This window comes from Flavobacterium urumqiense (genome assembly GCF_900108015.1).
Classification (GTDB): domain Bacteria; phylum Bacteroidota; class Bacteroidia; order Flavobacteriales; family Flavobacteriaceae; genus Flavobacterium; species Flavobacterium urumqiense.
On record NZ_FNVP01000006.1, the window covers coordinates 69653 to 127323 of the forward strand.

General features: G+C 33.8%; 56 protein-coding genes (1 of these 56 cut by a window edge). 22 read left to right on the forward strand and 34 right to left on the reverse strand.

Translation table 11 applies throughout. The features are described 5' to 3' along the window. Positions 1-61 precede the first annotated feature (61 nt). From rimO to C4S35_RS08785, 3 genes are read left to right on the forward strand one after another with little or no spacing between them, the layout of a single operon-like run. Positions 62-1375 (forward strand): 30S ribosomal protein S12 methylthiotransferase RimO, encoded by a 1314-nt coding sequence (gene rimO, locus C4S35_RS08775; protein WP_103999821.1) that lies wholly within the window; start codon positions 62-64, stop codon positions 1373-1375. Positions 1376-1414: 39 nt separating this feature from the next. After that, on the forward strand, positions 1415-1885 hold the full coding sequence (locus C4S35_RS08780) for a hypothetical protein (RefSeq protein ID WP_103999822.1): 471 nt from the start codon (positions 1415-1417) through the stop codon (positions 1883-1885). A 41-nt stretch (positions 1886-1926) separates the two neighbouring features. Continuing rightward, on the forward strand, positions 1927-2829 hold the full coding sequence (locus tag C4S35_RS08785) for an N-acetylmuramoyl-L-alanine amidase (RefSeq protein ID WP_103999823.1): 903 nt from the start codon (positions 1927-1929) through the stop codon (positions 2827-2829). Positions 2830-3138: 309 nt separating this feature from the next. Here the strand turns inward: C4S35_RS08785 and C4S35_RS08790 are convergent, their stop codons facing one another. The 11 genes from C4S35_RS08790 to C4S35_RS08840 all read right to left on the reverse strand — a co-directional run bounded on the left by C4S35_RS08790 (position 3139) and on the right by C4S35_RS08840 (position 16375). After that, positions 3139-4188: an outer membrane beta-barrel protein gene (locus C4S35_RS08790; protein WP_103999824.1), complete on the reverse strand. Its 1050-nt coding sequence runs from the start codon at positions 4186-4188 to the stop codon at positions 3139-3141. Between the two features lie 556 nt (positions 4189-4744). Further along, on the reverse strand, positions 4745-5599 hold the full coding sequence (locus tag C4S35_RS08795; RefSeq protein WP_103999825.1) for a TorF family putative porin: 855 nt from the start codon (positions 5597-5599) through the stop codon (positions 4745-4747). A 37-nt stretch (positions 5600-5636) separates the two neighbouring features. Further along, positions 5637-6989, reverse strand: a complete 1353-nt coding sequence (locus C4S35_RS08800) for an NAD-dependent succinate-semialdehyde dehydrogenase (RefSeq protein WP_103999826.1) — start codon at positions 6987-6989, stop codon at positions 5637-5639. A gap of 123 nt (positions 6990-7112) precedes the next feature. After that, positions 7113-7763, reverse strand: coding sequence for a GNAT family N-acetyltransferase (locus C4S35_RS08805; RefSeq protein WP_103999827.1), 651 nt, complete (start codon positions 7761-7763; stop codon positions 7113-7115). Between the two features lie 93 nt (positions 7764-7856). Then, positions 7857-9278, reverse strand: a complete 1422-nt coding sequence (locus C4S35_RS08810; protein ID WP_103999828.1) for an aldehyde dehydrogenase family protein — start codon at positions 9276-9278, stop codon at positions 7857-7859. Then, positions 9275-10576 (reverse strand): aspartate aminotransferase family protein, encoded by a 1302-nt coding sequence (locus C4S35_RS08815; RefSeq protein ID WP_103999829.1) that lies wholly within the window; start codon positions 10574-10576, stop codon positions 9275-9277. The genes C4S35_RS08810 and C4S35_RS08815 overlap by 4 nt, the downstream gene beginning before the upstream one ends. Then, positions 10569-11054 (reverse strand): Lrp/AsnC family transcriptional regulator, encoded by a 486-nt coding sequence (locus C4S35_RS08820; protein WP_103999830.1) that lies wholly within the window; start codon positions 11052-11054, stop codon positions 10569-10571. The genes C4S35_RS08815 and C4S35_RS08820 overlap by 8 nt, the downstream gene beginning before the upstream one ends. 57 nt (positions 11055-11111) lie before the next feature. After that, positions 11112-12653 (reverse strand): amidohydrolase, encoded by a 1542-nt coding sequence (locus C4S35_RS08825; RefSeq protein WP_103999831.1) that lies wholly within the window; start codon positions 12651-12653, stop codon positions 11112-11114. Positions 12654-12796: 143 nt separating this feature from the next. Next, on the reverse strand, positions 12797-14143 hold the full coding sequence (locus tag C4S35_RS08830) for an aspartate aminotransferase family protein (protein WP_103999832.1): 1347 nt from the start codon (positions 14141-14143) through the stop codon (positions 12797-12799). Positions 14144-14165: 22 nt separating this feature from the next. Next, the gene (locus C4S35_RS08835) at positions 14166-14837 is read right to left on the reverse strand and encodes a GNAT family N-acetyltransferase (RefSeq protein ID WP_103999833.1); all 672 of its coding nucleotides are present in this window, start codon (positions 14835-14837) and stop codon (positions 14166-14168) included. 11 nt (positions 14838-14848) lie between these two features. Further along, entirely contained in the window at positions 14849-16375 is a 1527-nt protein-coding gene (locus C4S35_RS08840) for a Na+/H+ antiporter NhaC family protein (RefSeq protein WP_103999834.1), read from the reverse strand. A gap of 208 nt (positions 16376-16583) precedes the next feature. Between C4S35_RS08840 and mmsA the strand changes: the two genes are divergently transcribed. Together mmsA and C4S35_RS08850 are read left to right on the forward strand one after the other, a co-directional pair. Beyond that, positions 16584-18041, forward strand: coding sequence for a CoA-acylating methylmalonate-semialdehyde dehydrogenase (gene mmsA / locus C4S35_RS08845; protein WP_103999835.1), 1458 nt, complete (start codon positions 16584-16586; stop codon positions 18039-18041). Positions 18042-18112: 71 nt separating this feature from the next. Beyond that, the gene (locus C4S35_RS08850) at positions 18113-19444 is read left to right on the forward strand and encodes an aminotransferase family protein (RefSeq protein ID WP_103999836.1); all 1332 of its coding nucleotides are present in this window, start codon (positions 18113-18115) and stop codon (positions 19442-19444) included. Between the two features lie 62 nt (positions 19445-19506). On the opposite strand, the gene C4S35_RS08855 is transcribed toward C4S35_RS08850, so the two are convergent. The 8 genes from C4S35_RS08855 to C4S35_RS08890 form a co-directional block, all read right to left on the reverse strand. Then, a complete protein-coding gene (locus C4S35_RS08855) occupies positions 19507-21645 on the reverse strand; it encodes an ATP-binding protein (RefSeq protein WP_103999837.1) in 2139 nt (712 codons plus the stop codon). Positions 21646-21940: 295 nt separating this feature from the next. Beyond that, the gene (locus tag C4S35_RS08860) at positions 21941-23482 is read right to left on the reverse strand and encodes an acyl-CoA carboxylase subunit beta (protein ID WP_103999838.1); all 1542 of its coding nucleotides are present in this window, start codon (positions 23480-23482) and stop codon (positions 21941-21943) included. 3 nt (positions 23483-23485) lie between these two features. Next, entirely contained in the window at positions 23486-24928 is a 1443-nt protein-coding gene (gene accC, locus C4S35_RS08865) for an acetyl-CoA carboxylase biotin carboxylase subunit (RefSeq protein ID WP_103999839.1), read from the reverse strand. Positions 24929-25034: 106 nt separating this feature from the next. Beyond that, positions 25035-25520 carry an acyl-CoA carboxylase biotin carboxyl carrier protein subunit gene (locus tag C4S35_RS08870; protein ID WP_103999840.1) on the reverse strand — a complete coding sequence of 162 codons (486 nt, stop codon included), beginning with the start codon at positions 25518-25520 and terminating at the stop codon, positions 25035-25037. Positions 25521-25622: 102 nt separating this feature from the next. After that, positions 25623-27824, reverse strand: a complete 2202-nt coding sequence (locus tag C4S35_RS08875; RefSeq protein ID WP_103999841.1) for a B12-binding domain-containing radical SAM protein — start codon at positions 27822-27824, stop codon at positions 25623-25625. A gap of 113 nt (positions 27825-27937) precedes the next feature. Then, positions 27938-29314, reverse strand: a complete 1377-nt coding sequence (locus tag C4S35_RS08880) for an alpha/beta hydrolase family protein (protein ID WP_103999842.1) — start codon at positions 29312-29314, stop codon at positions 27938-27940. A gap of 43 nt (positions 29315-29357) precedes the next feature. Beyond that, positions 29358-30011 carry an SdpI family protein gene (locus C4S35_RS08885; protein WP_103999843.1) on the reverse strand — a complete coding sequence of 218 codons (654 nt, stop codon included), beginning with the start codon at positions 30009-30011 and terminating at the stop codon, positions 29358-29360. 4 nt (positions 30012-30015) lie between these two features. Further along, positions 30016-30270: an autorepressor SdpR family transcription factor gene (locus C4S35_RS08890; protein ID WP_103999844.1), complete on the reverse strand. Its 255-nt coding sequence runs from the start codon at positions 30268-30270 to the stop codon at positions 30016-30018. 121 nt (positions 30271-30391) lie between these two features. Between C4S35_RS08890 and C4S35_RS08895 the strand changes: the two genes are divergently transcribed. The 4 genes from C4S35_RS08895 to C4S35_RS08910 all read left to right on the forward strand — a co-directional run bounded on the left by C4S35_RS08895 (position 30392) and on the right by C4S35_RS08910 (position 34503). Continuing rightward, complete coding sequence (locus tag C4S35_RS08895; protein WP_103999845.1) at positions 30392-31021, forward strand: hypothetical protein; 630 nt, start codon at positions 30392-30394, stop codon at positions 31019-31021. Positions 31022-31070: 49 nt separating this feature from the next. Next, positions 31071-32663 (forward strand): bacillithiol biosynthesis cysteine-adding enzyme BshC, encoded by a 1593-nt coding sequence (bshC, locus tag C4S35_RS08900; RefSeq protein ID WP_103999846.1) that lies wholly within the window; start codon positions 31071-31073, stop codon positions 32661-32663. A 36-nt stretch (positions 32664-32699) separates the two neighbouring features. Beyond that, entirely contained in the window at positions 32700-33971 is a 1272-nt protein-coding gene (locus C4S35_RS08905) for an acyltransferase family protein (RefSeq protein WP_103999847.1), read from the forward strand. A gap of 112 nt (positions 33972-34083) precedes the next feature. Next, a complete protein-coding gene (locus tag C4S35_RS08910; RefSeq protein WP_073207465.1) occupies positions 34084-34503 on the forward strand; it encodes a nucleoside-diphosphate kinase in 420 nt (139 codons plus the stop codon). A 106-nt stretch (positions 34504-34609) separates the two neighbouring features. Here the strand turns inward: C4S35_RS08910 and C4S35_RS08915 are convergent, their stop codons facing one another. Together C4S35_RS08915 and C4S35_RS08920 are read right to left on the reverse strand one after the other, a co-directional pair. Continuing rightward, positions 34610-34906, reverse strand: a complete 297-nt coding sequence (locus C4S35_RS08915) for a DciA family protein (protein WP_103999848.1) — start codon at positions 34904-34906, stop codon at positions 34610-34612. Then, on the reverse strand, positions 34887-35387 hold the full coding sequence (locus C4S35_RS08920) for a hypothetical protein (RefSeq protein ID WP_244175229.1): 501 nt from the start codon (positions 35385-35387) through the stop codon (positions 34887-34889). The genes C4S35_RS08915 and C4S35_RS08920 overlap by 20 nt, the downstream gene beginning before the upstream one ends. A gap of 194 nt (positions 35388-35581) precedes the next feature. On the opposite strand from C4S35_RS08920, the gene C4S35_RS08925 reads away from it, so the two are divergent. Continuing rightward, positions 35582-36652, forward strand: coding sequence for a serine hydrolase domain-containing protein (locus tag C4S35_RS08925; RefSeq protein WP_103999849.1), 1071 nt, complete (start codon positions 35582-35584; stop codon positions 36650-36652). A 188-nt stretch (positions 36653-36840) separates the two neighbouring features. On the opposite strand, the gene ftsY is transcribed toward C4S35_RS08925, so the two are convergent. The 11 genes from ftsY to C4S35_RS08980 all read right to left on the reverse strand — a co-directional run bounded on the left by ftsY (position 36841) and on the right by C4S35_RS08980 (position 45193). Next, positions 36841-37794 (reverse strand): signal recognition particle-docking protein FtsY, encoded by a 954-nt coding sequence (gene ftsY / locus C4S35_RS08930; RefSeq protein WP_103999850.1) that lies wholly within the window; start codon positions 37792-37794, stop codon positions 36841-36843. 127 nt (positions 37795-37921) lie between these two features. Further along, on the reverse strand, positions 37922-38074 hold the full coding sequence (locus C4S35_RS08935; RefSeq protein WP_073207479.1) for a DUF4295 domain-containing protein: 153 nt from the start codon (positions 38072-38074) through the stop codon (positions 37922-37924). 74 nt (positions 38075-38148) lie between these two features. Beyond that, on the reverse strand, positions 38149-38331 hold the full coding sequence (rpmG, locus tag C4S35_RS08940; RefSeq protein WP_017495179.1) for a 50S ribosomal protein L33: 183 nt from the start codon (positions 38329-38331) through the stop codon (positions 38149-38151). A 27-nt stretch (positions 38332-38358) separates the two neighbouring features. Beyond that, positions 38359-38595, reverse strand: coding sequence for a 50S ribosomal protein L28 (gene rpmB, locus C4S35_RS08945; RefSeq protein WP_024980263.1), 237 nt, complete (start codon positions 38593-38595; stop codon positions 38359-38361). Between the two features lie 71 nt (positions 38596-38666). Further along, the gene (locus C4S35_RS08950) at positions 38667-39920 is read right to left on the reverse strand and encodes a CinA family nicotinamide mononucleotide deamidase-related protein (RefSeq protein ID WP_103999851.1); all 1254 of its coding nucleotides are present in this window, start codon (positions 39918-39920) and stop codon (positions 38667-38669) included. A gap of 213 nt (positions 39921-40133) precedes the next feature. Further along, entirely contained in the window at positions 40134-40478 is a 345-nt protein-coding gene (locus C4S35_RS08955; RefSeq protein WP_103999852.1) for an Hpt domain-containing protein, read from the reverse strand. Further along, complete coding sequence (locus C4S35_RS08960; protein ID WP_103999853.1) at positions 40478-41089, reverse strand: fumarylacetoacetate hydrolase family protein; 612 nt, start codon at positions 41087-41089, stop codon at positions 40478-40480. Before C4S35_RS08960 ends, C4S35_RS08955 begins: the two co-directional genes overlap by 1 nt. 42 nt (positions 41090-41131) lie before the next feature. Continuing rightward, positions 41132-41908 carry a 3'-5' exonuclease gene (locus C4S35_RS08965; protein ID WP_103999854.1) on the reverse strand — a complete coding sequence of 259 codons (777 nt, stop codon included), beginning with the start codon at positions 41906-41908 and terminating at the stop codon, positions 41132-41134. A gap of 146 nt (positions 41909-42054) precedes the next feature. Then, positions 42055-43359, reverse strand: a complete 1305-nt coding sequence (locus tag C4S35_RS08970) for a dihydrolipoamide acetyltransferase family protein (RefSeq protein ID WP_103999855.1) — start codon at positions 43357-43359, stop codon at positions 42055-42057. Between the two features lie 84 nt (positions 43360-43443). Then, positions 43444-44607, reverse strand: coding sequence for a glycosyltransferase family 2 protein (locus tag C4S35_RS08975; protein WP_103999856.1), 1164 nt, complete (start codon positions 44605-44607; stop codon positions 43444-43446). A gap of 343 nt (positions 44608-44950) precedes the next feature. After that, complete coding sequence (locus tag C4S35_RS08980) at positions 44951-45193, reverse strand: hypothetical protein (RefSeq protein WP_103999857.1); 243 nt, start codon at positions 45191-45193, stop codon at positions 44951-44953. A 235-nt stretch (positions 45194-45428) separates the two neighbouring features. On the opposite strand from C4S35_RS08980, the gene C4S35_RS08985 reads away from it, so the two are divergent. From C4S35_RS08985 to C4S35_RS09005, 6 genes are all read left to right on the forward strand, one after another. Next, a complete protein-coding gene (locus C4S35_RS08985) occupies positions 45429-46397 on the forward strand; it encodes a T9SS C-terminal target domain-containing protein (protein WP_244175230.1) in 969 nt (322 codons plus the stop codon). A gap of 80 nt (positions 46398-46477) precedes the next feature. Next, a complete protein-coding gene (locus C4S35_RS08990; RefSeq protein WP_103999858.1) occupies positions 46478-48340 on the forward strand; it encodes an ABC-F family ATP-binding cassette domain-containing protein in 1863 nt (620 codons plus the stop codon). A gap of 296 nt (positions 48341-48636) precedes the next feature. Beyond that, on the forward strand, positions 48637-48942 hold the full coding sequence (locus C4S35_RS08995) for a hypothetical protein (RefSeq protein ID WP_103999859.1): 306 nt from the start codon (positions 48637-48639) through the stop codon (positions 48940-48942). Between the two features lie 56 nt (positions 48943-48998). After that, a complete protein-coding gene (locus C4S35_RS09000; protein ID WP_103999860.1) occupies positions 48999-49451 on the forward strand; it encodes a Gmad2 immunoglobulin-like domain-containing protein in 453 nt (150 codons plus the stop codon). Between the two features lie 284 nt (positions 49452-49735). Next, positions 49736-49900, forward strand: a complete 165-nt coding sequence (locus tag C4S35_RS15605; RefSeq protein WP_159916697.1) for a hypothetical protein — start codon at positions 49736-49738, stop codon at positions 49898-49900. 379 nt (positions 49901-50279) lie between these two features. Then, a complete protein-coding gene (locus C4S35_RS09005; RefSeq protein WP_103999933.1) occupies positions 50280-50465 on the forward strand; it encodes a hypothetical protein in 186 nt (61 codons plus the stop codon). 294 nt (positions 50466-50759) lie between these two features. On the opposite strand, the gene C4S35_RS09010 is transcribed toward C4S35_RS09005, so the two are convergent. Further along, positions 50760-51065 (reverse strand): hypothetical protein, encoded by a 306-nt coding sequence (locus tag C4S35_RS09010; RefSeq protein ID WP_103999861.1) that lies wholly within the window; start codon positions 51063-51065, stop codon positions 50760-50762. 284 nt (positions 51066-51349) lie between these two features. On the opposite strand from C4S35_RS09010, the gene C4S35_RS09015 reads away from it, so the two are divergent. Continuing rightward, a complete protein-coding gene (locus C4S35_RS09015) occupies positions 51350-52123 on the forward strand; it encodes an O-methyltransferase (protein ID WP_103999862.1) in 774 nt (257 codons plus the stop codon). A gap of 51 nt (positions 52124-52174) precedes the next feature. Here the strand turns inward: C4S35_RS09015 and C4S35_RS09020 are convergent, their stop codons facing one another. After that, a complete protein-coding gene (locus C4S35_RS09020; RefSeq protein ID WP_103999863.1) occupies positions 52175-52861 on the reverse strand; it encodes a hypothetical protein in 687 nt (228 codons plus the stop codon). A gap of 337 nt (positions 52862-53198) precedes the next feature. Here C4S35_RS09020 and C4S35_RS09025 point away from each other — a divergent pair, with 337 nt between their 5' ends. From C4S35_RS09025 to secA, 5 genes are all read left to right on the forward strand, one after another. Next, the gene (locus C4S35_RS09025; protein ID WP_103999864.1) at positions 53199-53885 is read left to right on the forward strand and encodes an ABC transporter ATP-binding protein; all 687 of its coding nucleotides are present in this window, start codon (positions 53199-53201) and stop codon (positions 53883-53885) included. A gap of 154 nt (positions 53886-54039) precedes the next feature. Continuing rightward, the gene (locus tag C4S35_RS09030) at positions 54040-54897 is read left to right on the forward strand and encodes an ATP-grasp domain-containing protein (RefSeq protein ID WP_103999865.1); all 858 of its coding nucleotides are present in this window, start codon (positions 54040-54042) and stop codon (positions 54895-54897) included. A 52-nt stretch (positions 54898-54949) separates the two neighbouring features. Continuing rightward, entirely contained in the window at positions 54950-55519 is a 570-nt protein-coding gene (locus C4S35_RS09035) for a cob(I)yrinic acid a,c-diamide adenosyltransferase (protein ID WP_103999866.1), read from the forward strand. Between the two features lie 162 nt (positions 55520-55681). Next, entirely contained in the window at positions 55682-55903 is a 222-nt protein-coding gene (locus C4S35_RS09040; RefSeq protein ID WP_007138072.1) for a DUF2795 domain-containing protein, read from the forward strand. Positions 55904-55987: 84 nt separating this feature from the next. Continuing rightward, positions 55988-57671, forward strand: partial view of a preprotein translocase subunit SecA gene (gene secA / locus C4S35_RS09045; protein WP_103999867.1) — the start only. The gene runs 1691 nt beyond the window's last position; 1684 of the gene's 3375 nt are visible here — the first part of the coding sequence; it begins with the start codon at positions 55988-55990; its stop codon lies beyond the right edge, outside the window.

A 57671-nucleotide genomic window follows, 5' to 3' on the forward strand; every position in this document is an offset into this window, starting at 1 on the left:
TTCAGTTTGAATAAAAAATCGTAATTTTGCAAACTTCCCAAATTATCGGGAGTATAATACTATGAGAACGAAGTCCTTAAAAAAGAATAAAATCAATGTGATCACTCTTGGGTGTTCAAAAAATGTATATGACAGTGAAGTTCTTATGGGTCAACTCCGTGCCAGCGGAAAAGATGTTGAACATGAAGCGCCAGCCGAAAGTGAAGGAAACATTATTGTAATAAATACTTGTGGATTTATCGATAATGCTAAGGCAGAATCAGTAAATATGATTTTAGAATATGCAGACAAAAAAGAAAGAGGTTTAGTAGATAAGGTTTTCGTTACCGGATGCCTTTCAGAACGTTACAGACCTGATTTAGAAAAAGAAATTCCTAATGTGGATCAATTTTTTGGTACTACAGAATTACCACAATTATTGAAAGCTTTAGGAGCTGATTATAAACATGAATTATTAGGAGAACGTTTAACAACAACTCCAAAAAATTACGCGTATTTAAAAATTTCTGAAGGTTGTGACAGACCGTGCAGTTTTTGTGCGATTCCATTAATGCGAGGAAAAAATATTTCTCAAACCATTGAAAAATTAGTAAAGGAAGCAGAAGGTTTAGCTAAAAACGGAGTTAAAGAACTAATATTGATTGCTCAGGATTTGACTTATTACGGTCTTGATCTTTACAAAAAGAGAAATCTTGGCGAATTGCTGGAAGCATTAGTAAAAGTGGAAGGAATCGAATGGATTCGTTTGCATTACGCCTTCCCTACTGGCTTTCCTATGGATGTTTTAGAAATCATGAAACGCGAACCTAAGATTTGTAACTATATTGATATTCCGTTACAACATATTTCAGATTCAATTTTGAAGTCGATGAGAAGAGGAACAACTCAGGCAAAAACAACAAAATTATTGAAAAATTTCCGTGAAGCAGTTCCCGGGATGGCAATTCGTACAACTTTGATTGTGGGATATCCTGGAGAAACGCAAGAAGATTTTAATATTTTAAAAGATTTCGTTCAAGAAATGAAATTTGACAGAATGGGTTGTTTTGCGTATTCTCATGAAGAAAACACACATGCTTATTTACTGGAAGATGATGTTCCTGATACCGTAAAACAAGAACGAGCCAACGAAATAATGGAATTGCAATCTCAAATTTCCTGGGATTTAAACCAAGAAAAAGTAGGTCAGATATTTAAATGCATTGTTGACAGAAAAGAAGGTGGACATTTTGTAGGCCGAACTGAATTTGACAGTCCAGACGTTGATAATGAAGTACTTATTGATGCCTCCAAACATTATGTAAAAACAGGAGAGTTCGTAATGATAAAAATTATCGAAGCAACTGAATTTGATTTGTACGGCGAGCCCGTTTAGATTTTTATTATCCATTCCAACCCTTATAAAATATTCAATATGAAAATAGTTCAATCGTTAGCAATAAGTGTTTTTGTGTTATTATCAATTCAAACTGTTTCTGCTCAATACGGAAACAATGGATATGGAGGAGGCGGTTACGGAGGTAATGGCTATGGCAATAATGGCCGAATGAATAATGGAATGAGTCAAGATAGAGGTCAGGATAAACCAAAAGAGATATCAGCCGAAGAAACGATAAGCAAAATAATGCTTAAATTAAAACCGGCAGTGTCCTTAGACGAGCTTCAGGAAATTGCAATCTCTAATATCCTATTAGAGAGCATCAAAAGACAAGGTGTTATTTTGAAACAAGAAGCAAACCAAAGTGGTCAAATGAAAGAGCTTCAAATACTTTCAGAAAATACAGAAAGTAAAGTTATTGAATTATTAAATGACGATCAAAAGGAAAAGTATAAAATCTTTTCAGATGAAAGTAAAAATCCAAAAAAGTCCAAAAAAAATAGATAACACTTTTTTGGAACTAAAAAAATGTAACCGTAAATATAAGCATGAGGAATTCTTTTTATTACCTTATTTTAACTTTAATCATTATTTCTTGTTCAACAAATCCGTACAAAGCGAGCGAGAAAATATATGATACAAAACTCAATGCATTAAAAGAAACCATTTCAAGTAAGGGATCAGTTTCTTTACCATTGGTCAATAATTATAAAATCACAATTGATACTTTATTTACCAATCAATTGCATAATGTCAAAGATTCGATTTCAAGAACCGGACTTACCATTTTGAAAAATGGTGTAAACACAGAATGGGTTAGTACGGTAAATTTTAATTTAAGGAAACCTAATTTTATTATCATTCATCATACAGCACAAGATTCTTTACAACAAACTATTAAAACATTCACTTTAGCAAATACTCAGGTCAGCGCTCACTATGTAATTGGTGATGATGGTAGAGTAGTACAAATGCTGAATGATTATTTAAGAGCATGGCACGGGGGAACTGGATCTTGGGGCAAAAATACCGACATCAATTCGGCATCTATAGGAATTGAGCTTGATAACAATGGTACCGAAGTTTTTTCAGACACTCAAATTAATAGCTTGTTGGCACTTTTAACTAAATTAAAAAAAGACTACAACATTCCAGCTCAAAATATTATTGGACATTCTGATATTGCACCTACCAGAAAAAAAGACCCAAGTGCATTATTTCCATGGAAAATTTTAGCTGAAAATGGCTTTGGTATTTGGTCTGATGAAATATTAGAAACTGCTCCTTTAGACTTTAATATTGAACAGGGATTACGAATTATAGGATATGATACAAAAAATCTTTCTTCAGCTATTATGGCTTTTAAATTGCATTATATTCAGTCCGCCGTCAATGATATAGTAGATGATAACACTAAAAATATAATTTACTCGATTTATAAGAAACAATAATTTATTAGTTTCAAATAAATACAGTCCATCGGCTTTTTGATAAATTCAAAAAGCCGATTTTTTGTTTATTATTGTTCTTAATTCAGGATATTTTACGCAGTCCAAATCACTACATTGAGACTATTAAACATCAACAAGATCCTAAACTACTGTGTATAATAATCATTTTATAAAAGATTAATTTGACATTACACGCAACCAAATTACTCTTATAAAACACCTTGATTAAGTTGTTTCAATAAAAAAAGCTGCCAAAATACTTAAAAAGTATCTTGACAGCAAAAAAAAATATTGCCTTCTCTGATTTGATTAAAAACTGTAAGTTGTTCCTAACAAAACATAAGCGTTAGAACTTGACGGGCTTGAATTGCTAGCCATAAATACATTTTTTGATGAAAGGTCAATTCTAGCCTCAGGAATGATTGTTAAATTTCCAACTTTGTAGTTCAACGAAAGTGTGTTTCCTACGATACTAGATCCACCTAAAGCAGAAAGTGTTACAACAGCATCCGATGCATCAAAATATTCCAATCTGTATGCTAAATTAAGATTACTTTTTGGAGCATAAGTAGCATATCCAATTAAAGCAAACCATTTTTCGTCATTCACGCTAGTTATATCATCACTTATTAAAGCATAAGTTCCATTAAATCCTAATGAGAATTTATTAGAAATCTTTTTAGAAGCTACTACATCAAATTGTGTTTTGTTTACACTAGTTGCAGGATTTGAGCTACCAGAAGTTGCATTAAAATATACACTCCCTGAATCCCCAACATAAGCAACTTGCCCGATGAAAGTTTTTTGAACTGAACCGGCTTCAATAGCCGTTTTAAAATCTGTAGGATTAGTTACCCCAGCCATAAAACTTACTTTACCCAAAGTATACTGCGCTTTTACACCAGTATTAAAAAAAGGTCCATTGGTAAAAGCATAAGACATGCTATAGTTTTTATTATCGACAGCATCCAATAATTCATACCCTAAATGAGTAGCAAAACTACCTGCAATAACTTTAAATTTATCTGAAATTTCATAAGTGAAATTTAATTGCTTTATCATAAATGAATTTGTATTGTCATTATATGTAAACTCTTTGGCTCTGTTTCCAAATCCCAAATCCACAAAAATAGCTGCCTTTCCCATTTTATGAGAAGCCTCAATAGAAACCATCCCTAACTCAAAAGAGTTGTGAGAATTAGTAAAACTCGTTTTTCCGTTTCCGGGTAAGTTATCAAAATCATATTTATAATACATATCAGCCGATCCTCCAAAAGTAGTCGCTTGCGCCGGTGTGTCTTGTGCAAATGTTACGACTGTCGTTAGTAAAATTATTAAAATGGTTAATGATTTTTTCATGATTAATTTAGTTTTAGTTATTAATCTGGTTGGTTATTACTTTCTTAAAATAGGGTAATAATTATACTAAATTGGCACTTTACAGTAACTAAACCACAAAAAACTAACCTTTAATTCTCAGTTTTTTTAAGGACTAAACTCCAATTTATATGGCGAATTTATTGACTTTTATCTTATGCAGATAATTAAAAATTACTTTTTTGGCTATTTTAGTGAAGAATTATTAATAACAAAAAATCATGATTAAATAATGAATATTTCATATTTATAATTATTAAATTCGAAAAATCAATAATCAACAATACAAATAATACCCCTACTTTTTTCAATATAAAAACAAAAAATAAATTTTAAATGCTACTTTTTTAATATTTTTTAATAAATATTTAATCAATACCCCCCATACAAAAGCACATAAACCATATTACATATAATTTATAAAAAATAAATAAGGATTGATTTTAAAAAAATAGTAAATTAAGATTAATCGATAAAACAAAAAAACTGCCAAAATACTAAACAGTAATTTGGCAGTTTCAACAATTTTATTAAAAATTTACTTGATAGTAAAAGTCATACCGGCTGAAAAGAAATTTCTCTCCGTTTTGATCAGATTATCATTCTCATCAAATTCTTGAACTCCGTAGTCATTATTTGTATATCTAACAAAAACAGGAATGCTATAATTTTTTGTTATTTTAAACACTTTTGCAATATTTACTCCAACATTCGAGAAAGTAAAACCCGCTTTTCCACTGGCGTCAACTCCATAATAACCGCCATTAATGACTGCTGCTCCAACAAAAGGTCTTATGTCAACGCTTGCTTTATCTATTGAATACGTATATCCTATTTCAGCATAACTAGAATAAGCTCTGGTAGTCGGATTCCCATTTTCATCATATTTATAATCTCCGCCTCCAATAAACGTATTCCATTGAAAATCCAATGGCACTCCTTTTTCAGAAAAATCTAACAATACTGAAAGGTCTAAGCTTTGTGCTGAACCCTCTGAATAATCAAAATAGCTGCTTCTTTCCCAATCTGGATTATTCTTAGTAGCAGGCCAATAGTAATCACTCAACATTACTTTCACCACAGGCGATATTTGATAGGAAATACTCCAATCAAACTCGTTGTACGCATCGGCAGCATTAGAAAAATTTGTTGTTGCCCAAACTCCAACACTAAGTTTATCTGTAAAAGCATAAGCCATATAAGGCTGAAAAGCTACTTTATCTCCATAATATTTTATCCCTCTCCATAAATAAGGATACACAACATCTACAGCTGCCGTAAATTTAGGTTCTTGCACTTCCGGTTCAGCAATAGGGGAAGCAACGAGTGTGTCTTGTGCAAATGCCAAACTACTTGTTAGCATTAAAGTTAAAATCATTACTACTTTTTTCATATTTTGTTGGTTTTTGGTTGGTTAATTTTATTTAATATTATTCGATAATCAATGATTTCATATTCATAAACTCTTTAATTCCTATTTCAGATAATTCTCTTCCATACCCTGATTTTTTTGTCCCTCCAAAAGGAATTCTGGAATCAGAACGTACCAATGAGTTTATAAAAACATTTCCGGCTTCAATTTTTCTAGCTAATCTGTATGCATTTTCGCGATCTTCTGTCCAGATAGCCGATGCTAAACCATATCTGTGGTTATTTGCAATAGCAATAGCATCGTTTTCGTCTTTGGCTCTAATAATTGTAGCCAATGGACCAAACGTTTCCTCTTGAAAAGCAATATTATTGGCATCCACAAAATCAATTAATGTTGGTTGGAAATTGCAATTTTCTCGCTCTCCTCCTAGTACTAATTTGGCTCCTTGTTGTAATGATTTTTCTAATTGATGGCTTAGTTTTTCGGCCAAATCCAATCGAGCCAATGGTCCCATATTAATTCCGTCCTCTAACGGATTTCCTTGATGTAAAGCATTTACTTTTTGGGCAAAGAGAGCAGCAAATTCATCTGCTATTTTTTCAGTAACGATAAAACGTTTGGCACAAATGCATGCCTGACCTGCATTTAGCATTCTGGACTGTGTCGCAACAGTGGCTGCTTTTTCAATATTGGCGTCATTCAAAACAATAAATGCATCCGAACCTCCCAACTCCATAACTGATTTTTTGATATGCTTTCCAGCCAATGAAGCCACAGAAGAACCTGCCATTTCACTTCCAGTCAACGTAATTCCATGCACAATATCTGAAGCGATTACATTTTCGACTTGCGCAATATCAATAGTTATTTGTTGGAAAACACCTTTTGGAAAACCAGCTTCCAAAAATGCATTTTCGATTGCTTTGGCACAGCCAATAACGTTTGGAGCATGTTTTAAAAGTGTCACGTTCCCCGCCATAATTGCCGGCGCAGCATAACGCAATACTTGCCAAAAAGGGTAATTCCAAGGCATAATCGCAAAAACAGCACCCATCGGATCATAAACAGACATACTAGTAAAAGGCGTATCATACTTTTCATCTTTCAGCATTTTCTCTGCATTTTCAGCATAGAAGTCGCAATTTCCTGCTGATTTTTCGACTTCACTAATTCCTTCAGGTAAAATTTTACCCATTTCATTAGTAATCAATAAACCTAACTCACCCTTCTTTGCTCTCAGAATATTGGCCAGTTTTTTCATTTTATCAGCTCTTTCCTGAAAAGATGTATTTCGCCAATTTTTAAAAGCAATTTCTGATAATTCCAATTTCTGATTCAATTGTGCGTTCGTCAACACTTCGTGTTCTGCGATAATTTCTCTTGAAAATGGATTTATTGATTTGAATATCATTTTATTTTTTATTTAAAGTTTTTGCTTTTGAACCATTAAGATAACACCCTTATTAAGTTCAGTAATAAATCGAAATTTGTTTAGCTTTTAACTGCGATTAAATGCTGCAAACTGAACAATTTTTTAATGGTTCTCGCTTAATTTAGTGTTTGGATCCAAAGGCCAATACATCAATACCGAACAATTTCCGCTTCTCGGATCATCTAAATAATCAAACAATGGTTCCACCAGAATGAATCCACATTTGGTTTGAGCCGTAACAGTTGGATCAATAATTTCACCTTTTATCAATTTATCACAATATTCCGCAATGGTCATTTGATCTTTTACTTTGTCATAACCTATAGGCATCCCAGCCGTCATTTGTCCTTTGCAACCTAATGCTTTGGCGACATCATGACGTGCATTATAAATTTCCCTTCCGATGCCTTTTCCTTGGTAATCCGGATGAACAGAAACATCCAATCCATAAATCCAGTCGGCCTTAGGATCGTGTGTTCCCAACCATAAATCATCAGAAATTTCTAAAAAAGTATGATGTCCTTTGTGGTAATTTTGAAGCAAAGTCGTACAAGAAGCGATCACATTATCACCATCCAAAACAATAAATTGTCCTTCTGGAAAAATCTCTAAATGTCTTTTATATTTTTCCTCTGTAATCAATTCTTCAGCAGACAAAGTAGGAAAAACAATTTCCTGTAATTCCGCTTGCTGTTTTGCATGTTCCGGAATAGGCGTCTGCAACGTGTATTTACCTAAAATTTCTTTTTTCATAATTTTCTATTTAATCTTATAATCATTTGGAACACCTCTCTCAACCGCGCTCGTGATGATAAAAACGCATTCACAATCTGAAATCAAAAATCTTTATGACATATTGCCGTAACTGATTAGTTTCAATTCCATGTATTCTTTTAATCCTTCAGAACCAGACTCATGGCCTATTCCACTGCTTTTCCAACCTGAAAAAGGCAATTCAGTTCCTTGAGGAGCCCATTCATTAATTCCCACCATTCCAAATTCAAGATTTTCGGCATAGAAATTAGCCGTTTTTATATGATTGGTAAAAGCATAGGAAGCCAGGCCGTATTCCGTATCATTTGCCCATTCTATAACTTGTTCTTTTGTTTCAAAAGGAATTACAATCATCAATGGTCCAAACATCTCCGTTTTAATAAAAGATTGACTTTGTCGCGCTTCAATCAAAGCCGGATGTATAAAAAATCCTTTCTCAGCAGGTTCTCCGCCAATATGAATGTTTGCTCCTTCGCTTTTCGCTTTTTCAAGCATAGCCAAGGAATGTTCCTGTTGTTTTTTGTTAATAAGTGGGCCCAGAAAATCGATATCACCACCGTTAATTCCTGTTTTTAATTTTGAAATATCATCCTTCACAATAGCAATGAATTGCTCAAAAATGTCTGTATGTACATAAAAACGTTGTGGCGAAACACAAACCTGACCGCAATTTCTCAATTTGGCAATCAAAGCTTGAGGAGCAATTACGGCAACATCTACATCTTTATCGATAATCACAGGTGCATTCCCTCCTAATTCCAAAGACAATTTAGTTGCCGTTTTTGAAGCACCATCCATTAATATTTTCCCCACTCGGGTACTTCCTGTAAAGCTTATTTTTTTCAATAAAGGATTATCAATCATTTCAGTTCCTGTGGAAACCGGTTCTGTGTTGATTAAATTGAATACTCCTTTAGGAATTCCGGCTTCGTGTATGGCTGTAGCCAAATTAAAACTCGACAATGGCGTAAATTCTGAACCTCTCATAACTACAGAACAACCAGCGGCCAAAGCAGCTGCAACAGCACGTGCAGGATTATAAGCCGGAAAATTCCAAGCCGTAATCACTCCCACAACTCCCACCGGCTGATAAATAACCATCGCTCTTTTATCGGCTCTGTTTGTAGGAACTACTCGACCGTAATTTCTTTTTCCTTCCTCAGCAAACCATTCAAAAAGATTAGCAGAAACTTGCCATTCTCCTCTTGATTCCAACATTGGTTTTCCTGTCTCCAATGAGGTTTCCTTTGCAAAAGTCTCTACGTTTGTCCGAATATAATTAGCTGCTTTTTTTAATATTTCAGCTCTAAAATAAGGCGTTGTACTTTTCCATTCTTTGAAAGAAGCATCAGCGGCTGCAATAGCCAAATTACAATCGGCAACGTTTCCAAAAGGTACTTTATCAATTACTTCTTCGGTAGCCGGACTTTGCAAATCCCAAGTAGCGCCATCAATTGCGTCGCACCAGTCTCCATTTATATATTGCTTTCTCATGATAGTATTTCTTCTATTGTTTGTTCCAAAATAGATAAGCCTTTTTCTAAAATTTCATCTTCTATAAATAGTGGACTTAAAATTCGGATGCAATTTCCATACGTTCCGGAAGTGATCACGATTAGTCCTTTCTCTAAACATTTATTGACAATGGCTTTCGTTGAATCACCATCAGGCATTTTAGTTTCTGGATTAAAAAATTCGATTGCCAACATAGCTCCCAATCCACGGACATCAGTGATGTTTTTCGGATATTTTTCCTGCAATTGGTTGAATTTTTCTCGAACTATCTTGCCTACTTTTTCGCCAGCTGCATTGATATTATTTTTTTGCATGTAATTGATACTTGCCAATGAAGCCACACAACTCAATGGATTTCCCAAATACGTTCCTCCAATAAGTCCGGGTTTTACGGCATCCATAATTTCTTGTTTTCCAATAACAGCACCAATAGGCATTCCGCCTCCCATCGATTTTGCCCAAGTTGACAAATCTGGAGTTACATCATAATGTTCGTAAGCTGCCCACTTTCCTGTACGACCAAAACCGGATTGGACCTCATCAAAAATTAAGAAAATGTTATTTTCGGTACAGAATTTACGCAAGTATTGAACATACTTTTTGGAAGCAACAGTAAAACCGCCTTCACCTTGCACTAACTCCAAGATAATTGCAGCAGTTTGACTTACAGAAACGGTTGATGAAAAAGTTTTATGCAACTTCATAATCATCAAATCATCAAACTCATCTGAGGTCATTCTGGAGCTCATACTCGGTTTGTAATACGGGAATTCAAGACGATATACTTCAGGGGCATAAGGTCCGGCACCTTCCTTGTATTTCACGTTGGATGTCAAAGTCATCGCCATCATTGTACGCCCGTGAAAGGAACCGTCGTAACAGATAATCCCTGATTTTCCGGTTACGGCACGAGCAATTTTAATGGCATTTTCAACTGATTCTGCACCAGACAACGTCAGCATTGCTTTAGTAGATTCACCGTGTGGCAAAATCTCACATAATTTTTCCGTTAGGTCTAAATATTGTTCGTAAACGGAAACATTGAAGGAAGCATGAATGAATTTATCTGCTTGACTCTTGATTGCTTCAATAATTTCCGGCACACCGTGTCCCGCATTATTGACCCCAATTCCGCCTGCAAAATCTATCAATTCTCTGCCATCAGCATCAATAATAATGGCTCCTTTTGCAGATTGAATGCTGGATGGATTAAAAATTCCTAAAGCGTTTGGAACACTTTTTTTTCTTCTTTCGTATAATTTATCTGTATTATTCATTTTGCTTGCTTGATAATTTTGCTAATTCTAAATCGGGTTGCGCGAATTTGTAAATTTTCATATACATATTTGTTTTAGTATCAAAAACACCTTCCATCGCATGAATTTTATCTCCTATTAATTCGTTTAAATGCTCCATATCCCGACACATAATATTGGCTTCAATATCATAATTCCCCGAGACTGATGCCAAAAAACTAATTTCAGGCAACTTTGCTAATTCCTCAAATATGGTTTTCATGTATGATTTTGGTTTAACCGAAATCAAAACACTTGCGTAAGCATTAAATCCAATTTTATTAGGATCGACCCTGCCAATAATTTGCAAAGTCCCATCTTCAATTAAGTTAATATAACGGTGTCTAATGGTACTCACTGCCACATTAATTTCTTTAGAAATTTCAGTAAACGACATCCTGCCGTCTTTTTGAAGAAGTTTCAATATTTGGTAATCTAATTCATCATCTAATGCACTCATCTTTTGTTTTTTTAAATAACCCTATAAGCGTTTGAAACCCAGACAAGGTATAATTTTCTACACTTTTTTATATTTTAATTCTCCATTAACCCAAGTTTCATTGGCTTCAACGGTAGAAACATCGTCTAATTTAAATGGATTTTTATTCAAAACAATAAAATCGGCATATTTCCCTGCAGAAAGACTTCCTTTTATATTTTCTAAATTATCCGCAATTGCACTTCCAACGGTATAGGCACGTAATGCTTGCTCGAGAGTTATTTTTTGGCTTTCGCCAATGACAAACCCGTCCATCGCTTTTCGAGTCACCGCCGTTTCCATGTTAACCCAAGGATTAATCTCTTTTACCACCGGACCATCAGTAGATAACGCTAAATTTATTCCGTTATCCAAAACAGTTTTACACGGGTAAACCACATCTAATAATTCGTCTGGCAAAGTACTTTTAAAATTATTTGCCAATTCGTAGATGAATATCGGTTGCATCGCCGCAGTCATATTCATGTGTTTAAAATCTTTTATATTTTCATTGGATAAAAACCCAACATGTTCAATTCTGTGTTTTAATGTATTATCAATTTGGAACAAATCACGATACACCTTCAAAGTCAAATCAACTGCTTGATGCCCAATGGCATGTGTAGCAACTGAAAACCCTTTTTCGACAGCTTCTTTGGCTGTTTGATAAAACTTCTCATAATCCAATCTCAAAACGCCTTTGTAACCGTCCGTATTTTTATAAGGAACATTCAATGCTGCTGTAGCCGAACTCAAGCCACCATCAGAGAAAAACTTTACCGTTTTTATTTGCAAAAATTCCGATTCATATAATTCCGGTAAAACCTGAATTTCATCACTTCCATCCGGAATTCTAAGTGGGAAAACATTCATTCGCACTTTCAACAATCCTTCTTGGTCCAATTTAATGTAAGCTGCCAATAATTCAGTATTCGCAGCCGGATCAGTCGCACTAGTAATTCCTAAACTCAATAAATACTTATGCGCTTCCAGAATCATGTTTTTATATTCTTCGAAAGTAAATGGAGGAATATTATTCATGATTAATCCCAAAGCTCTTTCGGTAAAAATACCTTGCAGACTTCCATCTTGATTTTTGCGAATTTCTCCTCCAAAAGGAACTTCAGTAGCTTCATCAACTTCTGAAATTGCTATGGCTTTCGAATTGGCAATTCCAATGTGAGCGCAAGTTCTAATTACGAAAACAGGTCTGTCAGAAATAATTTCGTCTAAATCTTCTTTCGTTGGTAATCGCTTTTCTTCGAGTACCATTTCATTAATTCCACGAGCCATAATCCATTCGGAATTTGGGTTTTTCTCGGCAAACTCTTTCAATAACCTTTTGAATTCCGCAATGGATTTTACACCTCGAACATCCAACATATTAGTGCGAAGATGTCCAATTTTCCAAACATGGATATGCGCATCATTCAAACCCGGAACAACTGTTTGTCCATTAAAATCAAATTCTTTGGAAAACGATCCAAATTGATTTCGCAATTCGGATTCAGTTCCAATAGCTTCTATTTTCCCCAAATGGTTAATTACCATGGAATCCGCTTTTGCAAAAGCAGAATTCATAGTAATAATATTAGCATTATGAATTAAAATTAGTAGCACTCTTTCTTTTTATTTAATGATTTTAATTTAGTCTTTAACAAAAATTAACTCGCTTTATGTGATTGCTTCGTTCCTCGCCATGAAATGATTACTGAACACTTTCCTTAAACTCTTTCGTTCAAAACTTCTTGAATTGCATTTTCAATTACATCCAATCCTTCATGCAATTGCTCATCAGTGATGACAATTGGAGGTAAAAAACGAATACAATTGGTGTACAATCCTGCTCTGATTAAAATCAATCCATTTGCAACTGATTTTTTGATCACTGCCATCGCAAAATCCATATCAGGCTCTTTGGTTTTTTTATCTTTTACAAATTCTACTACCAGCATCGCACCTATTCCACGGACATCACCAATACAAGAAAATTTATCTGCCATAGCATTTAATCGAGTTCTGATGGCATCTCCCACATGAACTGATTTTGCTAAAAATTCAGGTGTGTTTATTTGTTTCACGGTTTCAAGTGCAGCCACTACAGCAATTGGACTTCCTGAATACGTCCCCCCAACACCTCCTAAATGAGGTGCATCCATGATATCAGCTCTACCTGTCACCGCACTAATTGGCAATCCTGAACCTATCGATTTTGCCATCGTTACCATATCAGGAATTACTCCGCTGTGTTCAATTGAAAGGAATTTTCCAGTTCTACCAGCACCTGACTGAACCTCATCGGCAATAAAAACGATACCGTGTTCATCACAAACTTTTCTGATTTTTTCCAAGAAACGTTTTGGCACAGGAATAAAACCACCTTCGCCTTGAACCGGTTCGATAATAATTGCTGCCACCGAAGACGGATCTACATGAGAAATTAAATTCTGGTCGAAACGTTCGATACAATAATCAATATATTCTTCTTCTGTGAAATTATCTGGTTTACGGTATACATTTGGAGAATGAAAACGATAAATATCTTGCGCATAACTACCAAACCCTTTTTTAAATAAAGCGTATTTACTAGTTAAGCTCAACGTAAGTAATGTTCTCCCGTGATACGCTCCTTCGAAACAAATAACCGCAGGTCGCTTCGTGTAATATCTTGCAATTTGAACGGCATTTTCTACTGCCTCAGATCCCGAACAAGCCAATAATGTTTTCTTAGGAAAATGGCCCGGTGTAATTTTATTAAGTAATTCTGCAAACTCTAAATAAGGTTCAAAAGTAGTTACCAATGCGCCAGTATGAAGGTATTTATCCAATTGCTCTTTTATGGCATCAACAACTACTTTTGGTCTGTGACCCAAATTTACCATCCCAATTCCTCCGGCAAAATCAATCAACTGATTTCCATCTACATCCCATACTAAAGCGCCTTCAGCCTTTTCGACAACCACTTCAGTAGATTTTCCTAAACCGGCAGGTAAAGCAGCTGCTCTTCTTGCTAGCATTTCTTTACTCTTTGGTCCAGGAATTTCTGATACTTTTTTAATTTGCGTTCCCATTATTTTTATTTTTTATTTTATTCTATTTTTTATTTTGTAACTGTTTTTTTAAACTATAATCTTCATCGACTGGTAAGTACATCAAGATACTTGCAAACCCAGATTCAGGATCATTTATGTAATTATATAAAGGTTTTATCCATCTGAATCCTGACTTTCGTTGTGGTGTAATGGTTGGATCCGTATATTTATTCATTTCTAATCCGTAACAATATTCTTCAATTGTCATTTTGTCTTTTACTTTTCCGTAACCAATTGTCATTCCGGCTATAATCTGACCTATCAAACCCAAATTTCGACAAACTTCTAGGCGAGCTTTATACATTTCTTTCGAAAGACCTAAACCACGATATTCCGGTAATACTCCCATATCGATGCCATACATCCAATCTCCATCTTGTATATGCACATTGGTTAACCATAAATTATCTGTCTCTTCCAGAAAAGTACTGTCATGTTCTGGAAAATGAGATCTAAAAGTACTTGCCGAAGCAATAATCTTTCCGTCCTCCTCAATCACTAATTGCCCTTCAGGAAATATTTTTATATGATTAGCAAAATGATTTCTATTCAATATTTCTGATTCGTGCAAAGTTGGATAACATTGTGATTGTACATACTCCATCTGAATTACATCGTCTAATGTAGCGTTCCGAATTATAAATTGATTTTCAAAAATACTTTTGTTTATCATATTTTTTACTTTTACATTACATAACCTGCTATTAAATATAAGATTGATGAAACTCCAAATATTACTAACTGATACGGAAATTGTGAAATACCATGTTTCATCATATCTATTTTACAAGATTGCGCCGTAAGAACTCTATTATCAGAGAAGAAACAAGCTGCAGCTCCCCAAACAGTTCCGGATGCCAATGCACCTTGAGTCAACCAAAAATCTGCTCCAAGGGAACGTGATAAAATAGCAGTGGTTGGAACTAAAATCGCATATATTCCCCAGTTTGAGCCCGTAGCCCAACAAATCCATGCTACTAATGCAAAAACAACAAAAGGAAGTGTCGCACCATTCAACCAACTAATTCCTTGTAATTTCTCTGCTACAAATTCATTAAAACCCAATCCGTTTTGAACATCTTTTAATAAATAGGTCATTCCTAAAACGACTAACACGAAAGTGATTGATTCCATCCCTTTAACGAAGTTGTTTGATATTTTATTGAATTTAATTACTCCTAATACTAAATAAAATAAGTATGTAAAGACACAGGCTGTTACTATTCCTCGAAGCGCATCAATACTACTGAAAATTGATTCAGAAGAAAAAGTTACATTACCCCAATATTCTGTATCATATGGATAAGGAAAAATAGTACACCAAATTAATATAACTAAAGGCAAAATAAAATATACTAACTTCCCTTCTCTCGCTGGTTTTTTCTTAACTTTTACAACATTGGGATCAATTACTTTCACACTCGCTTCAGCTTCCCTGATTGCTTTTGAATCCGGGATTAATTGAAATACAACTAATGCTCCTAGAATTAATGAAATCCATGCTGAAAAATTATAAGGAATTGTTCCTAAAAATGCTTCAATAGGGCTCGTAATAACTTTTCCTGCAATGTTTAAAACACCTCCTTCAATAGATGCGATTTGAGTGCCATAAAAAATAGTCCAAGTCGAAATTGGAAATATTATAGTCAATGGCACACAAACAAAACTTAAAACTAAGGCTAACTTTTCTCTTGAAACACCAAACTTATCTGTAATAGGTCTCATCGTATTTCCAATAGACAATGCACTTAGGTAATCATCCAAAAAGAAGAAAAAACTAAGAAAGTAAGTCATTATTAAAGACTGTTTCTTATTTTTAACATGATTTTCAGAATATCTACCAACCGCATTTATTCCGCCAGAAGCCACTAATAATTGTACAAATGCTCCATATAATATACATACTAATATTACCCAAATTAATCCTTGATCATGAGCATCTCTAGAAATGGATGAAAACATCCCATCAAACATATTAAGAGGAAAAATCATCCCTTGCCCTTCTGGAAAAAATTCTTTAGAGCCACCTTGCATAGCTAGTAAAACGAAACCTACACCGCAACCTATAATTAAAGGTTCTAGAGCTTTTCTTGTCATTATAGCAATTCCCAATACAGTAAAAGCAGGAACTAAAGCATGCCAATTGATAAAATAACAAAGTCCTGCCAGAAATAGAAGGGCGACTCCAATAATAGTTGAGATTGATTTCATTGATTTTTGGTTTTTGGTTTTTGGTTAATAAAATAATTTAAACTGGTTAGTTTTAAATTTTTACTTAAAAGCAATATTATTCAAGTTGTAAATAAATTAACAATTAGGTTAATATTTTGTAAATCTAACAATATTTTTAATACACACAAAAAATATTATTCTTTTTTTGATAAAAAGTGTATATTTGAAAAACTAAAAAAATAAAATCATGGTATTTGATGAAGTAAAAAACTTTATAAACGGGGAGTTTAAATCAGGTAGCTCAAGCAATATTCATACAGTCATATCGCCATTAGACGGTACTGAATTGACTACTTTCAAGGAATCTACCATGGAAGATTTGAATGAAATTATAAATTTTGCTCAAAAAGCACAAAAAGCCTGGCAAAAAGTTACCTTAAAAGAACGCGTGCAAGTTTTTTATAAATACAAACGATTACTGGAACAAAACAGTACTGAACTAACCGAAATTATTTACCGTGAAAACGGAAAAACACACGGGGAAGCCAAAGCCGAAATTGACAAAGCAATTGAACTGACCGAATTTGCCTGCTCATTACCACAATTTGTAAATGGTGAGAATATGGAGGTCAGCAAAGGAGTTTATTGTTCTTCGACTAAATTACCATTAGGAATTGTGGCTTCGATTGTTCCTTTTAATTTTCCAACTATGGTTCCGCATTGGACCATTGTAAATGCAATTGCATTGGGGAATGCTTTCATTTTGAAACCATCCGAAGCGGTGCCAATCAGCAGCCAATACACAGCAAAACTATTGAAAGAAGCCGGACTTCCTGATGGCTTATTTAATATTATAAATGGCACGCAAACAACCGTTGAGAATCTTTGTGATCATCCGAATATTCAAGCCATCACTTTTGTGGGTTCTACGAAAGTGGCAAAAATAGTGTATCAACGAGCCAGTCATAATTTGAAACAGGTTTTAGCTCTTGGCGGAGCAAAAAATCATATCATTCTTCTTCCAGATGCGCATCCTGATATGGCATCCTCCAATATTGTGGCTTCCATGAGTGGCTGTGCAGGACAACGATGCATGGCAGCGGCTACTTTAATAGCAGTAGGAAATTGTGATGCCATTCTAGACAAATTAATCGACGATGCTAATAAAATTAAATGTGGAACAACATTAGGCGCTGTAATTTCGAAAGCAGCCAAAGAAAAAATTGAGTCCTATATCACCGAAGCCGAACAACAAGGCGCAAAAATCATTTTGGATGGTCGAAATACGATAGTTCCGGGGAAAGAAAATGGTCTCTATGTTGGACCAACTATTATAGATTATGCCACTGCTGATATGCGGGTGGCAAAAGAAGAGATTTTTGGACCAGTTCTTACGATTATTCGCGTTAATACGATTGACGAAGCTTTGGCAATTGAAAACGCAAATCCTTATGGAAACGCCTGCTCCGTATTTACACAAAGTGGTGGATTAGCCAATTATGTTACTGAAAATGCCTCAGCAGGAATGTGCGGTGTAAATATTGGTGTTCCTGTTCCCAGAGAACCTTTTGGTTTTGGTGGATGGAATGATTCAAGATTTGGTTCAGGAGATATTACAGGAAAAAGTGCAATTGGATTTTTTACGAAAGAAAAGAAAACGACGACAAAATGGAATCCTGAAGCGGGGACAAACTGGATGAGTTAAAAGATTTTCGAATGATGATTAACCATTTTTGATTTCAAATTTTTGAGAATTGAAAAATTAAAAAAATTAAAATGACTAAAGAACAAATAATAAGTGATAGTAAACAATACAGTTTGTTTACTTGGGTTGCCCAAAAAAATGTAAATCCTATTCCGATTGAAAGAGCCGAAGGCGTTTATTTATATGAAACAGGCGGGAAAAAAATAATCGATTTCTCCAGCGGATTAATGTCGGTGAATATTGGTCATGGCGATCAGCGTGTTACTGATGCCGTGGTTGATCAAATGCAAAAAGTGAGTTATGTAACGCCTTCTTGCACTACAGAAATTCGAGCCAAATTAGCTAAAAAACTGGCGGCCATTTGCCCGGGGGATTTAAACAAAGCTTTTTTTACACTTTGCGGTGCTTCATCTATTGAAAATGCAATAAAATTGGCCCGTTTATATTCGGGAAAACATAAAATATTTGGAAGATATAGAGGCTTTCACGGAAATTCATCAGCAAGTATGACTGTGGGAGGGGATCCTAGAAAACAATATACGGATGCACAACAATCGACTAATGTTTTTCATCTGGACGATCCTTATGATTTTTATGGTTTAAGCGATCAAGATGAAGAAACGAGATTGAAATGGAGTTTGGATGCTATAGAAAGAATCATTCGCTATGAAGGCGGTCATACTATTGCTGCTTTTATTTTCGAAGGAGAAAGCGGTTCATCTGGTTGCCTTCATTATCCAAAAGGATATTTAAAAGGTATAAAAGCATTGTGTGAAAAATATGAAATTCTATTTATTGCCGACGAAGTAATGAGTGGCTTTGGAAGAACAGGAAAATGGTTCGGATTTGAACATAGCGACATTGTGCCTGATATGATTTGTATGGCAAAAGGATTAACGTCCTCTTATCTACCTTTAGGTTGCTTAATGGTTTCAGATAAAATTGCAGAAAAATATGAGGATTCCCCGTTATGGCTTGGATTAACCTATAATTCGCATCCAGTTTCCTTAGCCGCATCGCTGGCGGTTGTTACTATTTATGAAAGCGACAACTTAATAGAAAATACAATTAAAATGGGCGCTTACATGGAGAAACGTATTAACGAAATGCGCGCAAAACATCCTTCCATGGGGAATTTTAGAAACAAAGGATTACTGGGTTGCTTAGATGTTGTAAAAAGTAAAGAACCGTATCAATTGATGGCTCCTTTCAATGCTAATGCTGCCGAAATGGATGTTATGAATAAAGTGGGTGCCAAGTTAAAAGAGCTGGGATTGTACACGTTTGTTCGTTGGGGTTATATCTTTATCGCACCGCCACTGATTATTAATGAAGCGCAAATCGATGAAGGATTAGCTATTATTTCTGAAGCTTTAAAAATAGCAGACAATCACATGAACTAATACATTTTTTCTATAGGAAAGAATTAAATTTTTTAAATAACTCTTTCTTATAGGAATTTTAATTAAAAATCCTTTGTCGTTATGGATTTATTTTTGTTTTTGCTAACAAAAAAACCGTCTAATAATTCAAATATTTTTTCTCTTTTTAAAGGTTTTGTAATATAATTTTTAAACCCTAGATTCAGAATCATTTCTTGATCTTCAGCAGAGGAGTAAGCCGTTTGAGCTATAACAATTAAGTCCGGATTCGTTTCTTTTATAATTGCAAAAGCATCTAAACCATTCATAACTGGCATTTTGACATCCATAAAAACTAAATCAATATCTTTATTCACCGCACAAATATCAACTGCTTCCTGACCGTTATTTGCTCGAAGAATTGTATAATTCCTTAATTGTAAAATTTTCTTTAATAACAAGAAATTTATATTATCATCTTCAGCAATCAATATCGTTTCATTTCCGGAATTAGAATCATAACTAGCCTTTGTGTTGTTCTTAGCTTTTCTTTCTGATTCTTCAAAAACCAATGGTATTTTAAAAGTAAAAATAGAACCATTACCAAACGATGACTTTACAGTAATTGAACCTCCTAACATTTCGATGTATGCTTTAGAAATAGCCAAACCTAATCCTAGTCCGTTTGATTCTGCATGAAAATGATCCTCAACCCTTAAAAACCGGTCAAATATTGCTTTGAGATTTTTTTCGTCAATCCCCCTTCCAGTATCTTTTACGGTAAAAACTACAGTTCCATCATTTTCATCTATTTCGTAACCAAAGGAAATCGAACCTTTATCTGTGAATTTAATTGCATTTGCAATTAAATTCACAAGAATCTGTTTTAACTTAACAACATCTGTAAGTAAATATTTTTTAATAGGATTCTGACATTCAATGACAAAAAAATCAAATTGTTTTTCTTTCGGAATGGTGACTTTTATGGTTTCATATAATTCTTTAATACATTTGTTAAGGTTAATCCCCTTATATTTAGGCTTGATTTGAAGTGCATCAATCTTAGACATTTCAATAAGATCCTCAATAATCGAGACCAAATTAATACCACTTCTATTAATTATTCTTAAATACTCTGATTTATCATTTTCATCTAAATCAGGATTATTCAACAAATCACTAAAACCAACAATAGCATTCATTGGAGTTCTAATTTCATGTGATAAGTTAGCCAAAAAAGAAGATTTAAGTTTATCGCTTTCCTCTGCTTTATGCTTAGAAATCTCTAATTGTTTACGTTGATTACTATTTTCTTCAAAAAGATTCCCTATATACCCAAATTCTCCCTTTGTTCTTTTTAAACTACCAATCGCAAACAGACTGCCAGTTTCTAAAATACTGGTGATTAATTTTAATGGATTATAAACCCAACGTTTGGTAAAATACAGACAAATTATAATATTCAATAGCGAAGCTAGTATTACAATGTAGAGAATCTCTTTTGTGTTTTTAAAATTTAGATTAAAAACTCTTTTAAAAGTCAATTTTGATATACTATTATTTTTATAATCTTTAAGATTTACGTTTACACTAACTAAATCTTCTTCAGCTTTATTTATATGATTTACCTCCTCTAAACTCACCTTCGAGCTGGTTATTTGATTCAGATTTTCCAAAAATTGTTTGTCTAAAAGCCGAACCATAAAGAAAAAGCCGGAAGGGTTGGATTTATTCTTTTTAGGATCATTTGAAGGGTGGATTGTTGCTCCAAAAACCTCGATTATTCCTTCCGGAATTCTCAAATAAAACCGAGTAATTTTAGACTTATAAAGCTGTACCATTATTTCTTTCTGAATAAAATTGTCCGTTTTAATCTTAGAAGAATTTGTTTTTTTTATCAAATTATTATTTGAATCATAAACACCAATATAATCCATGTTGTAAGTTTCAAATTGGCTTGCAACAGACTTTTCATACCAGTTTTCATCTCTCGTCTTGGTATATTTTACTAATGCATCCCAAAATGTGACGTCAATAATTGTGGCAATAGGCGTTTCAGAATTAAGTTTAAGAAGGGAATTAACTTCATTTTTATACTGGTTAAATGTACTTTTATAAAATTGTTTCTCTTCTTGAATTGTATAAAGATAAAGGGATGCATATAGCAGTAAAAAGAACAAACTTGTTGCCACAATCAACAATAAAAGTTTGTAGTAGGTATTAATATTACCGGTTTTTTTCATAGCGCAAAGTGGTATTTTCTGGAAAATAAAAATTTTCGATTTTTCTTATAAAAACTGCTGTTTTTTTTTAGAAGAAATATCTTATTTCTTTTGCGCAAGTTAAACTTTTTTTTCATTAAATAAAAAAAACTATATTGTTGAATATGAAGCTTTCAATATAATTATAAAAAAAATTAAATGAATCGTCTATTACCCGACAAAGTACACATATAATAGCGCAAAACACCTTATATTTGGCCGTACTAAAAACAAAAAACCAGCTTCATCAGCTGGTTTTTTGTTATTTTTATAAAAGTTATAAAGGAATATTTCCGTGTTTTCGTTTAGGGGTTACACTCTCTTTATGTTCGAGCATTGTAAAGGCTTTTATCAATTTGCGTCTTGTCTCTTCTGGTAAGATTACTTCATCTACAAAACCACGCTGTGCAGCGGTGTAAGGATTCGCAAACAAATCAGCATATTCGGCTTCTTTTTCCAAGAGTTTTAATGCAGGATTTGCCGCTTCGTTAATTTCTTTTTTAAAGATAATTTCACTGGCACCTTTGGCTCCCATAACGGCAATTTCGGCAGTGGGCCATGCAAAATTCATGTCCGCACCAATGTGTTTTGAATTCATAACATCATATGCGCCACCATATGCTTTCCGAGTAATGACAGTAACGCGTGGAACGGTAGCTTCACTCAGCGCATACAATAATTTGGCTCCATGAACGATAATTCCATTCCACTCTTGATCGGTTCCCGGTAAAAAACCCGGAACATCTACCAAAACCAACAATGGTATATTAAAAGCATCGCAAAAACGGGTAAATCGAGCCGCTTTTATTGAGCTTTTCACGTCCAAACAACCTGCTAAAAACATTGGTTGGTTCGCTACAATTCCTATACTTCTACCTCCCAATCTGGCAAAACCAACGAGAATATTTTCGGCATAGTTTTTATGAATTTCAAAAAACGAATCTTCATCAATTATCCCAGCAATGACGTTATGCATGTCATACGGCTTATTTGGATTGTCAGGAATAATATTCGATAATTGCTCCCGAACCTCATCACCCAATTCATATGGTAAATTCTGAGGCGTTTCTTTATTGCTTTGTGGTAAATAGCTCAACAATTGTTTTAAATCCTCTAAACATTCCACATCATTTGTCGAAGTACAATGCGCCACTCCTGACTTAGTTGAATGTGTACTTGCGCCGCCTAATTCTTCCGAAGTTACGGTTTCATTGGTTACGGTTTTCACTACGTTTGGTCCCGTTACAAACATATAACTGGTATCTTCAACCATTATGGTAAAATCAGTCATGGCAGGAGAATAAACGGCTCCTCCGGCGCAAGGTCCCATAATCGCAGAAATTTGCGGAATCACTCCAGAAGCTTGTACGTTTTTAAAGAAAATATCAGCATAACCGCCCAATGAACGAACACCTTCCTGAATACGCGCTCCACCAGAATCATTTAAGCCAATCATTGGTGCACCCATTTTGACCGCCATATCCATTATTTTACAGATTTTTTCGGCATGAGTCTCAGACAAAGAACCTCCAAAAACTGTAAAATCCTGAGCAAAAACATAAACTAATCTTCCGTTTATCGTTCCGTATCCAGTAATTACACCGTCTCCATAATACAACTCTTTTTCCATACCAAAATCAGATGTACGGTGCGTTACTAGCATACCAATTTCTTCAAAAGAACCTTCGTCCATCAAATATTCAACGCGTTCTCTGGCAGTTAGTTTTTTGTTGGAATGCTGTTTTTCGATACGTTTTTTACCGCCACCCAAATGAGCTTCGGTAATTTTATTGTTTAATACTTTTATTTTAGAATCCATAATTTACTGAATTGGTAAGCGTACGATTTTTTGATCTTCAAAATATTGTTTCATAGCCACAAGAGCGGCAATTTCGGCTTCTTTAGCCATTTGGTTTTTCAATACATCGGCATTGTAATATTTTTTTACAAAATGGGTATCAAAATTTCCGGAACGAAAAGCTTCATGTTCAAAAACGAATTTCCCAAAAGGCAACGTTGTTTGTACGCCTTCCACATGGTAACCATCAATAGCCTTAAGCATCAATTGAATCGCTTCTTCGCGAGTTTCTCCGTACGTAATTAGTTTGGCTAACATTGGATCATAATAAATAGGAATGTCCATTCCTTGCTCAAAACCATTATCCACACGAATATTTTCGCCCACAGGCAATTGATATCTATCTAAATGACCTACACTTGGTAAAAAATCATTCATAGGGTCTTCGGCATACACACGCAATTCTAAAGCATGACCTTTTATGTGCAAATCTTCTTGTTTGATGGTTAATTTCTCACCTCTAGCCACTCTGATTTGCAGTTCAACTAAGTCGGTTCCTGTAATCCATTCTGTAACGGGATGTTCCACTTGCAAACGGGTATTCATCTCCAAGAAATAGAAATTATTGTTTTCATCCAATAAAAATTCCACAGTTCCTGCTCCTAAATAATCGCATGATTTGGCAACTAAAACGGCTGCTTCACCCATTTTTTTACGCAATTCAGGCGTTAAAACCGAAGATGGTGCTTCTTCAATCACTTTTTGATGACGGCGCTGTATGCTGCATTCTCTTTCAAATAAATACAAAATGTTGCCATGACTATCCGCCATAACCTGAATTTCTATATGTCGCGGCGAAGCCACATATTTTTCAATAAAAACGGAACCATCACCAAAAGCAGAAATCGCTTCGCTAATTGCTCGGTTCATCTGAGATTCAAATTCGTTTTCACTTTCTACCACACGCATTCCCTTTCCACCACCACCAGCAGAAGCTTTAATCAAAATAGGAAAACCAATTGCTGTTGCTGCCAATTTTGCTTTTTCGATATCCGTAATTGCTTCATCTAAACCGGGAACCATTGGAATATTATATTCTTTAACCGCCTCTTTAGCCGCTAATTTGCTTCCCATGATTTTTATGGCTTTTGACTTGGGACCAATAAAAATTATGTTGTTTTTTTCGGCTTCTTCTGCAAAATCAGCATTTTCACTCAAAAATCCATATCCAGGATGAATTGCATCCACGTTTAAAGCTTTGGCAACTTCTATAATTTTGCTTCCTAACAAATACGACTGACTCGAAGGTGCTTCTCCTATCCAAACGGCTTCGTCGGCAAATTTTACGTGCGGTGCATTTCTATCGGCAGTTGAATATACTGCTACCGTTTTAATGCCCATTTTTTGTGCGGTTTTCATCACCCTGATGGCAATTTCTCCTCTATTGGCTACTAATAATTTTTTCATTTTTTTATTTTTTAACCGCAGATTCGCTAATTTTTAATTCTCTTACAATTACTTGCTTTGAATAATTAAACAGGCTATTTTTTATTTGCGAATTAGCAGTATTTTATTATTCAAATTCAATTAACAACTGTCCTTTATCTACCGCATCGCCCATGGCAACCGAAATCGATTTAATAGTACCATCGCGCGGCGAAAGGAAACTATTTTCCATTTTCATAGCACCCAGAATAATTAAATTGTCGTTTTCTTTGACCTCTTGTCCCACCATAACACTAATTTCCAAAATTAATCCTGGCATAGGCGCTTTAATGAAATTGACTTGTTTAGTAAGACCAACTTCAAATCCCATTTCTTTGATAAGAATATCCAAAGGATTTGAAATCGCTACAGTGTAGGTGTTGTTATTTACCTTAACGGTGTAGCTTTTTTGATTGAAATCAGAAGTTACGATTTCAGCTTTATAAGGCGTGTTTTCATGCAATATATGGAATTTATTTGTTTCCACACTAACCGCATCCAGTTGTAAAACATGCTTCTTTTCAACATCAAAATGAAAAGTGTCATTTACATTTACTTTATAACCATTACTCATAAGTACATTTTTTATTGGTTGTAAAAATAAGTAAAGAAAACGTTTGCGTAATCGAAAAGTTAAAGTTTTATGCTAATTTAATATAGTTTTGCTAAAATAAATCTACAACACTAACAGTCCGAATTCTCTAAGAGTTTTAGCTGGTTTTGAATACCAAAACAATTCAAAGTCTTCCAAATGAGTTTCAAAATCAGTTTTTATTTCTTGAAATGTGTAAATTTTAGCATTCGTAACCGCAATTTTTTGAAGTATTTCTACCAGCCATTCGCCTTCATTTTTACCAGTCTGAATGGTGAAACTTTCTTTTTTGTCATGGAAAGTCAAAGTCATCATTTCCCAGGAATTTCCTTTTTTGGATTTGGTAAAATGTTCTATAAATGGTTTTCCCCCAAGCCAAACGGTTTTTGCAGTAGGTTTTATTTTAAAATCATCGTCTTCCTGTAAAGCATCAAAAATAAAATCAGGTAAAATTTTGGTCTTTGGGATTTTAAAGTCAAACCAATCTTGCAACTCATAATCAAAACAGATTCCGTGCATGAAATTGAACAAGGATTTTTTAAGTCCAAAACTAAATTTATCATGGTCAATTCCTGTTGAATCCGTATAGTTAATATCATTGTTGGCAAAAGTTCCTAGGATTTCGGTCTCTTTTACCACACCAAACTTCTCCGGATACAAGCCTACGGGACTGTGTGCCGTCATAGCAAACTGGTGCCAAAATCCCGATTGCAAAACGCCCACTTCAAATAATTGACGCACCATTTCGAGACTGTCCACCGTTTCCTGAATGGTTTGTGTAGGATAACCGTACATCAAATAGGCATGGACCATTACGCCTGCTTCAGTAAAATTTCGGGTAACTTTAGCGACTTGTTCCACCGTTACGCCTTTATCAATCAATTTTAATAATCTATCGGAAGCTACTTCGAGTCCGCCAGAAACCGCAATGCAACCGGAAGCTTTGAGTAGCAAACACAAATCTTTGGTAAAACTTTTTTCGAATCGAATGTTGGTCCACCAAGTCACTGATAAATTACGACGCAAAATTTCTAGAGCCAAAGCGCGCATTAATGCCGGAGGTGCCGCTTCATCAACATAATGAAAACCGTTTTGTCCTGTTTGCGTGATCATTTCTTCCATTCGGTCGCACAATAAATTGGCGGCAACAGGTTCATACACTTTGATGTAATCCAAAGAAATGTCGCAAAAAGTGCATTTTCCCCAGTAGCAACCGTGCGCCATGGTAAGTTTATTCCAACGTCCGTCACTCCACATACGATGCATTGGATTCACAATTTCGATAACCGATATGTATTTATCCAATAACAAATCAGAGTAATCAGGCGTTCCTACTTGCGATTGTTTGTAATCTGGCTTAGTGGAATTATTTTTATAAATTACTTTCCCATCTTCCAGAAGAAAAGTTCGTTTATATTGCTTCTCGACTGCACTCGAAGTGACAGCATTTATAAGTTCTTCTATTGGCATTTCACCATCATCCAAAGTGATGTAATCAATAAACTCAAAAACGCGTGCATCCGAAAGTGAACGCAGTTCTGTATTTGGGAAACCGCCACCCATTGAAATTTTAATATTCGGGTACTGCGTTTTCACCCATTGTGCCGAACGAAAAGCTGAATATAAATTCCCTGGAAACGGAACGGAAATCAGAAATAATGTAGGTTCAATAGTTTTTATTCTTTCCTTTAAAATTGAAAGAAGTACGTTATCAATATACGTTGGTTCTTGTTTTAAAGCTTCGTACAATTCATCAAAAGAATTTGCAGAACGACCCAAACGTTCCGCATAGCGGCTAAAACCAAAATTAGCATCAACACATTCGACAATAAAGTCCGAAATATCTTCGAGATACAAAGTCGATAAATGTTTTGCTTTATCTTGTGTTCCCATTGTTCCAAATGCCCAATCTAATTCTTCCAATCGTGCAAATCGGGACGCTTCCGGCAAGAAATCCTCCTGACAAATTTGCAGTGCAAATGTTGGATTTTTCCCCTGTAAAAAAGCGATTACAGGATCGATGGTTTTAAGATATTCGTCTTGTAAAGCATAAATCCGCTTTGAATTATCAGAAACTTCTCCAACTTCAAAAGTTGAACTTGCAACTTTAAACAAACTTTGTAGACCTTCTTTCGAAAACAATTTCAAAATTACTTCAATTCCTAAATCAGCCTGAACAGAATCAATATTTTTGGTATTCAGAAACCCTTTTATATACGCTGTTGCTGGATACGGCGTATTCAATTGGGTAAAAGGCGGCGTGATGAGGAATAATTTGGTTTTCAAAAGAAATAAGTTTGGCGCAAAAATAAGGCTTATTTAACAACTTTAAAATTCTAATCAAAGTATAAACACAAAAAGCCCAATAAATTGGCTTTTCACGTCCAATGTAAATTCTATTACTTCGACTGAACCAAAATCCATTTGGAAATTTCCTCTAATGCAATTGGAGAAAATGTTTGCTCTAAAGTTTCATATTCATCAGGAGAACCCGTTTTGCATTCTTGAAACAGATGATTCAAATTACGTAGTATTTTGGCGGTTGCTTTTTTATTACCTCCTTTTGCCAGCGCATTTTTAATCGCATTTATATTTACATCAGCAGGAACTTGCAAATCTTTGTCGCCATTTATTGCCAAAACAGGACATTTCACTTTTTCTAAAGCTGTAGATGGATCAAATTTCAAAAAATTAACCATCCAAGGACTTGTAATTTGGAAAGTTAATCTACTTATTTGTTCTTCATTCATTTTCTCACCAAATTGCAATTTGAAATAACTATTTATTTTAGTTTTTAAATTAGTATCAATAGGAGATGAAGCCAAAATCATATCATAAGCACCTTTCAAAATTTCTTGCCCCTTTTGAATTTCATTTTCAGAAACTCCCATTTGGCGCTCTATTTTTTCTTTTTGCAAAAGCATCAATTTATCGCCACGAATTGCGGTTCCTGCCAATAATACAATGAAATTAATATCCTTCGAATTCCCGGCAACAATAGGCGCAATTACTCCTCCTTCACTATGTCCGATTAATCCAATCTTGTTTTTAAAAATTTCTTTTCTGCTTCGCAAATAATCAACTCCTGCTCTAACGTCTTTTGCAAAATCCATAGTGGTTGCTGTTTTAAAATCACCAGTTGATTTTGCAACTCCACGATCATCAAATCTTAAAACCGCAATTCCTTTTTTAGTTAAATAATTGGCTAAAACAAGAAAGGGTTTGTGTCCCAATAATTCTTCATCTCTGTTTTGAGGACCGCTACCTGTAATCAAAATTACGGCAGGAAAATGGCCTTCTTTTTGGGGCAAACTTAAAGTTCCTGCCAAAACGTTTTTATCTGTTTTATTTTCAAATGTGACTTCTTCTATATAATAAGGATAGGGCTTTTGTGGCTCCTGAGGTCTTATTACTATTTTTTTTTCTATTACCGATCTTGACATATTCATAGCAAAGGATTGACCTCCTTGTGTAAAATTACCAACAATCATGTTCTCCTTATTCAATGTACCTTCATAACTAATTGAAGCAGATGGTATTTGCAACTTCAAAATAGAATTTTCAAAACTGGTCGTAGTTACTGGAATTCCTTTAGCACCTTGATCGGGACTATCCATTGTTGAACTATAGCTATTTTCGGTTTTATTGACATTAAATACAACTCTTAACTGTGCGCCAGGAACTTTTAAAACTCCATTCCATTGCCCTGTAATTTCTTGCCCAACCATTGTAATAGAGGCAAAAATTGCTACTAAAAAAAATACTGTTTTCTTCATTTTTTTTGATTAAAATCTATAAATTAAACTTGATGCTAAAACCTTAACCCTTTTTCTCTATCTCCTTAAACTTAAAATAAGAATAAACCATAGGGACGATAACTATTAGTCCAATTATTGATAAGAATCCCACTAAAAAAAATTCATCCGGCAGAATAATCCCTCCAATAATAATTAATAAACCACCAATAAACCAAAGTTTACTTGCAAAAGTATGCGTAGCTTTCCACACTTCTTTATTTTCTAAAGTCCATGGTGTCCGTATCCCTAAAAAATAATTAGGCTGTATTACTTTAAAATAATTCCCCATCACAACAATTAAAATTCCTATAAGAGCAAAAATTAAATTTGGATTTGAAATAGATTCATTTTTCGTTAGGTGTATGATAAACATAGACAGCAAAGACATTATTAAAACCAGTACAAATTTAATTTGATAATACTTTCCTCCCATTAGGTCAATTCTTTTTTTGGGATCAATTTTAGGGATGATCAATAGTAAAAGATACGTTAAAACCGGTAAAATAAATAACAATCCAATCAAAGAATATTTATCTCCCCATCGATCAATTTCTCCTTTATAATTCCAATGAGTTGGCACTTTTGCTGGTAGCGAATTCCACAAAAAAGCCAAGTAAATAAAAGGAACTAAAATAATTCCGATAATAGGTAATTCTTTTCTTAAAGTTAATTTCATGTTTTTATTTTTTAAAAGTTAATATCCATTGCAAAACATCTTCCATTATAGTAGTATTAATAGAATAAATTATGAATTGCCCTTTTTTTTCAGAGGTAATTAAATCAGCTTGTTTTAAAATATCCAAATGGTGGGAAATACTAGGTTTCGAAATATTAAAATGATCTGCGATTTCACCCGCAGACAGTTCCTTTTTTTTCAAAAGTTCTAATATTTCTCTTCGTGTAGCATCATTTAAAGCTTTAAAAATAGCATTCATTATTTAAAGTATTTATATATTTAGACAAATATCTAAATACTTTTTAGATTTAGCAAATATTTGTTTTCATTTTTTTGGTATTTTAGCACTAAATAAAAAATATAATTCTAAACGTAGCATAATGATTTTTAATAAAGAATTTAAAAATGCAATCCAAAATCTACCTGGTACTGAAAAAGATAAATTGATTTTAAGGCTACTGAAAAGGGATTTGGATTTAGCTAACCGCCTGTATTTTGAATTGGTAAGCACACAAAGTGTTGAAGACCGCAGAGAAATTCTTCAAAATAATATAACTGTCGCAACAAAAACAATGTATGATCACTTTTATTCGCTGGGATATCTTCTTATGGATATGCGCAGTTTGAGCGGCGATATAACAGAACATGTAAAAATAACCAAAGATAAATATGGCGAAATTAGTTTCAACTTACAAATGCTAAACCAAGTAATAAGCTTAAACAAATTGCATATATTAAACACAAAACCTCAAAATACGCATACTTTTTGCACTTATGTAAATGCCCGTGCATTCAAAATTTTGATACTTATTAATGCTCTTCATGAAGATTATAGAATAGAATTTAAAGCTGATTTAAAAAAATTAGGTCTACTTATTTCTGAGAATAGTCTCTTAATGAAAACAGCTATTTACAACGGATTGGATGTAAAGTGGCTTTTAGAAAACGAAATACCTACCAATATTGTTGCCATACACAAAGAAATTAGAAGCAATGGTTTTCTAAAATAAATAGTTCTTCCAATATTTTTCGGTAATTTAGCATCAAATAAAATTCAACATGCCAACCGACTGTATCAGCTATCAGAATTCAGGATATTTCTCTTCTTTAATAAATGATTATTTAAATGAAAATAACAATTTGGATTCTCTATATCATCGGTTTCCAAAGCTTGAAAACTTTGAAAGCCAAATCCTTGAAAAGCAAAACAACTATGACAATACTATTAGACCTACTTTAGTTTCAACTTTACAAAAACAATATTCGGCTATTTCAACTTCCGTTTTAACAAAACAAAATATTGAAGCTTTAGCACTTCCAAATACATTTACGGTAACGACTGGTCACCAATTAAATTTATTCAGTGGACCTTTGTATTTTTTATACAAGATTATTTCAACAATTAATTTAACCACTGAATTAAAAGCGAAATATCCTTCCCATAACTTTGTTCCCATTTACTGGATGGCGACCGAAGATCATGATTTTGAAGAGATTAATTATTTCAATTTTAAAGGGAAAAAATTCAGATGGAATACTCAAAGTACTGGACCTGTTGGCAGATTAACTACTAAAGGTTTAGAAGATTTCTTTGAAGTATACGCCTTGGAAATTGGTTCAAGCACAAATTCCGAGACCATAAAAAAACTGTTTCAGGAATCGTATCTCAAGCACGATAATCTGGCTGATGCTACAAGACATTTAGCTAATGCATTATTTGGTGCAACTGGTTTGGTTATTCTGGATGCGGATAATTCAGACTTAAAACGAACTTTTATTCCTTTTGTTAAAGAAGAATTACTGCATCAATCTTCACATAATTTAGTACTTGAAACTGCCGAAAAACTAAAAGATTATACTATTCAGGTAAATCCTCGTGAAATCAATTTATTTTACATTGAAGATGCGCTACGCGAACGCATAATTCTTGAAAATGGGAAATATAAAGTAAACCACACCAAAATTAAATTTTCTGAAAGCGAAATTCTAGCATTATTAGAAAGTCATCCCGAAAAATTCAGTCCTAACGTGATTATGCGTCCCTTATATCAGGAAGTGATTTTACCAAATCTATGCTACATTGGCGGAGGCGGAGAAATTGCATATTGGTTGGAATTAAAATCATTTTTCGCTGCTGCAAAAGTGACTTTTCCAATACTTTTATTAAGAAATTCAGTATTGTTAACCACAGAAAAACAAGCTAAAAAAGCAGACAAACTGGGGTTAAGTTGGAAAGATTTATTTTCTAAACAAGCTGAATTATTAAATAATAAAACCAGACAATTATCTGAATTTCCAATCGATTTATTACCGATGAAAGAGCAATTACAAAAACAATTCGAATCATTGTATGAAATAGCAAATCATACCGATAAAGCTTTTATTGGAGCAGTAAAAGCACAAGAAGTTAGACAAACCAAAGGATTGGAAAATCTGGAAAAACGGTTACTAAAAGCACAAAAAAGAAAGTTAAGCGACGTATTACAGCGCATCACAGACTTACAAAACGATTTGTTCCCAAACGAAAGTTTACAGGAGCGTCAAGCTAATTTCTCTGAATTTTATTTAGAAAATGGAGAGCATTTGATTCCAATGATTATCAATCAATTGAGACCTTTGGAACAAAATTTCGATATTATTTTATTGCCATAAACGCTGGCAGCATTAACCCAAACCCACCAAAAGCCAATGACCAAAGAACGCTTAATTTCGCTGGATACATTTAGAGGTTTTACTATATTGTTAATGACAATTGTAAATAATCCTGGAAGTTGGGATCACATTTATCCGCCGTTAGAACATGCAGAATGGAACGGATGCACCCCAACCGATTTGGTTTTTCCTTTTTTTATTTTTATCATGGCCGTTGCCATATCTTTTGCAATGCCAACGAAACAGTTTGACAGCGCAACTTTCAATAAAACAACAATACGCGCTTTACGGATTTTTTGTTTGGGATTATTTCTTAATTTTTTTGGTAAAATAGAACTTTTTGGACTAGAAGGAATTCCATTATTGTTGGGCCAATTAGTTATAACTATTGGAGTAAGTTATGCGCTTTTGGGAAACTTCAGTCTAAAAATCAAAACTTATTTGACACTTTTTGTTTTTGTTATTTTACTGTTTTTAGCATATAGCGGTATCGAAGCGTATCAAGAGGTTAGAATTCCAGGCGTACTTCAACGCATCGGGATTGTCTATTTTTTCGTTTCGCTATTCTATTTAAAAACTAGTCAAAAAACACAACTTTTAACCGCTATATCGCTATTACTCCTTTATTGGGGATTAATGGCTTTAGTACCCGTTCCGGGAATTGGAGCGGCAAACTTTGAAAAAGGAACCAACTTGGGCGCTTGGTTAGATAGTGTAGTATTAAAAGATCACATGTGGATTTTTTCAAAAACTTGGGATCCCGAGGGAGTATTAAGCACAATTCCCGCAATTGCTTCAGGAATAATCGGGTTGCTTATTGGCCAATTGATTAATCGACCTTTACCAAAGCTGGAAATTGTCAAAAAAATGGCAATAATCGGTTTAATAGTTACTTTATTGGGGCTACTTTGGAACATTATATTCCCTATCAACAAATCACTTTGGACCAGCTCTTATGTTTTATACACTTCCGGATTAGCCATTCTGTGCTTGACTATTTTATTTTACGTTATAGAAGTAGCAGACTACAAAAAGTGGACAAAACTATTTCTAATTTGGGGAGTAAATCCAATGGTAGTATTCTTTTTCTCTGGCATAATTCCGCAAGGATTAAGAATGATTCAATTCCAAAATCCTCGAATACCAACAGAGCAAATCAATCTTCAAAAATATATTTATAGTTTTTGGATTGAACCATTTTTTACTAATCCTTTATTCGCATCCTTGGTTGGAGCTATAATTTATGTTGGAATTTGGTCTTTTATTTTGTGGTTATTTTACAAAAACAAGTTAATTTTTAAAGTATAAAATAATAAAAACAGCACTTTTAAATACAAAAAAGAGGCTAAACTGCTGATTTAACAATTTTAATTCAAAAAAAAGACTATTTTTGCACAAAATTTAAAAAACACAAAATAAAATGGCTACTAATAGAACTTTTACAATGATTAAGCCTGATGGCGTTGAAAACGGACACATCGGAAATATATTGGCAATGATTACAACTGCTGGTTTCAAAATTGTTTCTTTGAAATTAACTCAATTAACAATTGCTGATGCACAAGCATTTTATGCTGTACACGCTGCAAGACCTTTCTACGGTGAATTAGTTGAATTCATGACTCGTGGACCTATTGTTGCTGCTATTTTAGAAAAAGACAATGCTGTTGAAGATTTCAGAACTTTAATTGGTGCTACAAACCCTGCTGAAGCTGCTGAAGGAACAATTCGTAAAGCATACGCAACCTCTATTGGAGAAAATGCAGTTCACGGTTCTGACAGTGACGAAAATGCAGCTATTGAAGGTGCTTTCCATTTTGCTGGAAGAGAGCAATTCTAGTATTACGTCGCAGTTATAGATTACAGAAAAATAGAAAATCCAGTTTCAAAATTTGAAACTGGATTTTTTTATTTACAATCACAACTGAATACGGAACACGTCTTCACTATCTCAAAATAACATCCTTTACAACATCACGACGCAATTCTTCATTAATCATCGCGACTATCTTAGACTTTCCGTGACTTAATTCTTCTCTCAAAACTGAAGAAGTCAATTCAACATATAACGTCGAACCTTTCAAAACCACGTTTCTAGTATAGCTGTTTACTCCGTTCCCCATCAAATTTTTCCACGCATCTTTCACATCAATCTGGTCCATACCGGGTTGAAGTTTATTTACTTGGATAATTTGTTTCAAAACATCTCCTATCGTACTTTGATTATTTAGTCTTTTTGCCATCGCCCAGAAGATTTATTGGTCCCGTTTTCTTGTAATGATATTCTTTTTTCTCTGGGTTTTTAAGCACCATCTTATCCTCAGAAAGGGAGATTAATTCCTCACTCCATTTTGTAAACGGAGTCGAATAATCTAAAAATGCTTTATCGTCTGCAAATCGAATAGTTACATTTTCATAAGTATTGTTTACTAAAAAAGTACCGTCTAATTGCGGCATCACTTTCTTTCTGGTTCCGCTGTTATTTTTGCCTATTTGAAAATAATCATAACTTTCATTCATCCCATAATCCTTATCTTTTCCTTGGTCAAACACTACTTTTTCAATTTCCCAATAGCCATTAATTTTAGAAACATCGGCCGGAGTTATCTTTTGCTGACAAGCAACAAAAAACAGTGAAATAAATAAAATTCTAAATGCGTTTTTCATATAATTATCATTTTTAGGAGCTGTTTCCTGCTGTCCACTATATCTTTTTCTTGCCATTCTTCCTTCGTCAGAATCCCAAGAAAAAGGATGCCGTTTCCATCAGGGCTAGGGCATTCGAAACCAAATACTATTTTCGTTTCAAAGACAAAGTTAAACTTATTAAACGCAAAGAAAACAAAAAAACGAAAAACAGATTAAACTATTTTATATATTTTTGGCCTTAAACTAATTAGAAATAAATCATTCGTAAGATGCCAAAAACAATCTATAGTTTCCTTATCTTATTATTCTGTTTCGGTTGTAATTCAGAAACTGCTGAACCTGCTCCTACACCAACAGAAACGATTTATTTTCCTCCAATAACAGGCACTATTTGGGAAACAAAATCAATTGCAAGTTTGGGTTGGAAACAAGCAGCCGTTCAACCACTTTTAGATTATTTAGAACTCAAACATACAAAAGGTTTCATTATTCTGGTCAATGGCCGAATTGTAATGGAAAATTATTTCAATGGACATTCAGCATCGACTAATTGGTATTGGGCAAGTTCCGGAAAAACATTGACTTCCACCCTAACAGGAATTGCACAACAGGAAGGAATTTTGAACATAAACAATAAAGTATCACAATACATTGGAACGGGTTGGACAAGTGAAACTTTGGCACAAGAAAATCTAATTACCTGCAAAAACTTACTCACTATGACTTCCGGTATCGACGATATTGCTAATGGCGATGATGTTTCTCCGGCAAGTCTGCAATACAAAGCTGCTGCAGGAACACGTTGGGCATATCATAATGTATATGTAAAATTGCAAGATGTTATTGCTCAAGCAAGCGGTCAAACTTGGAACACTTATTTCAATGCAAAATTAAAAGACAAAATAGGAATGGATGGCGCTTGGTTTCAATCCGGCAATAATTCTGTTTATGGAAGCACTACACGCAGTATGGCTCGTTTTGGATTACTGATGTACAATAAAGGAAAATGGGATAACAATATTATTTTGGACGAAACCTATTTTAACGAAGCAACAACCACTTCGCAAACAATAAATCTTGGTTACGGCCATTTATGGTGGCTCAACGGAAAAACTAGTTACCATTTACCACAATCACAACTGACCATTCCCGGAAGTATCATTCCTACTTCTCCAAATGATATGTTTATGGCATTGGGTAAAAATGATCAAAAAATATATGTCGTTCCAAGCAAGAAAATGGTAGTAATCAGAATGGGTGATGCTGCCGATAATGTTAATATGGCGCTCTCAGATTTTGATAAAACGCTTTGGGGAAAAATAAATGCTTTGTACCAATAAAATTTATTTATTTTTCATTCTTTTTACCATGCCCAGAACAAAGAAAACTAAACCAACCAGCAATAAAAAATAGTAAAAATTAATACTTTTGCTTCTGACAAGATTGGCCAAAACAAAAGAAGAAATACTGATAAAATAAAAATAAATTGGGTTTGTATTTTTAAAAGAAGAAAAATTCATTGTACTTATTATTTAAAGAAACTATCTACGAATTCGTATTTATTAAACACCTGTAAATCTTCAATTTTTTCCCCTACACCAATGTATTTCACAGGAATCTGAAATTGATCAGAAATCCCAATTACGACACCACCTTTAGCAGTCCCGTCTAGTTTTGTAACAGCTAAACAAGTTACCTCTGTTGCGGCAGTAAATTGCTTGGCCTGTTCGAATGCATTTTGACCTGTAGAACCATCAAGAACTAACAAAACATCGTGAGGTGCATCACTTACAACTTTTTGCATTACTCGTTTTACTTTTGTCAATTCGTTCATCAAATTAATTTTGTTATGCAAACGTCCTGCAGTATCAATAATTACGATATCTGCATTTTGAGCAACTGCTGACTGCAAAGTATCGAAAGCTACTGATGCAGGATCACTTCCCATATCTTGACGAACGATAGGAACACCTACCCTATCAGCCCAAATTTGCAATTGGTCTATAGCTGCGGCTCGAAAAGTATCTGCGGCACCCAAAACCACTTTGTAACCTTGTTTTTTAAATTGATACGCTAATTTTCCAATAGTAGTTGTTTTCCCTACTCCGTTTACTCCAACAACCATTAAAACATATGGCTTGGTCTGAGTTGGAATCACAAATTCCGTAGCTTCACCCGAGTTTGTTTCAGATAATAAACTTGCTATTTCTTCTCTTAGAATTTGATTAAGTTCTTCTATTCCAAGATATTTATCTGAAGCGACACGATTTTCTATTCGAGTAATAATTTTCAATGTAGTGTTTACTCCAACATCTGAAGCTACAAGAATTTCTTCCAGATTATCTAAAACGTCATCATCAACTTTAGTCTTTCCGGCAACCGCTTTGGTCAATTTTGAAAAGAAAGTTATTTTTGATTTTTCCAGACCTTTGTCTAATGTTTCTTTTTTCTCTTGGGAAAATATTCTTTTGAAAAAACTCATTGTGTAATAGTATTAAAAATGAAGTATTTAGACGTAAAGAGCCGATACGATTTTCTAACGGTAAATATAGAAAATAAAAAAGCTACTTCCGAATGAAAGTAGCTTTTCTATATAATGTGATTGTTAACTATTTCTTTTTCAAGAATTCATCAACTGCTTCTGGAGCCATAATAGATTCTACGAATGTATATGCTCCTGTTACTGGAGATTTCACCATTTTGATGGCTTTTGATAATCTCTTAGAAGATGTCTGTAACGTTGCTACTGTTTTCTTTGCCATGATTTAAATGTATTTGTATTTTAACAAAATCTCCAAATGTTCCCACTTGCGATTTTCAATAAAATCTCTAATTATTATTTAATTTCTTTGTGAACTGTTACACGTTTCAAGATTGGATTAAATTTCTTAATCTCTAATCTGTCCGGAGTATTTTTTTTGTTCTTTGTTGTTATGTATCTTGAAGTTCCTGCAACACCTGAAGTCTTGTGCTCAGTACATTCTAAAATTACCTGGATTCTATTACCTTTCTTTGCCATCTTGCTATTTTTTTATTTTGGAATGGATTATTTAATAAATCCTTCTGACTGTGCTTTTTTCAAAACTGCAGCGATTCCATTTTTATTAATTGTTTTTATCGTAGATGCTGCTACTCTAAGAGTAATCCATCTATCTTCTTCTGGAAGATAAAAACGCTTTTTAACTAAGTTTACCGAAAATTTTCTCTTAGTTTTATTCATAGCGTGAGAAACGTTATTTCCTACCATCGCTCTTTTACCTGTAAGGTCACAAACTCTTGACATTATCTTATCTTTTATCGTTATTCAAATCGAGGGTGCAAAGAAAAGAAAAATAAACCTATTATGCAAAATAATTAAAGTACATTTTTCAAAATTTCTTTCTGTAATATTTTTAAACTCTTGATTACTGTTCTATCTATCACTTTTTCACGGGGTTGTCCAAAATTAAATTCTTCAACAATTATATCATTTGGCGTCGCCAATGCAATAAAAACAGTTCCAATCTCAGCTTTTGAATCCCCTTTTAAAGGTCCGGCGTTTCCAGTTGTTGCAATTGCGTAATCCGTTTTCATCATTTTTTTAATACTCAAAGCCATAGCCGAAACTACTGCTGCACTCACAACAGAATGTTCTTTTATGAGGCTTTCCGGTACACCTAGCACATTGATTTTAGTCTCTGTTGCATAGGAAACCACACTTCCTTTAAAATACTGAGAAGATCCCGGAACAGAAGTTAAAACTTCAGCTATCTTGCCTCCGGTGCAACTTTCAGCGGTTGAAAGGGTTTTATTTTGTTTTATCAGCATTTTACCAACTACCACTTCTAAGGTTTCATTATCATCAAAACCAACAATGATATCGTGGATAATCGCATCCAATGATTTAACATTTTCGGCAATTGCCTTCTCTAATTTTTCTTTATCAGTACCTCGCCCAGAAAGTCTCAGACGAACCCTTCCCGGAGCAGGCAAATAAGCCAATTTTATAAATTCTGGAAGGTTGTTTTCCCACTCTTCAATACGCTCTGCCACGAGACTTTCACCCTGACCGTAAGTAAGAATTGTTTTATGGATAATATAAGGTCTTTTATACTCCAGAACTATTTTCGGAATGATTTCATTTTCCACTAAATATTTCGTTTCATAAGGCACTCCGGGAAGCGAAATGAAAACAGTATTTTCTTTTTTCATCCACATACCTGGTGCTGTCCCTACCTGATTATGAAGCACAGTACATTTAGAAGGAACTAGAGCTTGGTCTTTATTAATTTGCGAAGCTTTTCTATTCATCACGCGCTCAATTAACTCAATAACGTGATTTTCGACTTCTTTATTTACAATCAATTCATCATTAAAATAATCGCAGAATGTCTTCTTGGTAATATCATCTTTTGTTGGCCCCAAACCTCCGGTTATAACCACTAAATCTACTGTATTTTGAAGCTTTGAAAAAGTATCAAGGATGTGTTTTTTATCATCACTTATCGAAATCATTTCGTTGATTTCTACACCAATTTTATCTAACGACTTAGCTATAAAACCAGAATTAGTATCAACAATTTGTCCTATTAAAATTTCGTCACCAATGGTAACTATAGTTGCTTTCATTTTTTTGGAATATTTTTTTTGTGAGATTGCAATTTAAAAAAAGGATTGTTTAAACTAGTACATTCCGGTTTTTTTTGCGTGAGGGATAAAAGCGAAAATCCTCCCGATTATTATCCGGGAGATTACTTCACCTAATATTTATTTTCATAGGAGTTCAGTGAACTACGTTTGAAAGGGATAGCTCGACCTGCTTTTTCGGGTCGCACCAAAATTTTACAAATCAAAATCTTTTTTAATTTCTTTAATAGCGTCATTAACCTGATTCTTTACGCTTTTAAAAGTCTCTTTTATTTCTTTCTTTTTGCCTTCCGCTTTTGTCCAAGCTTCAATTTGCAGAATTTCTTCAAAAGCGACATTCAGACCCAATAAATCGAGGGTGGGTTTAATTTTGTGAGCATAAGCATAAGCATGTTTATGATCTTTCTTTTTTATTCCTTCTTTAATTTGCATTAAATCTTCAGGAACTTCGGTAACGAACAAAGTCAGAATTTCATTTACAAATTCCGGATCATTATCTGAAAGTGCGTACACTTTGGAAAGGTTATATTTTAAAGCCATTATTTTACTTGTATTCTAAAGAGTTGTTGTCCTTCTAAAAATCCTTCTAAAACATCGTCTGGTTTTACAGCAGCAACTCCTTCCGGCGTTCCTGTGAAAATAATATCGCCAATTTTTAGCGTAAAGAACTGAGAAACATAAGAAATTAGTTCGTCAATTTTCCACAACATATGACTGGAATTACTTTTTTGTACCGTTTCATTATTGTTCGTCAATTCAAAAGTAAGATTTTCTAACGAATTAAATTGATTTTTTAGTATAAACTCTCCTATAACTGCCGAACCGTCAAATGCTTTTGCTTTTTCCCACGGCAGACCCTTTGTCTTTAATTTATCTTGTAAATCTCGTGCTGTAAAATCTATTCCTACACTAATTTCGTCATAATATTTATGAGCAAATTTAGGTTCTATGTATTTCCCTACTTTATTGATTTTTACAATAATTTCGATTTCGTGGTGAACATCTTCCGAAAATTCAGGAATCACGAACGGATGCTGCTTCAATAAAACAGCCGAATCCGGTTTCATAAAAACTACTGGTTCTGTTGGCCTTTCGTTCTGTAATTCGTCTATATGATTGGTGTAATTTCTACCGATGCAGATTATTTTCATTTCTTATTAATTAAAAAATTTAATGATTGAAAGATTCAAAAATTAACTCAATTTATTATTCAGTTTTCTTAATTTTATTGCTGTTAAGACTTTCTTGGTATACAGAGGAAAATCGGCATTTTGAATCCAACTAAAATAACCTGGTTCGGTTTCTAAAACCTTATCCACTTTTATTCCTTTGTGTTTTCCAAATGAAAAAATCTCCTCATTATCTTTATCAAACGCGATCATTCCGGCAAAATCAGCAATCTTTTTTCTAGTTGAAAATTCCGAAAGCAATTTCATGTCATTTTCCAATTCCGGATATCGATCCAATTGTGCTTTAAGAATTTCATAAGTTGCCATGGTATCCGCTTCTGCAGAATGTGCATTTTCCAGTCCTTTATTACAATAGAATTTCAAAGCCGCAGACAAGGTGCGTTCTTCCATTTTGTGGAAAATCGTTTGTACATCTACAGAAACTTTTCCTTTCATATCAAAATCTACTCCGGCACGCAATAATTCTTCTGCTAATAACGGTATATCAAAACGGTCCGAATTAAATCCAGCCAAATCACTGTCTTTAATCATGGTGTAAACCTGCGAAGCTAACTCATTAAAGGTAGGTTCATTGGCTACTTTTTCATCGGTAATTCCATGAACGGCTGTTGTTTGGGCTGGAATTGGAATAGTGGGATTCACTAACCATGTTTTACTTTCTTTATTTCCGTTAGGAAAAACTTTAAATATTGAGATTTCTACAATTCTGTCTTTTCCGATATCAATTCCCGTAGTTTCCAGGTCGAAAAAGCAAATTGGTTTATTTAACTTTAATTCCATGTCTTTAATTTGTCTTAGCACAAATATATAGATTTGGGTTTAATTTCGTTTAAAGTTTAAAGTTTAAAGTTTCAGAAAACCTCAAAAAAAGAAAACCCGATTGATTTTAAAAAAATCAATCGGGTTTTTATTGTAATTATAAACTTTTAAAAATCTCTGTTTACATCAAAAGCTTCTAAGTATTCAGCTACTCTTTTTACAAAACTTCCTCCTAATGCACCATCTACAACTCTGTGGTCGTAACTATGTGATAAGAACATTTTTTGACGAATACCAATAAAATCACCTTCCGGAGTTTCGATTACTGCCGGCATTTTACGGATTGCTCCAAGTGCCAGAATACCAACTTGAGGTTGATTCAAAATTGGCGTGCCAAAAACACTTCCAAAAGTTCCCACATTAGTAACGGTATAAGTTCCGCCTTGAGTATCATCCGGTTTTAGTTTTCCAGCTTTAGCACGACCACCTAAATCGTTTACTGCTTTTGCCATACCAACTAAGTTTAATTGATCCGCATTTTTAATAACTGGAACAATCAAGTTTCCGTTTGGCAACGATGCAGCCATTCCAAGGTTAATATTTTTCTTTTTGATGATAAAATCACCATCAACAGAAATATTCATTCCCGGGAAATCTTTTATCGCTTTCGCAACTGCTTCCATGAAAATTGGAGTATAAGTCAACTTTTCTCCTTCTCTTTTCTCAAAAGCAACTTTATTTTTCTCTCTCCATTTTACAATATTCGTCACATCCACTTCAATGAACGACTGAACGTGAGCCGAAGTTTGAACTGAAGCGACCATGTAACCCGCAATCAGCTTGCGCATTCTGTCCATTTCAATAATTTCATCACCACCACTTACGGAAACAGGAGCCGCTTTTTGAGCTACAGGAACTGCAACTGCTTTTTGAACTTCCGCCACTGGAGCTGCAACAGCTACCGGTTGGCTTGATCTATTTTGTACGTATTCTAAAATATCATTTTTAGTAACTCTTCCCTCTTTTCCAGTTCCTGAAATCGTGTCTAATTCCGCGACAGAAACCCCTTCTTCTTTGGCAATATTTTTCACCAATGGCGATAAGAATTTTTCAGAATCAGAGAAATTTATTGGAGTAGCAACGCTTTCTTTAGCTGCATCAACCGTTTTTGTTACCTCGGCAACAGCCTCTGGGGCAGCAGATTCTTTAACAACAGGTACAAGTTCTCCACCTTCAGTTTCAATAATAGCAATTGTTTGCCCGACCTGAACTAAATCATCTTTACCAAACAGTTGCTCAACTAAAATACCTGAAACTTCACTAGGCACTTCGCTATCAACCTTATCAGTTGCTATTTCGAGTACTGCTTCATCAGCTTCTATTTTGTCTCCAACTTCTTTCAACCAATTTGTAATGGTTGCTTCTGCGACACTTTCTCCCATTTTTGGAAGTTTCAATTCAAATCTTGCCATATTGTTAACCTAAAAGGTGATTTTGATTTTCAGTTTGCGAAATTACTAAATATTTTAAATATAAATTACATTTAATGTAATTTTTCACTCGATTTTCACCACCACGCCTCTTTCTCTGGAATTATCACTTCCAATTAAAAATTTGGCGTTTTTAGGTAAAATTCTAAAGGTAAACCCCTTATTTTTTGATAATTCCATAAAACGAATACATTCTTTAAAAGAAATGAATTCGTTATCCAACATAATTTCTGTTCCTGCTTCCCCTTTAACAGAATACGAAATTACCTTTTTTTCTGTTTTCAAATCGTGAAATGCAACTTTTTTTTGAAAAATCAGAGCCAGTTTATTTGTTAATTCGTTGTTCGAAGAATAAAAAGCAAAAAATTTTGGTTCAGATTTTATTTTTGGTTGACCTTGAAACATTTTTACGACCGAGAAAAAAATAATTCCTGCTTTCATAAATAAAGAAAAGAGTAAGGAAGCTTTATAATGTTTTTTGTAAAAGAATTGCATGGCTTCCTGAAACCGTTTCATATAGATTCCGTCCTTAATCGTACTTTCTCCTTTATAATGTATTACGGTCGTTTCATGAAAATAATAATTACATTTCCCCTCTTTCAAGATCCGATACGACAAATCAATATCGTCTGAGTACATGAAACAATCTTCATCAAATCCGCCTACTTCTTGATATAAATTCCGCTTCATAAACATAAAAGCTCCCACTAGAATTTCTACTTTTCCGGTTTGATTTTCATCTAAATGTTGCGCATAATATTTTCCGAACGTTCTTGATTTAGGAAATAATTTATACAAGCCCGTAACCTTCGTAAATGCGACAAAAGGCGTCGGGATACCCCGTTTGCTTTCGGACAGAAAATTCCCGGATCCATCGATAAGTTTGCAACCCAAGATTCCCAAATCAGATTGTTTTTGGGCAAAAGTCAACACTTTTGTAAATGTATCTTCCGCAACAACAGTATCGGGATTCAGAATGCAAATGTATTCTCCTCTGGCTTGGGCAACTCCTATATTATTGCCTTTTGAAAAACCTATATTTTCATTGTTTTGAATGAGTTTTACATTTGGAAAACGTTGTTTCATCATTGTGCAACTGTCATCTTGAGAGTTATTATCGATTACAATAATTTCACCGTCAATGGTTTCTAATGCGTTTTGAACGCTTAAAACACACTGTTCCAGAAAATAACGTACGTTATAATTGAGAATGATGACGGATAGTTGCATTGGACAAATATAATTAGAAAATTTGCCAATTAGAAAATTAGAAAATTATCTTAATATTTTTTTGAGAATACTTGGATTTTGTTTGTCGTTCCAAGATAACAATAAATCATTTTGATTTTTGTCTTCTAAAATAATGCAGTATAACGTTGTTTGTTTTGAAATAATCATAGAATAAATTTTACGTTTTGAACTACACTTTTCAATGGAAGGATTTTACTCAAAGCACCAATAAAATCGTAAACTACTAGCGCAAATTTTTTAACTTCATTGATATTCTATTTTCATAAAATCAATTTCATTTAAAAAGGATAATTCCGCTAAAGTGAGCCAATAAATATAATACTTAATTAAGTGAGATTAAATTTCTTTTGACTTCAGCCATTATTTGAGAATGTGGTTTGCCAAGTCCTTGCTCACTTTGTTTTAAACCAATTTCAATTAATTGCTTTACCTGTTCAGGAAGTTCATCCCAAAAGCCATCCTGATTTTCAGTTTCTAAATCGGATTTTGATTGATATAAAACAGTTACTTCCTCCACTGATTGGGATTTTTCGTTTCTTTCATATTTTTTTGACTTAGAATTCATTACAATTATTTTAAAAAAGTAATATACACTTTTTTAGAAGATTAAACAACACAAAAACATGTTTCTCCATAGCCCCGATAAAGCCGATATCCTTTGAGAGGAACGAACAAAGATAAAGGCGAAAAGCGGGAACAATGTATCTAAATAAACCTAAATCATTCGCTCCAAATTAAGATTTTAATCCTTAGAATCCATTACTTTTGGCGAATACTAACGGTCCTTATATTTTAATTCATTGAAAAAGATATTCTTTATATTACTCTTGATTTTTATTAGTCCAACGCAGGCTCAAATTTCGGGCTGCACGGATCCGCTTTCCAAAAATTACAATCCAATTGCTACTTTAAATGACGGAAGTTGTAACTATGTTTCGGTAAAAATTAAACCAAAATATTCCGTAAAACTAGATGCAATTCTGAAAGAAACGTCTAGTTTGACCCAAAGCGATTCCCTTTTTTGGACCTGTAATGATGATACTGACACGGCTCTTTATGCGATCGATACCAAAGGTGTTATTCAAAATAAAATTGAATTAAAAAATGCAACCAATACTGATTGGGAAGAAATTTCACAGGACAGTGACCACTTTTACATTGGGGATTTTGGGAATAATGTCTCCGGAAATAGAAAGAATCTTCATATATTACGAGTTGAAAAACAATCGCTTTCGCAGAACAATGCAAAAATTGACACACTTTCGTTTTCGTATTCCAATCAAACAGACTTTACAAAAACCAAGACCAACGCAACCAATTTTGATTGTGAAGCTTTTATTGTTTCTGGTGACAGTATTTACTTATTTACCAAACAATGGAAAGAAAAAAGAACCAGTGTTTATGTAATTCCAAAAACTCCCGGCAATTATATTGCACAACTACAAGAATCCTTTAATGTGAAAGGATTAATTACCGCAGCAACCTATTTGATCGAAAAAAAGTTACTCGTTCTTGCTGGTTACAGTAAGACTTTATCGCCTTTCATCTATCTCTTTTACGATTACAATAATTCTAGTTTCTTTTCTGGAAACAAGAGGAAAATCAATATTGCGCTTCCTTTTCATCAAATCGAAGGCATCAGTACTCAAGATGGACTTCATTATTATTTAACTAATGAGAACTTTGTCAAAAAACCAATTATTAATGTCCCGCAGCAGTTGCATCAGCTTGATTTAAGTGCGTTTCTAACTAAATATCTGAAACAATAATTGTTAATGAAAACTTAGATTCAACTAAACAATTGGCAAATCGGTATTTAATAGCTTACTTTTGCAAAAAATTTAGCCTTGTGAATTACTTATCAGTTGAAAATATCTCGAAATCTTTTGGTGAAAGAACGCTTTTTGAAAACATTTCGTTTGGAATCAATAAAGACCAAAAAATTGCCTTCATAGCCAAAAACGGCTCTGGAAAAACTACCATTATGAGTATTATTAATGGTCTTGACGAACCAGATACCGGACAAGTAGTTTTGAGAAAAGGCATAAAAATGGCGTTTCTTTCGCAAAACAATAATTTGCAGGAAGAATTGACCATTGAAGAAAGCATTTTCGCTTCGGATAATGAGACTTTGAAAGTAATTGAAGCGTATGAAAAAGCATTAGAAAATCCCGAAGATGAAGAAGCCTACCAAAAAGCTTTTGACGGAATGGATCAGCACAATGCGTGGGATTTTGAAACGCAGTACAAGCAAATTTTATTCAAACTGAAGTTGGAAAATTTCAAACTGAAAGTAAAAAATCTTTCTGGTGGACAGAAAAAACGTTTGTCACTGGCTATTATTTTGATCAATCGTCCTGATTTATTGATCCTGGATGAACCTACGAATCACTTGGATTTAGAGATGATTGAATGGCTGGAAAGCTATTTTGCCAAAGAAAACATTACGTTGTTTATGGTGACACACGACCGCTTCTTCCTAGAGCGTGTTTGTAATGAAATTATCGAATTAGACAACGGAAAATTATACCAATATAAAGGAAATTACTCGTATTATTTAGAGAAAAAAGAAGAACGCATCGCGTCTGAAAATTCAAGTGTGGATAAAGCGCAGAACCTTTTTGTCAAAGAACTGGAATGGATGCGACGTCAGCCCAAAGCGAGAACGACTAAATCGAAATCGCGTCAGGATGATTTTTATGACATCAAGGAAAAAGCGCAAAGCCGTCGTCGTGAAAATAAAGTGGAGCTTGAAATTAACATGGAGCGCATGGGAAGCAAGATTATTGAGCTTCACAAAATCTCCAAAAAATTCAAAGATCATGTGATCATGGATAATTTCAGTTTTGATTTTCAACGTGGCGAACGCATCGGAATCATTGGAAAAAACGGAACCGGAAAATCGACTTTCTTAAATTTATTGACCGGAACTATTCCGCTTGATGGTGGAAAAGTGGTGATTGGTGAAACGATAAAAGTGGGTTATTACACGCAAAGCGGAATCAACCCGAAACCGGGTCAGCGTGTGATTGATGTGATAAAGGAATACGGAGAATTCATTCCGTTGATGAAAGGGAAATTGATTTCGGCTTCGCAATTGTTAGAGCGTTTCTTGTTTGATGCCAAAAAACAATATGATTTTGTAGATCGATTGAGTGGTGGAGAATTAAAACGTTTGTACTTGTGTACGGTTTTGATTCAGAATCCGAACTTCTTGATTCTGGATGAGCCCACGAATGATTTAGATATTGTAACACTTAATGTTTTGGAAAGCTTCCTTTTGGATTATCCGGGTTGCCTACTAGTAGTTTCGCACGACCGATATTTTATGGATAAAATTGTAGATCACTTATTCATTTTTAGAGGTGATGGTGTAGTCGAAAATTTCCCCGGAAACTATTCTGATTTTAGAGCTTACGAAGACAGTGCTGATGTGGCTCAAAAAGAGGAAAACAAAGCCGATAAGAAAGACTGGAAACAAAATAATCCTACAGGAAACCTGACGTTCAACGAGCAAAAAGAATTCCAGAAAACCGAGAAAGAAATCAAGGATTTAGAGCTTCAGAAAGCGAGTATAGAACAATTATTCTCCGATGGAAAAATCGAAGATGCTTCTATTGAAAAGAAAGCAAATGAGTTACGAAACATCATCAATAAAATTGAAGAGAAAGAGGAAAGATGGTTTGAGCTTTCTGCGAAGATAGAAGGATAGAATTAGTATTCAGTGTTCAGTCGCAGTTTGCAGTACCGAACAGTAATACTATTCAATTTACACCTATAACAGAATTTTGATTTTGTTGTGGGTTTGTTTTTTTTAGTAAAAAAGTAATTCTAAATTAGTAAGAAAAATTATAAAAATAAAAAGCTATTTTATTTCTTTTCAATAGTTAATTTCTATTTTAGCAAAATAAAAAAGTTGCCATCTTATAGTGTAACCCCGCTAGCGCGGATTTGCAATCCGTGCCCATAACTACAATCCTTAAAAATTATAAGTAAAACCTAAACCCAATGAATGTCAAAACCACTTTATCAAAATATTCAGGAAAGCCAACCTCTTTATTTAAGAAAATTTTTGTGACGTTTTCATTTGCTTATTTACCCTTTTTAGTATTATTTGTAATCTTAGTGAGTTTTGGATTTATGCCCGTAAACTTTAACAATGAAGATGTTTATGGATTAAAAGGAGTTGTCGTTTTAGTTTGCTTTGCTCCTATTTTTGTTTTCATGTTCAGCATTTTTGCTTACTTGTGGTTTTTATTTGGGAATTTCGTTTTACAACGTTTTATTACACTATTGCCTGACAACAAACAATAACCACAATATTACCAAATTAGTGTTAGACTCAATTAGAAAAAATAAAAAATATAATTATGAGATGGGCAATTTTGTTATCAGCTTTTCTATTATTGGCATGCAATAAGAAGGAAAATCAGCGCACTACCATTATGAATGACACTTTAATAACTATTCCTGAAACCATTAAAGTAGTAAAGAAAACAAAGCCAGAAAATCTACTGCCAAAACAATATTTTAATGAACGTTTCAAAGAAGTAACCGTGGAACGAATAGACGAAAATAAATTCCGAGTACGTGGAAAAGGACAAATCTTTGAGGCTAACTTTAACTGGATTATTGAAGACGGACACGACGAGCTGAAGAAAGGTTTTCAAATGACTGATGCGGGAGCTCCCGAATGGGGCAAGTTTGACTTTACAATTACTGTTCAGAAAAGACGAGAAAATTCTGAATTAACCCTCGTTTTATTTGAATCAAGCGCTAAAGATGGCAGCCGTCAACATGAATTGCCGATTATTCTTTTTTAAGTTGAGCCCGCTTTTCGAAATTTACAGTAGTTCTTGGTTAAGCTGCGTAAATATTTTTTTGACTTTTTGACCATAACAATGCGCTAAAAACATCGATAGCACAGAATTACAAAACTAGAGCAACAAGTGAGATTTCTCGTTCGTCGAAATGACAAAACCCATGCAAATCTATTTCACAACCCCCAACACTTTTAATGGTTAGGGAAATTTAGGAGCTTATCATTTAAAATTATAATTTTAAGAAGGTTTATGTACATTAGCTAACAAATAAGAAAAAAATAGAAATGAAAAAAAACCACCATTCTTTCGATTCATCATCAAGAAAACCGTTTAAAATAATGCCTGTTTTGATATTTGTAGCCTTTGTAGTTTTTGGAATATTCTACCTAAGAAAAGATTGTGCAAATTATGACAAACGTCATACTACACCTTTAAATACAAATCGATAGGTAGTTTTGAATACTTTTGCACTGCGTTGAATAAAACGAAACACCACAACAAAATTTAATTCTGTTGTGGTTTTTTTTTATACTATTAAAGTGTTTATCATGAAATAGTTTCCAAATCTTTAAATAATTTTCCGAGCTACTATTTTTTAGTTGTATTATTTTTTTTACTCCAACAAACACAATTAAATAGTACGATGTACGGCGATTTGTCAATAATTTGAATTCCCAATGCATTATATTTATTTTATTCTGAAAAATCTATCTGATAAACAATTCTTAATATTTTGATAAAACAATAATACAAACAAATATATCTCCATTTATGTTTTATAAGTTTACTTCAGTATCTTGCTACAAAATAATTTTTAAATTAATAAAAATGTTAAAAAAATTTACATTATCTGATAAGCTGCTATTTGTAGCAGCGTTCCTTTCATTGATTTTCTCAGAAGTTTTATATTTTCAGGGAAATAAGGACCAAGCCATATTTATTGGAATTTGGGTTCCTTCGATTTTAGCGTTCGGCATTTATTTAAAACTAATTCAAAACAATAAAGATGTCTGACTTAATCCCATATTTCGCGGGACTTATAACATTGTTATTTGGCCTTGGATTTGCATATGCACTTCAGTCCCCTAAAAAGAACAAATAATACTTATTATTCTTTAGCGTAAGCATTGACTTCTATTGATTAATTAAACTAAAGTCAAATTTTATTCTTATTAAAAGCTTAAAATTGACATATTTACTAAAACTGAATTCAAAAAATTGAAATTTAGTTGTAAAAGCAAACAAAAACCACAACAAAATCAAATTCTGTTGTGGCTTTATTTTTTAAAAGTACCCCGTCTAAATGACTTATGCTATAAACAAGGTCTTCTTGTGATAATTATATAAAATCGAATCGTAAAGGGTAACTTTAGGTGCTACTTTTTCTGTATCAGCATCAAACCTGATACCGTTGTATTTACGGAACAAGTAAATTTCTTTCAAACAATTAGACAAACTCTTATGGATTAATGTCTTAAAAGTTGGCAATTTCTTGTCGCCTACCAGTAAATCAATTTGGTAATTCGAACTCGTTTTCGATATATTATTATTGATGATTCTTATAGTAAATTTTGTTGGAACTCCGTTTTGTTCCCCTTGATACTCTATTACCATACTAGTTAAAATTAAAATGTGATTAAATTAAAATTATGAACAACTTTTATAGTTGCCGAATTCAAATTAAAGATAATAAAAAAAAGAAAACTGCACGATAACAGTCCTAAAATTATTAATTACTAACAACACAAAGTAATAAAATGATCTTAAACCTACTATCCTCTTTAACTTAATTAAAAAGGAAGCAAAATATAATTTTAAATCTGGGACTATAATTCCTCTTTTGTAAAATGCCTTTGTATCTTCGTGCCTACTTTATAAAACACTGTCTAATAAACGCTATGCTATTCCAGATCAAATCCTACTTACAATTTCTTTGGCATTCTAAAAACGAACATGCAGTACATTCCCCTTTTGTATTTACCTTAATTACGAAATGTTTTTATGACACCAAATCAAAACCGGAATATACTATTTTAAAAAAGTATCGAAATTCACTTTTAGAAAATAAAAATACAATTGAAGTCACTGATTTTGGTGCAGGATCAAAAGTTTTTAAATCTAACACAAGAGAAATCTCCAAGATTGCAAAAACTGCTGGAATTAGCCTGAAACGAGCTGAATTGCTGTTTAGAATTGTCAATTATTCCCAGCCTGAAAATATTTTAGAAATTGGAACTTCCCTAGGATTAGCCACTTCCGCGCTTACTTTAGGAAATTTAAAAGCAAAAATAACTACTTTAGAAGGTTGTCCGGAGTCGGCAAAAATAGCTCAAACCCAATTTATACAATTTGCTTTAACTAATATAAATTCCGAAGTAACAACATTCGACGCTTATTTTAGTAAATGTCAAACTTTAAACTTTAACCTCATTTACTTCGATGGCAATCATCAAAAACGAGCTACATTAGATTATTTTGAACTACTATTGCCCACAATTACGAACGAAACGCTTTGGATTTTCGATGATATTCATTGGTCGCCAGAAATGGAAGAAGCTTGGGAAATCATAAAAAACCATCCTAAAGTTACCGTTACCATCGATACGTTTCAGTGGGGATTGGTATTTTTTAGAAAAGAACAAGAAAAAGAACATTTTACTATTAGGGTATAAAAAAATGACCGCCATTTCTGACGGTCATTTCTCACTTGAATCAATAATTATTTATTGTTTTGCATCTTTCATTTCGTCAGATTTTGCTCCCATTCTGTTTACTTTTATCATTGGAGCAAATTTAAATTTTAAACCAGCTATTTTTCTATTGTCGTCAGAAGAAAGTCCTTCTTTTTCAACCGTATTTTTTCTGCTGTCTAATGCTTCATACATTAATTTTATTTCGTCCCAATCCTCACGAGAATAGCTGTCTTTGTTGTCTTCAGCAGTATGAATAAATTGTTGATAAACACTATGAATATTGTCTTTATTTACCCAACTGAAATTCATATCATCTCCAATTTTTCCTTGTCCAAACAAAGCATTTCTCAATTTTTGTTTTGAATTGATTGTAGTTGAGGTTGTTGCAACTTCCTCTTTTATAGCATTCATATCCGCTTGCATTTTAGCTTTCAATGCTTCATACTTTGCTTTACTTGCATCTATTCTTTCCTGTGCTTTTTCTTTATCTTTCAAATTTTCTAAAGCAGCTTGTGCATCACTAATTCTCATTTGATAAGAAGCATCAATGGCCTCCCAATTTGTTTTAGCATCTGCCTCAGCAACATTTCCAATTGAATCTACGTACACAACATAGGTTTCAACTTTTTTTTCTGCTTGCTCAGCTTTTTCGTCCTTACATGATGTAAATCCTAATGCGATTACCGCTGCTCCTAATAATAAATTTTTACTTTTCATAATTTCTTGGTTTAATTAAATATTTATTGAACAAATGTAAAGCAATTTATAAAAAATTCAATAATTAACCAAAAATTATAAAAATAATAAAATAAATTATGAAATAAAAAGCGATTAAGTGGTAATTATATAACTTATTGATAAAATTATATAAAACATCAAACTGTCTTTTTAATTATTAAAATCCAATAAAAAAGCTACAATTTGAATTTGAAAGAATTTGAGGTCAATTTTGAAGCAATACTGTAACAAATTTAAAAAACAACTACTTATTTGTAATCCAAAAGTCTTTTGTACTTTTAAAATCTCAACAGCATCTATAAAATCTAAAACCACAATGGCCAATCCATTAATTAAAATATCCAATATAAAACGGGATTTTGTTCTCGGAAACGAAATCGTTTATGTCCTCAAGGGAATTGATTTAGAAATAAATAAAGGAGAATATGTTGCATTAATGGGACCTTCCGGTTCTGGAAAATCAACTTTAATGAATCTTTTAGGTTGCTTAGACACGCCAACTTCAGGAACGTATATTTTGAACGGAAAAGATGTCAGCAAGATGAAAGATGACGAATTAGCCGAAATCCGTAACAAAGAAATAGGCTTCGTTTTCCAGACTTTCAATCTTTTACCCAGAACAACAGCACTGGATAATGTGGCTTTACCCATGATTTATGCGGGATTTTCAAAATCGGAAAGAAACAAACGCGCTTCAGAAGTACTGGAACAAGTGAATCTTGCCGATAGAATGGATCACCAACCCAATCAACTTTCAGGTGGACAACGCCAGCGTGTGGCAATTGCACGTGCTTTGGTCAACAAACCGTCAATTATTCTAGCCGATGAACCTACAGGAAATCTGGACAGTAAAACATCGCTTGAAATCATGAAACTTTTTGGCGACATACACGCTAACGGAAACACCGTGATTTTAGTAACTCACGAAGAAGAAATTGCCGCTTATGCACACCGAATTATCCGTTTAAGAGATGGAATTATCGAAAGCGATACTGTTAAATAGTTTTTTTAGGAGCTATTTCCGGCTATACGTTACAATCTTTTTCTTGTAATTCTTTCTTTGCAAGAATTACAAGAAAAAGGATTTCCACTGCTATCCGGGCTAAACAATCCAAATCACAACAACAATTAAAATTCCAAATAATACATCGCTTAAAATGAAAATCGCTTTACTAACCTGCGAAAAACTTCCTGAATTAACTGCTGCAGACCAACTTTTAATTCCAGAATTAGCCAAACATAACATTGTAGCAAAACCTGTAATTTGGAGTGACCAAACCATCAATTGGAGCGATTTTGACTATTTGATTTTTCGCAATACTTGGGATTATTTCGAAAAAGAAATCGAGTTCAACCTTTGGCTTGACCAAATAGAAAAATTAGGAATTAAAACACTTAATACAATTGGAATCATCAAACAAAACAAACATAAGTTCTATTTGCGTGAAATGGAAAAGCAGGAAATTTCAATTCTTCCCACTGTTTTCATCGACAAAACAAATTCGCTTAATCTTGCTGAACTCATCCCTTCACAATGGAAAAAAGCAGTTATAAAACCAGCTTTTTCAGCCGGTTCCTATCTCACCGAAGTCTTTGAAGTAGCCGATATTCAAAAAATAAACGCTGATTACAAAAATTTAGCACCAGAAAAAGAATTGCTTTTGCAGGAATTCATGCCAGAAATTCAAACATTGGGTGAAACTTCCCTTATCTTTTTTAATAAAAAATTCTCTCATTGCGTTAATAAAAAACCGGTAGATGGTGATTTTAGGGTGCAATCACAATTTGGCGGAAAATACAGTTTGGTTCAACCTAGCCAGGAATTAATTGAAAAAGCACAAAAAATCGTGAACACCTTTCCTGAAAATTTATTGTACGCCAGAGTCGACGGAATTATAATCGGTACCGAATTATACTTAATGGAAATTGAATGTATTGAGCCCGATTTATATTTTGATATCGCTGACGGTGCACTGGAACGATTTGTATCTTCAATAGTCGAATTAATAGCCTAAATTTGTTGTTTAAATTTTATAAATTAAAACAGATTAAACTGATATAGCATAAATGAAAGTATATACAAAAACGGGAGATAAAGGGACAACGTCACTTTTTGGAGGAACTCGAGTTCCAAAAGACCATGCTCGAATAGAAAGTTACGGAACTGTTGACGAATTAAATTCGCATATTGGATTAATTCGGGATCAGGAAATAAATATTCATTACAAAGAAATTCTAATTGAAATTCAAGATCGGTTATTTACCGTTGGAGCAATTCTTGCAACGCCCCCTGAAAAAGAAGTATTGAAAAACGGTGAACTTCGTTTAAAAAAATTAGGTATTCTTGAAACTGATATTGAGTTGCTGGAAAACGAAATCGATGCCATGGAAAATGAGTTACCACAAATGACTCATTTTGTCTTACCTGGCGGACATACAACTGTGTCATATTGTCATATAGCACGTTGTGTTTGTCGTCGAGCTGAGCGTTTAGCAGTGCATTTAAGCCATAATGAACCCGTTGCCGAGATTGCAATCAAGTACCTAAACCGACTTTCTGACTATCTTTTTGTGTTGGCACGAAAGTTGTCCCGTGATTTGAATGCGGAGGAAGTTCAATGGATTCCAAGGAAATAATATACAGTTTTCAGTCGCAGTTTTCCCATCAGAAACCTGAAAAGTGAAACCTGAAACATTAAACCAAAAAAAACGTTCTTAACTTTTTATTAAAATAAATGATTTTTTACTTGTCTTTTTCAGTAAAAAATTTATTTTTGCACAAAACTAAATCGACAAAAGATGTATTGGACATTAGAATTAGCCTCATATTTAAGTGATGCACCATGGCCTGCTAACAAAGACGAACTTATTGATTACGCTATTAGAGCAGGAGCTCCATTAGAAGTAGTAGAAAACCTTCAATCTATAGAAGATGAAGGCGAGATATATGAATCAATGGAAGAAATTTGGCCCGATTATCCTACAGACGAAGATTATCTTTGGAATGAGGATGAATATTAAAAAGTAAACCAAGAAAAAGTCTCAAAAGAGGCTTTTTTTTTGGTTAAATTTACACAACTTTACAAACAGAAATAAAATCATATCATGAGTTTCATAAACAGTATCATTAAAGTCTTTGTTGGAGATAAATCTCAAAAAGATGTCAAAGCTTTACAACCGTATCTTAACAAAATTAAAACTTTTGAAACGAGCTTAATGTCATTGTCTAATGATGATTTAAGAGCTCGTACCACTTTTTTTAAAGATAGAATAAAAGAAGCTCGCGTTGATAAAGATGCGAAAATAGCTGCATTAAAACAAGAAGTTGAAAGCATTGAAGATATTGACAAAAGAGAAGATATCTATGTTGCTATTGACGCTCTTGAAAAAGAAGCATACGACATTTCGGAAAAAACGTTGATGGAAATTCTTCCTGAAGCTTTTGCCGTTGTAAAAGAAACAGCAAGACGATTTAAAGACAATTCTCAAATAGAAGTAACTGCAACTGCTCAAGACCGTGAACTTTCTGCAACAAAAAGCTATATAACCCTTGATGGTGATAAAGCGATTTGGGCTAATTCATGGAGTGCTGCCGGTAAAGAAATTACTTGGGACATGATTCACTATGATGTTCAATTAATTGGCGGAATGGTTTTGCATGAAGGAAAAGTAGCCGAAATGCAAACGGGTGAGGGAAAAACATTAGTGGCAACTTTACCTCTTTATTTAAATGCCTTGACTGGAAACGGTGTGCACTTAGTCACTGTCAATGATTATTTGGCTAAACGTGATAGTACATGGAAAGCGCCTTTATTCGAATTTCATGGTATGACAGTAGAATGTATAGATAATTACCAACCAAGTTCTGAAGGACGAAAAAAAGCATATAATGCTGACATTACTTACGGAACAAATAACGAGTTTGGTTTTGACTACTTAAGAGATAATATGGCGCATACGCCAGATGAATTAGTACAAAGAAAACATAATTATGCCATTGTTGATGAGGTCGATTCCGTTTTGATTGATGATGCAAGAACACCATTGATTATTTCAGGTCCAGTTCCACAAGGAGATCGTCATGAATTCATGGAAATGAAACCAAAAATTGAAAACTTAGTTAGTTTACAACGTCAATTAGCTAACGGTTTCTTATCTGAAGCTAAAAAATTAATCAAGGAAGGAAATACTAAAGAAGGTGGATTCAACTTATTAAGAGCTTATAGAGCATTGCCAAAAAGCAAAGCACTTATTAAATTTTTAAGTGAAGAAGGAATTAAACAATTACTTCAAAAAACAGAAAATCAATACATGCAAGATAACAATCGTGAAATGCACAAGATTGATAAAGCGATGTATTTTGTAATTGAGGAAAAAAATAATCAAGTTGAACTTACTGACAACGGAATTAAATACTTGTCTTCCGATTCTGATGATAATAACTTTTTTGTTCTTCCAGATATTGGAACTGAAATTGCAGCTATTGAAAAGCAAAAATTAGACAAAGATACCGAGGCCGAAGAAAAAGAAAAATTATTTCAGGATTTTGGTGTCAAAAGTGAACGTATTCATACTTTGACGCAACTTTTGAAAGCCTATGCTTTATTTGAGAAAGATGTAGAATATGTAATCATGGATAATAAAATCATGATTGTCGATGAACAAACGGGTCGTATCATGGACGGTCGTCGTTATTCTGACGGATTACATCAAGCAATTGAAGCCAAAGAAAATGTAAAAATCGAAGCAGCTACACAAACATTTGCTACGGTAACTTTACAGAATTACT

Coding starts and splice junctions, on each gene's coding strand:
- C4S35_RS08790 (WP_103999824.1), bottom strand. CDS start 4,188: ATGAAAAAATCATTAACCATTTTAATAATTTTACTAACGACAGTCGTA.
- C4S35_RS09030 (WP_103999865.1), top strand. CDS start 54,040: ATGAAAATCGCTTTACTAACCTGCGAAAAACTTCCTGAATTAACTGCT.
- rpmB (WP_024980263.1), bottom strand. CDS start 38,595: ATGTCAAGAGTTTGTGACCTTACAGGTAAAAGAGCGATGGTAGGAAAT.
- C4S35_RS08795 (WP_103999825.1), bottom strand. CDS start 5,599: ATGAAAAAAGTAGTAATGATTTTAACTTTAATGCTAACAAGTAGTTTG.
- C4S35_RS08870 (WP_103999840.1), bottom strand. CDS start 25,520: ATGAGTAATGGTTATAAAGTAAATGTAAATGACACTTTTCATTTTGAT.
- C4S35_RS09010 (WP_103999861.1), bottom strand. CDS start 51,065: ATGGTAATAGAGTATCAAGGGGAACAAAACGGAGTTCCAACAAAATTT.
- accC (WP_103999839.1), bottom strand. CDS start 24,928: ATGAAAAAATTATTAGTAGCCAATAGAGGAGAAATTGCCATCAGGGTG.
- C4S35_RS09035 (WP_103999866.1), top strand. CDS start 54,950: ATGAAAGTATATACAAAAACGGGAGATAAAGGGACAACGTCACTTTTT.
- C4S35_RS15605 (WP_159916697.1), top strand. CDS start 49,736: ATGAAAAAAAACCACCATTCTTTCGATTCATCATCAAGAAAACCGTTT.
- C4S35_RS08800 (WP_103999826.1), bottom strand. CDS start 6,989: ATGATATTCAAATCAATAAATCCATTTTCAAGAGAAATTATCGCAGAA.
- C4S35_RS08840 (WP_103999834.1), bottom strand. CDS start 16,375: ATGAAATCAATCTCAACTATTATTGGAGTCGCCCTTCTATTTCTGGCA.
- C4S35_RS08970 (WP_103999855.1), bottom strand. CDS start 43,359: ATGGCAAGATTTGAATTGAAACTTCCAAAAATGGGAGAAAGTGTCGCA.
- C4S35_RS08920 (WP_244175229.1), bottom strand. CDS start 35,387: ATGGCAAGAAAAAGATATAGTGGACAGCAGGAAACAGCTCCTAAAAAT.
- C4S35_RS08950 (WP_103999851.1), bottom strand. CDS start 39,920: ATGAAAGCAACTATAGTTACCATTGGTGACGAAATTTTAATAGGACAA.
- C4S35_RS08895 (WP_103999845.1), top strand. CDS start 30,392: ATGATTTTTAATAAAGAATTTAAAAATGCAATCCAAAATCTACCTGGT.
- mmsA (WP_103999835.1), top strand. CDS start 16,584: ATGGTATTTGATGAAGTAAAAAACTTTATAAACGGGGAGTTTAAATCA.
- ftsY (WP_103999850.1), bottom strand. CDS start 37,794: ATGAGTTTTTTCAAAAGAATATTTTCCCAAGAGAAAAAAGAAACATTA.
- C4S35_RS08785 (WP_103999823.1), top strand. CDS start 1,927: ATGAGGAATTCTTTTTATTACCTTATTTTAACTTTAATCATTATTTCT.
- rimO (WP_103999821.1), top strand. CDS start 62: ATGAGAACGAAGTCCTTAAAAAAGAATAAAATCAATGTGATCACTCTT.
- C4S35_RS08910 (WP_073207465.1), top strand. CDS start 34,084: ATGGCTACTAATAGAACTTTTACAATGATTAAGCCTGATGGCGTTGAA.
- C4S35_RS08805 (WP_103999827.1), bottom strand. CDS start 7,763: ATGAAAAAAGAAATTTTAGGTAAATACACGTTGCAGACGCCTATTCCG.
- C4S35_RS08965 (WP_103999854.1), bottom strand. CDS start 41,908: ATGGAATTAAAGTTAAATAAACCAATTTGCTTTTTCGACCTGGAAACT.
- C4S35_RS08860 (WP_103999838.1), bottom strand. CDS start 23,482: ATGGATTCTAAAATAAAAGTATTAAACAATAAAATTACCGAAGCTCAT.
- C4S35_RS08955 (WP_103999852.1), bottom strand. CDS start 40,478: ATGGCTTTAAAATATAACCTTTCCAAAGTGTACGCACTTTCAGATAAT.
- C4S35_RS08890 (WP_103999844.1), bottom strand. CDS start 30,270: ATGAATGCTATTTTTAAAGCTTTAAATGATGCTACACGAAGAGAAATA.
- C4S35_RS08835 (WP_103999833.1), bottom strand. CDS start 14,837: ATGATAAACAAAAGTATTTTTGAAAATCAATTTATAATTCGGAACGCT.
- C4S35_RS09025 (WP_103999864.1), top strand. CDS start 53,199: ATGGCCAATCCATTAATTAAAATATCCAATATAAAACGGGATTTTGTT.
- C4S35_RS08925 (WP_103999849.1), top strand. CDS start 35,582: ATGCCAAAAACAATCTATAGTTTCCTTATCTTATTATTCTGTTTCGGT.
- rpmG (WP_017495179.1), bottom strand. CDS start 38,331: ATGGCAAAGAAAGGTAATAGAATCCAGGTAATTTTAGAATGTACTGAG.
- C4S35_RS08810 (WP_103999828.1), bottom strand. CDS start 9,278: ATGAGAAAGCAATATATAAATGGAGACTGGTGCGACGCAATTGATGGC.
- C4S35_RS08915 (WP_103999848.1), bottom strand. CDS start 34,906: ATGGCAAAAAGACTAAATAATCAAAGTACGATAGGAGATGTTTTGAAA.
- C4S35_RS09005 (WP_103999933.1), top strand. CDS start 50,280: ATGTTAAAAAAATTTACATTATCTGATAAGCTGCTATTTGTAGCAGCG.
- C4S35_RS09040 (WP_007138072.1), top strand. CDS start 55,682: ATGTATTGGACATTAGAATTAGCCTCATATTTAAGTGATGCACCATGG.
- C4S35_RS08880 (WP_103999842.1), bottom strand. CDS start 29,314: ATGAAGAAAACAGTATTTTTTTTAGTAGCAATTTTTGCCTCTATTACA.
- C4S35_RS08995 (WP_103999859.1), top strand. CDS start 48,637: ATGAATGTCAAAACCACTTTATCAAAATATTCAGGAAAGCCAACCTCT.
- C4S35_RS08850 (WP_103999836.1), top strand. CDS start 18,113: ATGACTAAAGAACAAATAATAAGTGATAGTAAACAATACAGTTTGTTT.
- C4S35_RS08830 (WP_103999832.1), bottom strand. CDS start 14,143: ATGGGAACGCAAATTAAAAAAGTATCAGAAATTCCTGGACCAAAGAGT.
- bshC (WP_103999846.1), top strand. CDS start 31,071: ATGCCAACCGACTGTATCAGCTATCAGAATTCAGGATATTTCTCTTCT.
- C4S35_RS09000 (WP_103999860.1), top strand. CDS start 48,999: ATGAGATGGGCAATTTTGTTATCAGCTTTTCTATTATTGGCATGCAAT.
- C4S35_RS08825 (WP_103999831.1), bottom strand. CDS start 12,653: ATGAATTCTGCTTTTGCAAAAGCGGATTCCATGGTAATTAACCATTTG.
- C4S35_RS08905 (WP_103999847.1), top strand. CDS start 32,700: ATGACCAAAGAACGCTTAATTTCGCTGGATACATTTAGAGGTTTTACT.
- C4S35_RS08855 (WP_103999837.1), bottom strand. CDS start 21,645: ATGAAAAAAACCGGTAATATTAATACCTACTACAAACTTTTATTGTTG.
- C4S35_RS08975 (WP_103999856.1), bottom strand. CDS start 44,607: ATGCAACTATCCGTCATCATTCTCAATTATAACGTACGTTATTTTCTG.
- C4S35_RS09015 (WP_103999862.1), top strand. CDS start 51,350: ATGCTATTCCAGATCAAATCCTACTTACAATTTCTTTGGCATTCTAAA.
- C4S35_RS08815 (WP_103999829.1), bottom strand. CDS start 10,576: ATGAATAATACAGATAAATTATACGAAAGAAGAAAAAAAAGTGTTCCA.
- C4S35_RS08780 (WP_103999822.1), top strand. CDS start 1,415: ATGAAAATAGTTCAATCGTTAGCAATAAGTGTTTTTGTGTTATTATCA.
- C4S35_RS08960 (WP_103999853.1), bottom strand. CDS start 41,089: ATGAAAATAATCTGCATCGGTAGAAATTACACCAATCATATAGACGAA.
- C4S35_RS09020 (WP_103999863.1), bottom strand. CDS start 52,861: ATGAAAAGTAAAAATTTATTATTAGGAGCAGCGGTAATCGCATTAGGA.
- C4S35_RS08935 (WP_073207479.1), bottom strand. CDS start 38,074: ATGGCAAAGAAAACAGTAGCAACGTTACAGACATCTTCTAAGAGATTA.
- C4S35_RS08885 (WP_103999843.1), bottom strand. CDS start 30,011: ATGAAATTAACTTTAAGAAAAGAATTACCTATTATCGGAATTATTTTA.
- C4S35_RS08820 (WP_103999830.1), bottom strand. CDS start 11,054: ATGAGTGCATTAGATGATGAATTAGATTACCAAATATTGAAACTTCTT.
- C4S35_RS08980 (WP_103999857.1), bottom strand. CDS start 45,193: ATGAATTCTAAGTCAAAAAAATATGAAAGAAACGAAAAATCCCAATCA.